The organism is Planotetraspora mira, from assembly GCF_016863275.1.
Taxonomy (GTDB): Bacteria; Actinomycetota; Actinomycetes; order Streptosporangiales; family Streptosporangiaceae; genus Planotetraspora; species Planotetraspora mira.
In genome coordinates, this window is the sequence record NZ_BOOO01000011.1 from 1 (window position 1) to 56,199 (window position 56,199).

Annotated in this window: 51 protein-coding genes; 26 read left to right on the forward strand and 25 right to left on the reverse strand. The window is 69.6% G+C overall.

Features of this window, described 5'->3' with window-relative positions; genetic code table 11:
• Window positions 1-541: 541 nt before the first annotated feature.
• Window positions 542-1,228 (reverse strand): hypothetical protein, encoded by a 687-nt coding sequence (locus tag Pmi06nite_RS10950; protein ID WP_203952816.1) that lies wholly within the window; start codon window positions 1,226-1,228, stop codon window positions 542-544.
• A gap of 167 nt (window positions 1,229-1,395) precedes the next feature.
• On the opposite strand from Pmi06nite_RS10950, the gene Pmi06nite_RS10955 reads away from it, so the two are divergent.
• The 4 genes from Pmi06nite_RS10955 to Pmi06nite_RS10970 all read left to right on the forward strand — a co-directional run bounded on the left by Pmi06nite_RS10955 (window position 1,396) and on the right by Pmi06nite_RS10970 (window position 4,872).
• Window positions 1,396-2,043 (forward strand): TetR/AcrR family transcriptional regulator, encoded by a 648-nt coding sequence (locus Pmi06nite_RS10955; RefSeq protein WP_239113820.1) that lies wholly within the window; start codon window positions 1,396-1,398, stop codon window positions 2,041-2,043.
• Between the two features lie 59 nt (window positions 2,044-2,102).
• Window positions 2,103-3,062 carry an LLM class F420-dependent oxidoreductase gene (locus tag Pmi06nite_RS10960; protein WP_239113821.1) on the forward strand — a complete coding sequence of 320 codons (960 nt, stop codon included), beginning with the start codon at window positions 2,103-2,105 and terminating at the stop codon, window positions 3,060-3,062.
• A gap of 67 nt (window positions 3,063-3,129) precedes the next feature.
• Window positions 3,130-4,137 (forward strand): CE1 family esterase, encoded by a 1,008-nt coding sequence (locus tag Pmi06nite_RS10965; protein WP_203952818.1) that lies wholly within the window; start codon window positions 3,130-3,132, stop codon window positions 4,135-4,137.
• 135 nt (window positions 4,138-4,272) lie between these two features.
• Window positions 4,273-4,872: a GNAT family N-acetyltransferase gene (locus Pmi06nite_RS10970; protein WP_239113822.1), complete on the forward strand. Its 600-nt coding sequence runs from the start codon at window positions 4,273-4,275 to the stop codon at window positions 4,870-4,872.
• 21 nt (window positions 4,873-4,893) lie between these two features.
• Here the strand turns inward: Pmi06nite_RS10970 and Pmi06nite_RS10975 are convergent, their stop codons facing one another.
• A complete protein-coding gene (locus Pmi06nite_RS10975; protein WP_203952819.1) occupies window positions 4,894-5,658 on the reverse strand; it encodes a hypothetical protein in 765 nt (254 codons plus the stop codon).
• A 477-nt stretch (window positions 5,659-6,135) separates the two neighbouring features.
• On the opposite strand from Pmi06nite_RS10975, the gene Pmi06nite_RS10980 reads away from it, so the two are divergent.
• From Pmi06nite_RS10980 to Pmi06nite_RS11010, 7 genes are all read left to right on the forward strand, one after another.
• Window positions 6,136-6,582, forward strand: coding sequence for a YkvA family protein (locus Pmi06nite_RS10980; protein WP_203952820.1), 447 nt, complete (start codon window positions 6,136-6,138; stop codon window positions 6,580-6,582).
• Window positions 6,583-6,687: 105 nt separating this feature from the next.
• Window positions 6,688-7,413, forward strand: a complete 726-nt coding sequence (locus Pmi06nite_RS10985) for a DUF1684 domain-containing protein (protein WP_203952821.1) — start codon at window positions 6,688-6,690, stop codon at window positions 7,411-7,413.
• A 94-nt stretch (window positions 7,414-7,507) separates the two neighbouring features.
• Window positions 7,508-9,034 (forward strand): ABC transporter substrate-binding protein, encoded by a 1,527-nt coding sequence (locus Pmi06nite_RS10990; RefSeq protein WP_203952822.1) that lies wholly within the window; start codon window positions 7,508-7,510, stop codon window positions 9,032-9,034.
• 77 nt (window positions 9,035-9,111) lie between these two features.
• A complete protein-coding gene (locus tag Pmi06nite_RS10995) occupies window positions 9,112-10,077 on the forward strand; it encodes an ABC transporter permease (protein WP_203952823.1) in 966 nt (321 codons plus the stop codon).
• Complete coding sequence (locus tag Pmi06nite_RS11000; RefSeq protein ID WP_203952824.1) at window positions 10,074-10,952, forward strand: ABC transporter permease; 879 nt, start codon at window positions 10,074-10,076, stop codon at window positions 10,950-10,952. The genes Pmi06nite_RS10995 and Pmi06nite_RS11000 overlap by 4 nt, the downstream gene beginning before the upstream one ends.
• Complete coding sequence (locus Pmi06nite_RS11005; RefSeq protein WP_203952825.1) at window positions 10,949-11,779, forward strand: ATP-binding cassette domain-containing protein; 831 nt, start codon at window positions 10,949-10,951, stop codon at window positions 11,777-11,779. Before Pmi06nite_RS11000 ends, Pmi06nite_RS11005 begins: the two co-directional genes overlap by 4 nt.
• Entirely contained in the window at window positions 11,776-12,567 is a 792-nt protein-coding gene (locus Pmi06nite_RS11010) for an ABC transporter ATP-binding protein (protein WP_203952826.1), read from the forward strand. The genes Pmi06nite_RS11005 and Pmi06nite_RS11010 overlap by 4 nt, the downstream gene beginning before the upstream one ends.
• On the opposite strand, the gene Pmi06nite_RS11015 is transcribed toward Pmi06nite_RS11010, so the two are convergent.
• The 4 genes from Pmi06nite_RS11015 to Pmi06nite_RS11030 all read right to left on the reverse strand — a co-directional run bounded on the left by Pmi06nite_RS11015 (window position 12,564) and on the right by Pmi06nite_RS11030 (window position 15,650).
• On the reverse strand, window positions 12,564-13,763 hold the full coding sequence (locus Pmi06nite_RS11015) for an amidohydrolase family protein (RefSeq protein WP_203952827.1): 1,200 nt from the start codon (window positions 13,761-13,763) through the stop codon (window positions 12,564-12,566). The genes Pmi06nite_RS11010 and Pmi06nite_RS11015 overlap by 4 nt on opposite strands.
• A 105-nt stretch (window positions 13,764-13,868) precedes the next feature.
• The gene (locus Pmi06nite_RS11020) at window positions 13,869-14,288 is read right to left on the reverse strand and encodes a putative glycolipid-binding domain-containing protein (RefSeq protein WP_203952828.1); all 420 of its coding nucleotides are present in this window, start codon (window positions 14,286-14,288) and stop codon (window positions 13,869-13,871) included.
• 41 nt (window positions 14,289-14,329) lie between these two features.
• The gene (locus tag Pmi06nite_RS11025; RefSeq protein ID WP_203952829.1) at window positions 14,330-15,115 is read right to left on the reverse strand and encodes an SURF1 family cytochrome oxidase biogenesis protein; all 786 of its coding nucleotides are present in this window, start codon (window positions 15,113-15,115) and stop codon (window positions 14,330-14,332) included.
• Window positions 15,116-15,185: 70 nt separating this feature from the next.
• Window positions 15,186-15,650: a winged helix-turn-helix transcriptional regulator gene (locus Pmi06nite_RS11030; protein ID WP_203952830.1), complete on the reverse strand. Its 465-nt coding sequence runs from the start codon at window positions 15,648-15,650 to the stop codon at window positions 15,186-15,188.
• A 224-nt stretch (window positions 15,651-15,874) separates the two neighbouring features.
• Between Pmi06nite_RS11030 and Pmi06nite_RS11035 the strand changes: the two genes are divergently transcribed.
• From Pmi06nite_RS11035 to Pmi06nite_RS11045, 3 genes are read left to right on the forward strand one after another with little or no spacing between them, the layout of a single operon-like run.
• Entirely contained in the window at window positions 15,875-16,465 is a 591-nt protein-coding gene (locus tag Pmi06nite_RS11035) for a TetR/AcrR family transcriptional regulator (protein WP_203952831.1), read from the forward strand.
• A gap of 52 nt (window positions 16,466-16,517) precedes the next feature.
• The gene (locus Pmi06nite_RS11040) at window positions 16,518-17,504 is read left to right on the forward strand and encodes an NAD(P)-dependent oxidoreductase (protein WP_203952832.1); all 987 of its coding nucleotides are present in this window, start codon (window positions 16,518-16,520) and stop codon (window positions 17,502-17,504) included.
• 24 nt (window positions 17,505-17,528) lie between these two features.
• Window positions 17,529-19,019, forward strand: coding sequence for a DUF7059 domain-containing protein (locus Pmi06nite_RS11045; RefSeq protein WP_203952833.1), 1,491 nt, complete (start codon window positions 17,529-17,531; stop codon window positions 19,017-19,019).
• A 272-nt stretch (window positions 19,020-19,291) separates the two neighbouring features.
• Here Pmi06nite_RS11045 and Pmi06nite_RS11050 read toward each other — a convergent pair whose 3' ends face one another.
• From Pmi06nite_RS11050 to Pmi06nite_RS11060, 3 genes are all read right to left on the reverse strand, one after another.
• On the reverse strand, window positions 19,292-22,285 hold the full coding sequence (locus tag Pmi06nite_RS11050; RefSeq protein ID WP_203952834.1) for an AfsR/SARP family transcriptional regulator: 2,994 nt from the start codon (window positions 22,283-22,285) through the stop codon (window positions 19,292-19,294).
• A gap of 268 nt (window positions 22,286-22,553) precedes the next feature.
• Window positions 22,554-23,216, reverse strand: coding sequence for a GNAT family N-acetyltransferase (locus Pmi06nite_RS11055; RefSeq protein ID WP_203952835.1), 663 nt, complete (start codon window positions 23,214-23,216; stop codon window positions 22,554-22,556).
• Between the two features lie 218 nt (window positions 23,217-23,434).
• Window positions 23,435-24,697, reverse strand: coding sequence for a pyridoxal phosphate-dependent aminotransferase (locus Pmi06nite_RS11060; RefSeq protein ID WP_203952836.1), 1,263 nt, complete (start codon window positions 24,695-24,697; stop codon window positions 23,435-23,437).
• 94 nt (window positions 24,698-24,791) lie between these two features.
• Between Pmi06nite_RS11060 and Pmi06nite_RS11065 the strand changes: the two genes are divergently transcribed.
• From Pmi06nite_RS11065 to Pmi06nite_RS11075, 3 genes are all read left to right on the forward strand, one after another.
• Complete coding sequence (locus Pmi06nite_RS11065) at window positions 24,792-25,793, forward strand: LysR family transcriptional regulator (protein WP_203952837.1); 1,002 nt, start codon at window positions 24,792-24,794, stop codon at window positions 25,791-25,793.
• Between the two features lie 123 nt (window positions 25,794-25,916).
• Window positions 25,917-26,675: a glucose 1-dehydrogenase gene (locus Pmi06nite_RS11070; protein ID WP_203952864.1), complete on the forward strand. Its 759-nt coding sequence runs from the start codon at window positions 25,917-25,919 to the stop codon at window positions 26,673-26,675.
• 17 nt (window positions 26,676-26,692) lie between these two features.
• Window positions 26,693-27,679: an LLM class flavin-dependent oxidoreductase gene (locus Pmi06nite_RS11075; protein WP_203952838.1), complete on the forward strand. Its 987-nt coding sequence runs from the start codon at window positions 26,693-26,695 to the stop codon at window positions 27,677-27,679.
• Between the two features lie 74 nt (window positions 27,680-27,753).
• Here the strand turns inward: Pmi06nite_RS11075 and Pmi06nite_RS11080 are convergent, their stop codons facing one another.
• From Pmi06nite_RS11080 to Pmi06nite_RS11120, 9 genes are all read right to left on the reverse strand, one after another.
• Window positions 27,754-28,140, reverse strand: coding sequence for an SCO5389 family protein (locus tag Pmi06nite_RS11080; protein ID WP_203952839.1), 387 nt, complete (start codon window positions 28,138-28,140; stop codon window positions 27,754-27,756).
• Window positions 28,141-28,331: 191 nt separating this feature from the next.
• A complete protein-coding gene (locus tag Pmi06nite_RS11085) occupies window positions 28,332-29,264 on the reverse strand; it encodes an ATP-binding protein (protein ID WP_203952840.1) in 933 nt (310 codons plus the stop codon).
• A gap of 94 nt (window positions 29,265-29,358) precedes the next feature.
• Window positions 29,359-30,828: a serine/threonine-protein kinase gene (locus Pmi06nite_RS11090; RefSeq protein ID WP_203952841.1), complete on the reverse strand. Its 1,470-nt coding sequence runs from the start codon at window positions 30,826-30,828 to the stop codon at window positions 29,359-29,361.
• 54 nt (window positions 30,829-30,882) lie between these two features.
• Window positions 30,883-31,275 (reverse strand): RrF2 family transcriptional regulator, encoded by a 393-nt coding sequence (locus Pmi06nite_RS11095; protein ID WP_203952842.1) that lies wholly within the window; start codon window positions 31,273-31,275, stop codon window positions 30,883-30,885.
• A 17-nt stretch (window positions 31,276-31,292) separates the two neighbouring features.
• A complete protein-coding gene (locus Pmi06nite_RS11100) occupies window positions 31,293-32,258 on the reverse strand; it encodes a sulfate/molybdate ABC transporter ATP-binding protein (protein WP_203952843.1) in 966 nt (321 codons plus the stop codon).
• 2 nt (window positions 32,259-32,260) lie between these two features.
• Window positions 32,261-33,043 (reverse strand): sulfate ABC transporter permease subunit, encoded by a 783-nt coding sequence (locus Pmi06nite_RS11105; protein ID WP_203952844.1) that lies wholly within the window; start codon window positions 33,041-33,043, stop codon window positions 32,261-32,263.
• Window positions 33,036-33,791 carry a sulfate ABC transporter permease subunit CysT gene (cysT, locus tag Pmi06nite_RS11110; RefSeq protein ID WP_203952845.1) on the reverse strand — a complete coding sequence of 252 codons (756 nt, stop codon included), beginning with the start codon at window positions 33,789-33,791 and terminating at the stop codon, window positions 33,036-33,038. The genes Pmi06nite_RS11105 and cysT overlap by 8 nt, the downstream gene beginning before the upstream one ends.
• A 112-nt stretch (window positions 33,792-33,903) precedes the next feature.
• Window positions 33,904-34,911, reverse strand: a complete 1,008-nt coding sequence (locus Pmi06nite_RS11115; RefSeq protein ID WP_203952846.1) for a sulfate ABC transporter substrate-binding protein — start codon at window positions 34,909-34,911, stop codon at window positions 33,904-33,906.
• A gap of 134 nt (window positions 34,912-35,045) precedes the next feature.
• Complete coding sequence (locus Pmi06nite_RS11120; protein WP_203952847.1) at window positions 35,046-36,404, reverse strand: LCP family protein; 1,359 nt, start codon at window positions 36,402-36,404, stop codon at window positions 35,046-35,048.
• A gap of 222 nt (window positions 36,405-36,626) precedes the next feature.
• Here Pmi06nite_RS11120 and Pmi06nite_RS11125 point away from each other — a divergent pair, with 222 nt between their 5' ends.
• Window positions 36,627-37,580, forward strand: a complete 954-nt coding sequence (locus Pmi06nite_RS11125) for a hypothetical protein (RefSeq protein WP_203952848.1) — start codon at window positions 36,627-36,629, stop codon at window positions 37,578-37,580.
• 252 nt (window positions 37,581-37,832) lie between these two features.
• Here the strand turns inward: Pmi06nite_RS11125 and Pmi06nite_RS11130 are convergent, their stop codons facing one another.
• Together Pmi06nite_RS11130 and Pmi06nite_RS11135 are read right to left on the reverse strand one after the other, a co-directional pair.
• The gene (locus tag Pmi06nite_RS11130) at window positions 37,833-39,239 is read right to left on the reverse strand and encodes an LCP family protein (RefSeq protein ID WP_203952849.1); all 1,407 of its coding nucleotides are present in this window, start codon (window positions 39,237-39,239) and stop codon (window positions 37,833-37,835) included.
• Window positions 39,240-39,270: 31 nt separating this feature from the next.
• Window positions 39,271-39,525, reverse strand: coding sequence for a hypothetical protein (locus Pmi06nite_RS11135; RefSeq protein ID WP_203952850.1), 255 nt, complete (start codon window positions 39,523-39,525; stop codon window positions 39,271-39,273).
• A gap of 339 nt (window positions 39,526-39,864) precedes the next feature.
• On the opposite strand from Pmi06nite_RS11135, the gene manA reads away from it, so the two are divergent.
• Window positions 39,865-40,974 (forward strand): mannose-6-phosphate isomerase, class I, encoded by a 1,110-nt coding sequence (gene manA, locus Pmi06nite_RS11140; protein WP_203952851.1) that lies wholly within the window; start codon window positions 39,865-39,867, stop codon window positions 40,972-40,974.
• 244 nt (window positions 40,975-41,218) lie between these two features.
• Window positions 41,219-42,274 (forward strand): polysaccharide deacetylase family protein, encoded by a 1,056-nt coding sequence (locus Pmi06nite_RS11145; RefSeq protein WP_203952852.1) that lies wholly within the window; start codon window positions 41,219-41,221, stop codon window positions 42,272-42,274.
• 68 nt (window positions 42,275-42,342) lie between these two features.
• Here Pmi06nite_RS11145 and Pmi06nite_RS11150 read toward each other — a convergent pair whose 3' ends face one another.
• Window positions 42,343-43,023: a hypothetical protein gene (locus tag Pmi06nite_RS11150; protein WP_203952853.1), complete on the reverse strand. Its 681-nt coding sequence runs from the start codon at window positions 43,021-43,023 to the stop codon at window positions 42,343-42,345.
• Window positions 43,024-43,207: 184 nt separating this feature from the next.
• Here Pmi06nite_RS11150 and Pmi06nite_RS11155 point away from each other — a divergent pair, with 184 nt between their 5' ends.
• The 4 genes from Pmi06nite_RS11155 to Pmi06nite_RS11170 all read left to right on the forward strand — a co-directional run bounded on the left by Pmi06nite_RS11155 (window position 43,208) and on the right by Pmi06nite_RS11170 (window position 48,456).
• The gene (locus tag Pmi06nite_RS11155) at window positions 43,208-44,017 is read left to right on the forward strand and encodes a CPBP family intramembrane glutamic endopeptidase (protein ID WP_239113823.1); all 810 of its coding nucleotides are present in this window, start codon (window positions 43,208-43,210) and stop codon (window positions 44,015-44,017) included.
• 74 nt (window positions 44,018-44,091) lie between these two features.
• Window positions 44,092-44,703: an MFS transporter gene (locus Pmi06nite_RS11160; RefSeq protein ID WP_239113824.1), complete on the forward strand. Its 612-nt coding sequence runs from the start codon at window positions 44,092-44,094 to the stop codon at window positions 44,701-44,703.
• Between the two features lie 128 nt (window positions 44,704-44,831).
• Window positions 44,832-45,566, forward strand: a complete 735-nt coding sequence (locus Pmi06nite_RS11165) for a YcnI family copper-binding membrane protein (RefSeq protein WP_203952855.1) — start codon at window positions 44,832-44,834, stop codon at window positions 45,564-45,566.
• 301 nt (window positions 45,567-45,867) lie between these two features.
• Window positions 45,868-48,456, forward strand: a complete 2,589-nt coding sequence (locus Pmi06nite_RS11170) for a sensor histidine kinase (protein ID WP_203952856.1) — start codon at window positions 45,868-45,870, stop codon at window positions 48,454-48,456.
• A 269-nt stretch (window positions 48,457-48,725) separates the two neighbouring features.
• Here Pmi06nite_RS11170 and Pmi06nite_RS11175 read toward each other — a convergent pair whose 3' ends face one another.
• From Pmi06nite_RS11175 to Pmi06nite_RS11185, 3 genes are all read right to left on the reverse strand, one after another.
• Window positions 48,726-49,145 carry a hypothetical protein gene (locus Pmi06nite_RS11175; RefSeq protein ID WP_203952857.1) on the reverse strand — a complete coding sequence of 140 codons (420 nt, stop codon included), beginning with the start codon at window positions 49,143-49,145 and terminating at the stop codon, window positions 48,726-48,728.
• Between the two features lie 421 nt (window positions 49,146-49,566).
• The gene (locus tag Pmi06nite_RS11180; RefSeq protein ID WP_203952858.1) at window positions 49,567-50,280 is read right to left on the reverse strand and encodes a maleylpyruvate isomerase family mycothiol-dependent enzyme; all 714 of its coding nucleotides are present in this window, start codon (window positions 50,278-50,280) and stop codon (window positions 49,567-49,569) included.
• Between the two features lie 69 nt (window positions 50,281-50,349).
• Window positions 50,350-51,369, reverse strand: a complete 1,020-nt coding sequence (locus tag Pmi06nite_RS11185) for a pirin family protein (RefSeq protein ID WP_203952859.1) — start codon at window positions 51,367-51,369, stop codon at window positions 50,350-50,352.
• Between the two features lie 197 nt (window positions 51,370-51,566).
• Here Pmi06nite_RS11185 and Pmi06nite_RS11190 point away from each other — a divergent pair, with 197 nt between their 5' ends.
• Complete coding sequence (locus Pmi06nite_RS11190) at window positions 51,567-52,991, forward strand: dihydrolipoyl dehydrogenase family protein (RefSeq protein WP_203952860.1); 1,425 nt, start codon at window positions 51,567-51,569, stop codon at window positions 52,989-52,991.
• Between the two features lie 93 nt (window positions 52,992-53,084).
• On the opposite strand, the gene Pmi06nite_RS11195 is transcribed toward Pmi06nite_RS11190, so the two are convergent.
• The gene (locus tag Pmi06nite_RS11195) at window positions 53,085-53,714 is read right to left on the reverse strand and encodes a nucleoside/nucleotide kinase family protein (protein ID WP_203952861.1); all 630 of its coding nucleotides are present in this window, start codon (window positions 53,712-53,714) and stop codon (window positions 53,085-53,087) included.
• A 110-nt stretch (window positions 53,715-53,824) separates the two neighbouring features.
• Here Pmi06nite_RS11195 and Pmi06nite_RS11200 point away from each other — a divergent pair, with 110 nt between their 5' ends.
• Entirely contained in the window at window positions 53,825-55,465 is a 1,641-nt protein-coding gene (locus tag Pmi06nite_RS11200) for a sensor histidine kinase (RefSeq protein WP_203952862.1), read from the forward strand.
• The last annotated feature ends 734 nt before the right edge of the window (window positions 55,466-56,199 follow it).

Sequence of the window (56,199 nt, forward strand, 5' to 3'; positions counted from 1 at the left end):
GCGTGATCATGCACACCTCCGGAGAGATTGCACCTGACCGGCGGCGATGTCGCCCGTGATCATGCACAGGTTCGGCCATTGAGTGGTTGAGCTGCGCGAACGCGATCCGTGATCATGCACAGGTTCGTGGTTTTCCCGGATGACCTGGGGAAATTCTCCGCGTGATCATGCGCGCTTTCGTGGAAGCACGTGCGGGCCAGGGCGTATGTGGTGCGTGATCATGCACTGGCTCCGGGTCGGCGATGCGTGCGAGATCTGATTATGTGTGATCAGACCGTGGGGACGCCTTGGACGCTGTCGGTGCATGATCACGGAACGCGTGTTACCAGCTCAGGTGGGCGCTCGCCGAATCTGCGCATGATCACGCCTGGCATCTTTCCTGGTCAGTTCGCTGATGTACGAACCTGTGCATGATCACGAATTGTGTTTGCGCAGCTCAACCACTCAATGGCCGAACCTGTGCATGATCACGCTCGGGGTTGGGGCTGGTCGGTGGCACATTTCCGAACCTGTGCATGATCACGCCGGATGGGGTGGGGGGTTAGCGGAAGAGGATGTCCCAGTGGGTGGGTTCGTCGGCGTAGACGTCCAAGGCTGAGGGGAGGCCGGGGGCCGGGGGCGGGCGGTAGAGGTCGGCGCCGTCTCCTCTGACCTTCCAGAAGCGGTACGTCTTGGTGATGAAGGAGTCGACGCACGTGTTGTGCGCGATGTCGACCTTGAAGCCGTGCCTGTGGCTGAAATAGCCCCCCGCGTGGCCCTTCTCGGTCCCCCCGGTCACGATGATCGGGCATCCGCTTGAGCGCTTCAGGTCGATGGCCTGCATGAGCGTGCCGTACCTGATGTCCTCCAGTGACGTGCAGGTGCGCCGGTCGGCGTCCACGCAGTGCCCGCTCGACTTCCAGCCGAGGCCGGCGGACAGGAGGTCGTGCATGGCCTGTGTCTGGTTCATCCGCACGGCCGTGATGGAGGTGTCCCAGGTTCGGATCGTCGCGCTGAACGTGCCCACCAGCGACTCGGAGACGGCCGGTGGATCGGCCCCGAGAGGCAGCGACGGAGGTTGCGGCGCCTCGGCGGTCGACCGGGGGGCGCCCGCCGCGAGAGGGACCGAGCTGACCTTGGGCGTCGGCGTCCGGGAAACAGGTGTCGCCTCACTCGGTCGTGCGAGCAGGAGCAGTGCGAAGGTGCATGCCGCACCTGCCAGGACCGACCATGACGGATGTATGCCCATGTGCTCCCCGATGGCTGTTCGCCTGTTCGTGACGGGGGAGCTCGCCATGATGATCGATGCCACGTTCCGGGCGCGGTCATTCCTGCCAGAGGCCGGAATTTGCCGGTGACCGTCGATCATGTGGATGGTCCATGACCGGACACGGGTGAAAGCCGTACAGTGACGAAGTGGCCGAGAAGACACGCCAGCTGATCGTCGATACGGCCCTTCGGCTGTTCAAGGAGCGCGGTTTCGAGGCGACGACCATGCGTGCGATCGCCGCAGAAGCCGGCATATCCGTGGGAAACGCCTACTACTACTTCGCGTCCAAGGAACAGCTCGTCCAGGCCTACTACGACCGGGCCCAGGCGGAGCACGAGGCGGCCTGCTGCGAGGTGCTGGCGGCCGAACGGTCCTTCGCCGGACGGCTCGGCGGTGTGCTCCGGGAATGGGTGCGGATCTCGGAGCCCTACCACGAGTTCGCCGTGAAGTTCTTCAAGCACGCGGCCGAGCCCACCAATCCGCTGAGCCCCTTCAGCCCGGAGTCGGCGCCCGCTCGCGAGTCGGCGATCGGCATCTACCGCCAGGTGGTCGACGGCTCGGAGAACCGCATCGACTCGGCGCTGCGCGAAGAGCTGCCCGAACTGCTCTGGTTGTTGTCGATGGGCATCGTGCTCTTCTGGGTCCACGACACCTCGCCCGAGTGCGAGCGCACCTACCGCCTGATCGACCGTACGGTCTCCCTGGTGGACAGGCTCGTCGCCTTGTCGTACCTGCCGGGTATCCGAGGGGTGACCAGGGATTTCATCGACGTGGTCCGAGAGCTGCGGGCATGATCCGCCAGGCATACCGGCCGGTTGGTAAGGTCAGCTGAAAACGACGTAAAGAGGTGGCCGTGGACCGCTGGGGCATCACGATTCCTTTCTTCGACGAGACGCTGAACGAGTCCAGGTCCCTCATCGCGGAGTTGCCCGAGTTGGGTTACACCGACGCGTGGTCGGCCGAGGTGAACGGCGCCGACGGATTCGTCCCGCTCGCCCTGGCCGCGGAATGGGCGCCCTCCCTCCGTCTCGGCAGTGCCATCGTGCCGGTGTCGACGCGAGGGCCCGGCCTGCTCGCCATGTCCGCGGCGACGATCGCCGATCTGGCACCCGGGCGGTTCGTCCTCGGAATCGGAGCGTCGTCGCCCGCGATCGTGGAGCGCTGGAACGCCGGAGTGTTCGTCAAGCCGTACGCGCGGACCCGCGACACGCTGCGGTTCCTGCGTGCCGCGCTGGCGGGGGAGAAGGTCTCCGAGCACTACGAGACCTTCGAGGTGAAGGGATTCCGGCTGGAGCGGGCGCCGGCGGTGCCGCCGAAGATCGTGCTGGCCGCGCTGCGTCCCGGCATGTTGCACCTGGCCGCCCGGGAGGCGGACGGCGCGATCACCAATTGGGTCTCGCCTCAGGACGTACGGAAGGTCCGGGCCGAGCTCGGAGAGCGGACCGAGCTGATCGCGCGCCTGTTCGTGATGGTCAGCGAGGACGCCGTCAGGGTGCGGGAGGTCGCACGGCGCATGCTCGCGGGCTACCTCACCGTCCCGGTGTACGCCGCCTTCCACGAATGGCTCGGCAGGGGCGAGGTGCTGCGGCCGATGCACGAGGCGTGGGCGGCAGGTGATCGGCAGGCCGCGGTGAAGGCGATCCCCGACGAGGTCGTCGACGACCTGATCGTGCACGGCGATGCGGCCACCTGCCGGGCCCGCATCAGGGAGTATGTGGCCAACGGCCTGGACACCCCCGTCCTCGCGCCGCTTTCCGGTGGAGACGTCCCGCTCGACCAGGCGGTACGGGAGTTGGCGCCGACGCTGGAGTAGCGCTCCACCACAGGAGCCCCACACGTGAGCCCCGACCCGGGGACGCCGACGAGACACGGAGGCAGGGATGCGGAGGATCTCGGCTCTCCTGGTGGCGGTGGGCGTCGCGATGACCGCGTGCTCGCCGCCCGCTCCCGAACGGCCGAAGCCCTCGCCGGTGCAGGCGGCGCGATCCGTCACCGGTCGGCCGTCCACAGGCTGTGGACAGCCGCCGCCCACCGGCGGCAGGAACCAGGTGACCGTCCACGGGACGCGCCTCGACTACCTGCTGAGCATGCCCGCGGGCTTCACCAACACGGCGCCGGCGCCCGTCATCCTCGACTTCCACGGGCTGGGATCCGACGCCGCACAGGAGAACGCGTATACGCGCCTGTCGATCGCCGGAGCGAACCTGGGCTATGTCGTCGTGACCCCCGAGACCGCGTCCGGCCTGGCGGGCTGGATCATCCCGGGCTTCGGCGGGGCCGCCGGGGCCCGGCCGGGTGACCAGGAGATCGAGGTGAAGGCGGCCGCGGCGCTGCTCGACCACATCGAGGCGAGCCTGTGCGTCGACCGTACGCGGGAGTTCGCCGCCGGCATGTCGAACGGCGCGGGAATGGCCGCCGCGCTCGTCTGCGGCCTCCATGGACGGCTCGCGGCGGTCGCGCCCGTCAGCGGCATCACGATCGCGAAGCCCTGTGCCCGCCCCACGCCCACCACGATCATCACCTTCCACGGGACGGCCGATCGGGTCGTGCCGTTCGACGGGGGGCAGGTGGGCCTGCCCGCCCGGATCGGCGGAGTCGAGGTGCCCGCGTGGCTGCGCGACGCGCGCCTTCCCTCGTTCGACACGACCGTCGACCGTTGGACGGAGTCGATGGGCTGCGGCCAGGGAACGCGGAGTGAGCCCGCCGGTGACGTCGTCCTGCGGACATTCCGCTGCGCCGGCGGCGCGACCGTCGAGGCGTACGTCGTCGAGGGCGGCGGTCACACCTGGCCCGGGGGCATCCCGCTGGCACGTCTCGGGAAGACCACGCGTCTCGACGCGACCGGACTCATTCTGCGGGCCTTCACCCGGCACCCGGCGAAGCGGTAGCAAGCATTTTAGGAGCTCATATCTCGGGATGACCTTCGACTGAGGCCGAGACGCACTCGAAGGTCTTCCAAGACGCAACACCTCATTCTCGCCCCTGTTACACTCGATGCCACGGTAATGCGCCATGGAATATGAATGAATGTTCCATTCGGCTCGCTCGTTCCACCGTGTGACGAATTCGAGAGTTCTCGCTTCCCGGGAATGGGTCAAATGGCAAAGGTTTCTCTGAGGCCGGTCCGTGATGAGGATGTGTCACTGTTCGAAGCCGAGATCTCAACTCCCGAAGGGGCGGGAGAGCATGCGTGGTTCGGATATCGCTCGTTCAACGGAATGAGAACGAAGATAGCCGAAGAGGGGCTTTTGGGGCCCGACTTGGGTGGACTCACGGTTGAGGCGGACGGTTCCGTGGCGGGCTGGGTGACCTGGCTGAAACACTATTGGGGACCTGAGATCACTTCGTGGAGCTGGTCCATCGGCATCACGATATTCGCTGCCTTCCGAGGGCGTGGCATCGGCACGGAAACACAGATCCAGTTGACCGAATACTTGTTCTTGCACACACGGGCTGAGCGTATTCAGGCGTTCACCGATGCCGACAACCGTGCCGAGCAGCGTGCACTGGAGAAGGCCGGGTTCCAGCGAGAAGGAGTGATACGAAATGCGCAGTGGCGAATGGGCGGCTGGCACGACCAGTGGCTTTATTCGATACTGCGGGAGAATTTCAACGACAAATAGGAGGGACGCCTCCCGGGGTGCTCACGCCCGGGGGTTCCTGGTACGGAAGGCCTTTATCGCGTCTTCCGTGACGCTGGGCAGACGATGCATGAAAGGGAACGTACGTTCATGTATGTCTCCCAGTCCGTCCATGACCTGAATTCTCACATCGAATCTCTCTAATTCCGCAAGTCCTCTGATGGTGAACCACGCGAACCTGCCGCCCTCCTTGTAGCTCGAGGCAGGTGGGACGGGGGCACCCTTCGTGTTCCATCGAAGAAAATAGTCTTCGCCGTCCTTCAGGCCACGCGAACGCAGTTGATCGTTGACCACGGCCAAAGGCACCCAGGAGCGCGAGTCGTTCATATCGAGTCGTCCGGCGTCCTCGTCGCCTTTGAATTCGACGTAATACTCGAATCTCTCGACCACGACCGTTCCCGGCCCCGCGTTGAACAACCAGAATCGCCATTGATCACTGTCCGGCTTGAACAGCCCGTCGGCATCGTCGATGGAAAAGCCGATGACCGGGCGCAGGACCCGGGCATATTGAAGACGAGCGATGAGGAGTCCGGTCGCCAGCACAAGGATGTTCGCAGTGGTCGACGTGTCCACCATGCTGAATCTGAACGGCCAGGACGTGAGCGATTTCTGGTCCATGTTGTGGCGGACGACTTCCCATATCAAATTGAAGGCGAATATCGCGATGGCGATCACGGGAAAGACGAAGAACAATCGCGAACGACGGATGGTTCTCTGGGCCCCGAATTCGTCATCTCCGGCCTGAGGCGACGGAGAGGTCTTGGCCATCCAGGGCCCCTTTCGCAATGATCAGGATGGAGTGCCGACGCTGAAGCGTGCCCGAGGAACCTAGTAATCAAATAAGCACATGAGGCATATGCCGTCAATGTCGACAGTGCCCTCGCATCGCCCTGAGGTGGGCCTCGAGCGGGCGCTGAAAGCGATAAGGGCGTCCCAAAACGGCGCACGTCATCCGGCGTCGAATGATCGTTGGAGATTTTCCCAGATGACCGCTCGGGCTCACATGCGTTGGATGCGAGGCTCTTGTCGGTCTACTCAATGAGAATTCCGCACTCGTGGCCGCGCCCCACACGCCACTGCGTTGTCGACTGACCCTTCCCTCCGCCCCGGTCGCGCATCCATCGGTATTCACGCCTGCCGCGACGCAGCGCCCTGCCGGATGCTTCCTGCCGGCTGGAACCGCGCGAACGCCCGCGACGTTAAAGGGATGGCAAAGGGGGCAGTTCATCTCCTGGAGGTGGCGGCATGGCGAAGGCGGGACGTGCGGCGGCGACGTGGCGTGCGTATCAGGAGGTGTCCCGGCCCGGTTCGCCCGGCCTGATGGCGCGGGTCAGGGCGCTGCCCAGGATGATCCGCGGTTCCATGAGGGGCGACTACCCCGGACTCTCCCGGAGCAAGTTGGGGATGCTCGGCCTGGCGGTGGCCTACATCATCTCTCCGGTCGACGTGATCCCCGACTTCTTCATCGGCATCGGCATCGTCGACGACTTCGGCGTCTTCCTCTGGCTCATGACCTCGCTGCTCGGTGCGAGCGGCCAGTACGTCCAGTGGGAGCGGGCTCGCATGTCCAGGGCCGGCGGCATCCCCAAGGGCGGAGTGCGCAGCCAGAGCGTGCACGACCAGAGCGTGCACGGCCATGATGTGCCCGGCCGCGGGACGACCAAGGGGAAGGGCCGCCGGGGGGTCCGCTAAAACCCCCTTTACGGGTCGGGTATTCTCGTAATCCTCGCTTTTGGTGCATTTGCGGCATCAGTGGCGAGAGTTGCCCGCCCCCGATCGAAGTGAGCCGTTCCCGCCATGTCCGCACTTGCCCCGGCATCCACCATCGACTCCGCGCGTGCGGGCTGGGACGCCTGGCGGGCCGCAAGGCTCGCCTCGGTGACCGCGCCCACGGGCAACCTGGCTCTGGTCGAGACCCGCTGGCTGCCGTCCGGCACGGAGGTGTCCCTCGAGGAGGCGCTCGACGGCCGGCCGGACAGCGTGACGGCCACCCGACTGGAGCGCAGGCACATCGGGACCGGCGAGCCCGAGCGGGGCATTCGCCTCTGGGACGCGGACTCTGCGGCGATCCGCCACTTCGACACCGTCGAGGTCTTCCCGTTCGCGCCCGAGTGGGTGATCGAGGCGACCTTCACACCGGTGTCCGAGGCGCGCGCGGTGCCCTTCGAGCACATCCGCGACAACGGCGGCACCCGTGACCTGGTGGTCCCCGGCGACATCACCTTCACTCTGAACGGCGCCTTCCACAACCTGAGCGCCTTCGACGACGACGGGACGTTGCTGCTGGTCTTCGGCGACCCGACCAACGGGCGGGTCACCTACGGAGGCGGCCGTTTCCTCCAGGTGCCCCGGGAGCCGGGCGCCGAGACGGTCGTCCTCGACTTCAACCAGGCCTATGTGCCGCCCTGTGGCTTCTCGATCCACTACAACTGTCCCCTTCCCCCGGCACAGAACCGCTTCGGCGTTCCCGTCGAGGCCGGCGAGAAGCTCCCCGTCTTCACCGGCGGTTTCCTTCCGCACTGAGGCCGCACTGAGGCCGCACTGAGGAAGACCGTCCCCGCATTCCCTCGCACCACCCGCACGGCAGGCGGCCGCACGGCCGCCACCAGGAGAAACAGTGAACAGGAAGACGACGTCGCTCATCGGCGCCGCCGCGGCGCTCGCCCTCGCCCTCACCGCCTGCGGCGGGACGGGCTCGACGAGTTCCGGTGGTGGCGGTGCGACCGCCGGCGCGTACGACAAGGACGCGACGATCCAGATCGGGTCCCTCTACGAGCCGCAGAACCTCGACAACACCGAGGGCGGAGGCCAGGGCGTCACCGAGGCGTTCAACGGGAACGTCTACGAGGGCCTGTTCCGGCTGACCGACGACGGCAAGGTCGACAACCTCCTCGCGCAGGACTACAAGGTCGGCTCGGACGGCCTCACCTACACCTTCACCCTGCGCGACGGCGTGAAGTTCCACTCCGGCAAGGCACTGACGTCGGCCGACGTGAAGTACAGCATCGAGAAGGTCATCGCGCCCGACTCGCAGTCGGCCCGCAAAAGCAGTTTCGCCGGGATCAAGAAGATCGAGACGCCGGACGACCACACGGTCACCGTCACGCTGGCGAGCAAGTCGATCTCGTTCGTCTACAACCTCAGCTACGTCTGGATCATCAACGACCAGGCGAAGAGCCTCACGACCTCGGAGGACGGCACCGGGCCGTACAAGCTGGGGACCTGGAAGCGCGGCTCCACGCTGAGCCTGGACCGGTTCGCGGGCTACTGGGGCACGGCGCCGACCAACAAGCAGGTCGTGTTCCACTACTTCACCGACGCGACCGCGCTCAACAACGCCCTGCTGACCGACGCCGTCGACGTCGTGACCAGCGAGCAGAGCCCCGACGCGCTGGCCCAGTTCAACGGCAACCAGAACTACAAGGTCAACAACGGGCACTCGACGACCAAGCTGCTGCTCGCCTTCAACGACAGGAAGGCGCCGTTCGACAAGCCGCTCGTCCGCAAGGCGATCACCTCGGCGATCGACAACAAGAAGCTGCTCGACTCCATCTGGGGCGAGTACGGCACGCTGATCGGCTCGATGGTTCCGCCCACCGACCCGTGGTACGAGGACCTGACGAAGGTCAATCCGTACGACCTGACCCTCGCCAAGAAGGAACTGACGGACGCGGGCTACCCCAACGGGTTCGAGTTCACCCTCGACACCCCGAACTACGACCCGCACCCCACCGCGGCGACGTTCATCAAGTCGGAACTGGCCAAGGTCGGGATCACAGTGAAGATCAACATCATCACCGCCGACCAGTGGTACACGAAGGTCTACAAGAACCGCGACTTCGCCGCGACGATGCAGGAGCACGTCAACGATCGCGACGTCGTCTGGTACGGGGATCCCGACTTCTACTGGGGATACGACAACCCCCAGGTGACCGATTGGGTGAAGCAGGCGGAGGAGTCGGACACCGCCGACCAGCAGACGGCCCTGCTCAAGAAGGCCAACGAGCAGATCGCCGCCGACGCGGCCAGCGACTGGCTCTACCTCTATCCGCAGATCGTCGTGGCGTCCTCGTCGCTGTCGGGCTACCCGCTCAACGGGCTCAACTCGCAGTTCTACGCCTACGGCATCAAGAAGAGCGCCTGACGGATCCCGCCCCGGCCGCCGTCCCGTACGGCAGGCCGGGGCGGGCCCGTCACCGCCCGCATCACGATCGGACCTCCATGACCGCCTACCTGTTGCGCCGGACGGCGTTCCTCGTCGTCTCGTTGCTGCTGGCCGCGGCGGTGTTGTTCCTCCTGCTCCGGCTTCTGCCGGGCGATCCGGCGAACTCGCTGCTCTCCGTGGGCGCCACTCCGGACCAGATCGAGGCCGCCCGCCACCAGATCGGCACCGATCGCCCGCTGCCGGAGCAGTTCGTCTCCTGGCTGGGGCAACTGGCCACCTTCGACCTGGGCGAGTCGTTCGTGAGCACGCTCCCGGTCGGCCCGGAGATCGCCGCGAGGCTCGTCGTCACGGTCCCCCTGACCCTGCTGTCCTTCGTGCTCGCCGTCGTCGTGGCCGTGCCGGTCGGGTTCGTCGCCGCGCACAAGGCGAACACCTGGTACGGCTCGATCCTCAGCGGGGTGTCGCAACTGGGGATCGCGGTACCGGTCTTCTGGGTCGGGATGTTGCTGATCACCGTGTTCTCGCTCTCCCTCCGGGTGCTGCCGGCCGGAGGATTTCCCCAGGACGACTGGGCCGACCCGGCGAAGGCGCTGACCTCGCTGACGCTGCCGGTCATCACGGTCGCCCTGGTCATGTCGGCCTCGCTGATCCGCTACGTGCGCTCGGCCACGCTGGACGTGCTCGGCAGCGACTATCTGCGGACCTCCCGGGCGCTCGGCTCCTCCTTCGCCCGGGCGATGTGGCGTCACGGCCTGCGCAACGCGGTCGTGCCCGTCATCTCGATCCTGGGCATCGAGTTGGCGAGCACCTTCCTGGGAGCGGTGGTCGTGGAGAGCGTCTTCGCCCTGCCGGGGCTCGGCGGCATGCTGGTGAAGGGGCTGGCCCAGCATGACTATCCGGTCATCCAGGGCATCTTGTTCGTCAGCACGCTCGTGGTGCTGGTCATCGGGTTCGTCGCCGACCTCGTCCAACGCCTCATCGACCCGAGGCTGCGCCACTCCCTCGCCAGGGACGCCCGATGAGCGTCGAACAGGCCGTCGTCGGCGCTCCCGAGGAAGACGGCGCGAAGACCACGCCTCGTCACGTGTCCAGGTCCGTGACGCTCACGATCGGCTGCGTGCTCGTCGGCGTGATCGTGATCGTCGCGGTCGTCTCGCTGTTCTGGGTGCCGTTCGCTCCTGAGGACACCTCGGGCCGGCGGCTCATGCCTCCCGGCCTGCCGCACCTGCTCGGAACCGACAAGCTCGGGCGCGACCTGCTGACCCAGCTCATGATCGGCGCGCGGATCGCCCTCGCGGCGGGGGCGGGATCGGTCCTGCTCGGCGGAGTCATCGGGATCTCCGCCGGCCTGGCGGCCGGGTTCGCCACCCGGTGGCTGGACGACGTCGTCTCGGCGCTCCTGGACATCCTCATCGCGTTCCCCACGCTGCTGCTGGCGATGCTCGTCGCCGCGACGCAGGCGGCGTCCCTCACCTCGGCGATCGTGGCGATCGGGCTGGCCATGTCGGCGATCGTCGCCCGGCTCACCCGGGTGCTCGTCAAGCGTGTGCTCGCTCAGGACTTCATCACGGCCTCGCGCACGTCGGGGACGTCATGGCCGCGTGTGGTCATCGAGCATGTGCTGCCGAACATCTGGCCCACGTTGTCGGTCAATCTGGCGCTCCAGTTCGGCCTGGCCGTACTCGCCGAGGCGAGCCTGTCCTACCTGGGGCTCGGTGCTCCGCCGCCGAACGCGTCCTGGGGCCGCATGTTGCAGGAGGCGCAGGCGAGCGTCTTCATCGCCCCGGTCGGCGTGATCGCCCCCGGCGTCCTCATCGTCGTGCTCGTCATCGGGGTGAACCTGATCGCGGACGGCTTCCGCGACGTGGCCGACCCCACCAGGAGGAGGCGCCGATGAGCCTGCTGGAGGTCTCCGGGTTGCGCGTGCGCTCGGGGGACGGCCGTGACCTGATCTCGGACCTGTCCTTCACGGTGGACGCGGGCGGGCGGTTCGGCCTGATCGGGGAGTCGGGGTCGGGCAAGTCTCTGACGGCTCTGACGATCATGGGCCTCCTGCCGCCGGGGATGACCGCGTCGGGCAGCGTGGCCCTCGACGTCCCCGGCATGGGGCGGACGGAGATCGTCGGAGCGGGCGAGCGGCTGCTGAACCGTCTGCGCGGACGGGCCGTGAGCGTGGTCTTCCAGGAGCCGCTCACGGCCCTGGATCCGCTGATGAGGATCGGCCACCAGGTGGCCGGGCCGCTCAGGCGCATCCAGGGGCTGCGCGGCCGGGCCCTGCGGGAGGCCGTCACGGCCGCGCTCGAGGAGGTTCGACTGGCCGAGCCCGGCCGGATCGCGAAGGCGTACCCGCATGAGATCTCCGGCGGCCAGCGTCAACGGGTGGCGATCGCCATGGCGCTCGCCTGCCGCCCCGCGCTGCTGATCGCCGACGAGCCGACGACGGCGCTCGACGTGACGGTGCAGGCCGAGGTCCTCGCGCTGCTCGACGGCCTGGTCTCGGCCCACTCGATGGCGCTGCTGTTCATCAGCCACGACCTGGCGGTCGTCTCGGGGATCACCGACCACGTCCTCATCCTCAAGGACGGCGTCGCGGTGGAGTCGGGCGCCGTCCTCGACGTCGTGAACGGACCACGTCACCCGTACGCCCGGGAGTTGGTGGAAAGCGCGAGGGAACTCGACGCCGCGCTGGACCGGCTGAACGCGCCGGATGGGGGGACACGATGACCCCGATCATCGAGGCCCGGGAGGTGGGCTTCGCCTACCGCCGGTCGGCCGCCGTGCTCACGGACGTGTCGGTCGGCGTCATGCCCGGAAGGGGCGTGGCCCTGGTCGGCGAGTCGGGGGCCGGCAAGACCACGTTGCTGCGCCTGCTGCTCGGGCTCACGCGCCCGACGACCGGGCGGATCCTCTTCGACGGCACGGCGCTCGAACTCGGTGACAGGGCACGGATGCGGAGCTTCCGGCGCGACGTCCAGACGGTCTTCCAGGACCCCTACTCCTCGCTCGACCCGCGTCAGAGCGTCGCGAGGATCGTCTCCGAGCCGCTCCGCTCGCTCGGCCTGCTGAAGGATCTGCCGCGCCCGGCCAGGAGGGCCGCGGCCGGTGAGCGCGTCGCCGCCGCGCTCCACGCGGTCGGGTTGCCCGCGGACGCCGCGGGCCGATATCCCCACGAGTTCTCCGGGGGGCAGCGGCAGCGGGTCGCCATCGCACGCGCCATCGTGTGCGAACCGCGTGTCCTTCTGGCGGACGAGCCGGTCAGCGCGCTCGACGTCTCGACCCGCGTGCGCGTCGTCGACCTGCTGGCCGAGTTGCGGGAGACGCGTGGCCTCACCGTCGTGATGGTGTCGCACGACCTCGCCGTGGTGGCGGCGTTGTGCCCGCAGGTGGCCGTGCTGGAGCGGGGACGCGTCGTGGAGCAGGGCGACACCGCCGCCGTGCTCGGCTCTCCCCGCCACCCCTACACGCGGCGGCTGGTCCAGAGCGTGCCCCGGCTGCCCGCCAGGCCCTCCTAGAGCTCCTCCATCCGGAGCCAGGCCCGGGACGGCAGGGGATGCCCGAACAGGCGTGCGGCGTTGCCGTACGCCACTCTCGCGACGTCGGCGGGGGGCAGGATGCCGAGGTTCTGCGCCACCGTCTTCTGGGTGTCCGGCCAGGTGGACTCGGCGCGGGGATAGCCGCTCTCCAGCAGGACGTGCTCCATGCCGACCGCCATCCGCACGCCGCCGAGCGCGTTGTCGTCGAGCGTCCCGAAGAAGAAGTTGCGCCGGAGCACCTCGCTGGGCTTGAGGCCGCCCTCCCAGGTCGTCTCGGCCGCGACCGGATGGTCGAGCGCGTAGTCTGCCCGCTCGGACAACATCGGCAGCCAGCCGACGCCCCCCTCCGCGATCAGGATGCGCAGGCCGGGGAAGCGCAGGGGCACGCCGGACCAGAGCCAGTCGGCGCAGGCGAACATCGCGCTCGCCGGGATCAGCGTCGTGATCGCCTCGATCGGGGTGTCCGGCGAGGGCACCGGCGCCCATGACGACCCGCCCGTGTGGAGGCAGACGACCGTGCCGGTCTCCTCGCAGGCCGCGAAGAACGGGTCCCAGTGGCCGCTGTGGATCGACGGGAGCCGCAACCGGGTGGGGAACTCGGGGAACACCACGGCCTTGAACCCGCGTGCGGCGTTGGCCTTGATCTCCTTGGCCGCGATCTCCGGGTCGGGCAGCCAGGGGAGCTGAAGCGCGATCATGCGCTCGGGATAGGTCCCGGCCCAGACGTCCACGTGCCAGTCGTTCCAGGCCTTGACCAGGGCCAGGCCGAGGTCCTGGTCGCGGGTCCTGGCGAACGGCATGCCCGCCTGGGTCGCCAGCATCCCGGGGAAGGACAGGGCCGCCCAGATCCCGGCGCGGTCCATGTCGGCGACGCGCGCCTCGATGTCGTAGCAGCCCGGGCGCATGTCCTCGAAGCGGACGGGGTCGAGCGTCCACTGCTCCTTGGGCAGGCCGGCGCCCACGTCGAGCCCCGCGCAGGGGTAGGTCGCCCCGCCGTACCGCCACACCTGGTGGCCCGCGTCGGTCTCGACGACCTTGGGCGCGAGGTCCTTGTACTTGTCGGGCAGCCGGTCCTCGAAGAGATCGGCCGGCTCGATGAGATGATCATCGGCCGATATGATCACGTAGTTCCGCTTCCTCGGCTCCGGGTCGGTGTCGGTTTGCGGCGTAGTCACGGTAGTAAACCGTAAGGCCATGGGATAACACCGAACAAGCTGCAAGGTCTCCGGTTGGTATCCGTTCGTTCACCCGGCGGCGTCTTCACGCTCGGGCCGGGGCGGTCACCGTACGGCACAGGCCGGTCCGGGGTAGTCGCTCACGAGGCCGCCGGCGTCGTAGGACGACGGGTCGGCGGTGAAACCTTCGCTCTCGAAACGGACCGATCCCTGGTCGAGGTGGGTGTACCGCTGGGGACGGCGGATCGCCTGAAGATGCGGCACCCCCACCCAGGCCATGGTCGGAGCGACTCGGCCGCCCCCCTTGAGGAGGCCGTGCCGCAGCACCGGCATGGAGCCGGTGAGGGGCGACAGGCCGAGAGCGCAGTCAAGGGCTCTGTCAAGGTCGTCGAAGCGGCCCGGAGGCGGGCCGTCGATATCGCCCGTCCCCTCCGTCACCGCCGTGCCCGTCGCCGCCGGTCCTTCGGCGAAGTCGACTTCCGCGTACTCGGCGCCTGCGTCTTTCATCCAGACGAGGGAGCGCATGGGGCCTCCGAAGCTCGGGGAGAGTGCCTCTCCGTCCAACCCTACGGAGTCGGGGCGCCCTCGCGTGCGGGATCGTCGGCGGCGGCCCGCAGGTCGTGTGCCTCGCGGCGCATCAGCAGGGCCCACCCGCCCACGGCCACGCCGATGAACAACCACCACTGGACGGCGTAGGCGAGGTTGAGCCCGCCGCCTTCGCTCACGTCAGGCTGGGGGACCGGTTCCGGCGCCGTCGCCGCCTCGGGTGACTGCCCGGTCAGCTCGATGAAGCCTCCGAACAGCGGATAGGGCAGCGACTTGCCGATGTCGGCCGTGTTGATGAGCAGGACCTGACCGGCGGGCAGGCCGGGGCGGTTCCTGATGCCGCTGGAGTCCTCGGTCTCGGTGGGCCTCAGCCGTCCCGTGACCGTGACGTCGCCGGACGGAGGTGGGGGCACCTCGGGAGGCGCGTCGGCGGTCGCCCCCGCCTTGACCCAGCCCCGGTTCACCAGGACGGTCCCCTGGGGGGTCACGAGAGGTGTGATCACGTAGAAGCCCAGGACGCTGTTCTGGGTGCGTCGCCTCACCACCAGTTCGTGGGTGGCGTCGTAGTGCCCGGCGGCGGTGACCGAACGGTACTTCACCGTGTTCGGAACGGATCCGCCCACCCGGTCCAGAGTCGCCAGGGGCACCGCCGCGCTGTTCAGATTGGCGGTGATCAGGTCGCCGGCGGCTGATTTCTCCTCGAACCGTCCGTACTGCCATCGGCCGAGGAAGACGAAGGCGGGGATGAGCACCAGCACGAGCACGTGAAGCCCGAGCCAGCGCGGTGTGAGGAGGAACCGGTACACGTGACCAGCGTAGGCAGCCCGCCGTGCGGTCCCGCCCTCAGCCCGGGTCGGGTCCCCCGGAGGAACGCCTCTAGGCGGAGCGCAGCCGGAGGCCGGGGCCCGGCCGGGCGGTGGCCTCGCGCGCGCCGCCGACCTCGTGTCCCTTGGCGCACTGCAGCCTGACCTCGACGGGTTCGCCGCAGTCGCGGTGTGTGACGACGACCGCGGGGCCCTCCGGGTCGGCCACGTAGCGGTCGCCCCACTGGATCAGCGCGATCATGATCGGGTAGAGGTCGAGGCCCTTCTGGGTGAGCCGGTACTCGTCCCGCTGCCGCTGACCGGGCTCCTGGTAGGGCTCCTTCCGCAGCAGGCCCTCCGCGACGAGCCCGGCGAGCCGGGCGCTGAGCACCTGCCGGGGCGCGCCGGTGCGGGCCTGGAGGTCGGCGAATCTCCGCACCCCGTTGAAGGCCTCGCGCAGGACCAGCAGCGTCCACTTCTCGCCGACGACGGCGAGCGTCCGCTCGATCGAGCAGTTGTCCACTCGAATGTGCTGCATGTCACGCATCGTAATTCCACTGCCTTCCCTTCATCTAAGTCTACTTGGAAGACCCAGATGGCGACCCTCCGGTCTCCGCGGCCCACGCGGCCGTTCAGGGCAGAGGGCGGGGGTGTCGGGGAGGTCCGACGACTGCGACAATGGCAGGGGTCGCGCGGCGGGTCGAGACCCGAAATCCCGACCACATTTGCAGAATAAGGTTCTGTTAGGTCACCATTGACCCTGTGAAGAGCGCGAAGCACGGCCGGGACGGCCGCACCAGGATCATCGAGGGTGCGCTGCGCAGGTTCAGTCAGGACGGTGTGTCCGCCACGACCCTCGCAAGCCTCCGTGAGGAGAGCGGCGTCAGCGTGGGAAGTTTCTACCACCACTTCGCGAGCAAGGAACACGTCTTCGGGGTGCTGTACGCCGAGATCCTCCAGGCCTACCAGGAGGCCTTCATCGGCGAACTGACCCGTCACGACGACGCCCGGAGCGGGATCGAGGCCATCGTCGCGCTCCACATGGCCTGGTGCGGCGATCATCCGGAGCGGGCGCGACTGCTGATCAGTGAGCGGCCGCCCAAGCGTGAGGAGCCCGGCGGCCCGGAGGTCAACGACGCGCGGCGGGCGTTCTTCCGCCAGGTCGCCGACTGGTGGAGGCCCCACATGAAGGAGGGGCTCCTCCAGCCGGTCCACCCGACGATGTGTTACGTCCTGTGGCTCGGGCCGGCCCAGGAGATGTGCCGCCTGTGGTTCGCGGGAGCCCACCAGCCCACGGAAGAAGAGATCCGCGGGCTCGGCGAGGCCGCCTGGAACAGCCTCCGGATGGCCTGAGGACCGGACCACCCCGATGTGGTGCCGGTTGTGACCGGATATCGTCTCGATTGTGGTATTTGGACATGATCTCGGACGGCCACGGGCGCTCGTCCTGGCCGAACTTCCCGAGCGTGCCCTCGCCCACCTACGTGAGATCGCCGACATCGTGGAGGAATCCGGAGGCGAGGGCCGGCCGGGCCGCGGGTTCTCCGGCGAGGACCTGGCCGACCTGATCGTCGCGTCGGAGGCGTCGATCCTGGTCGTCGCGGGAGACGAGGTGACGGCCCCGGTGCTGGACCTCCCGCTGACCGTCGTCGCCTGCGTCGGGACGGCGGCAGGAGTGGACCTGCGCCTGGCCGAGCGGCGCGGCGTCCCCGTCTTGTGGGCCCCGGAGCGCGACGCGGACGCGGTGGCCGAGCTGACCATCGGCCTGCTGTTCGCCGTGAGCAGGCACATCGCCGCCGGCGACAGGGAGATCCGGAGCGGCGAGGTCTTCAGGGGCGGCGTGACGCCCGGTCACCGGCTCCGCGGCCGGCGCATGGCGGGCTGCACGTTCGGCATCGTCGGCCTGGGCCGGGTCGGCCGGGCCGTGCGGTGGCGGGCGGAGGGGCTGGGGATGCGGGTCATCGCCGCCGACCCCTTCACGCCAGAGGCCACCCACGACCTGCGGGACCTGCTGCGAGAGGCCGATGTCGTGTCCCTGCACGTCCCCGTCACGGGGGAGACGCGGACCTTCATCGGCCCCAGCGAGTTCAACCTGATGAAGAAGGGCGCCATCTATCTGAACACCTCGACGGCGGCCGTCAACGACCTGGCCGCGCTGGTCGACGCGGTCCGCTGGGGTCATCTGGGCGGTGCGGGCCTCGACCACTTCGAGCGGGAATGGCTGGAGCCGGGGCACCCGATCATGCGCCTGCGGAACGTCGTGCTGACGCCGCACCTCGGCGAGGCCACCGACGAGACCGAGCTCAGTCAGGCCGAGTTGCTGGTCGACGACATCGCCAGGCTGCTCCGCGGGGAGGCGCCGCTGCACGCCTGCTGGCCGGCGATGGACTGATGCGACCGCGATAGATTTCCTTCCGTGCTTCCCCCATCTGACCTGGTCCTGCGGCTCCGCGACGGGTTCGCCGAGGCCGGTTACACGATCGACGGTGTGCGCGAGCGGCTGGGCGACGTGGCCGCTGCCGCGCTGGCACGTGAGGAGACCGTCCCCGCCCTGCGGGCCACGAGAGACGGCGATCCGCTCGCCACGCTCATCCGGCTGTGGTGGCTCGGCGCGCCCGTCGAGGCGTCCGCGGCGGCGGGCCTGCCGCTGGACGGCCTGGCCGAGGCGGGCCTGATCGTACGGCTGGGCGACACCGTGCGCGCCGGGGTCCACCTGCAGCCGTGGGACACGGGCACCGGCGACCCCGCCTGGGTCGTCTCCGACCGGAAGGTCAGGCCGGGGGATCCGGCGCTGCGGCCCGACCATGTCGTCGGGGCAGGCGGCGCTTCGGCCAACCTCGCCCAGTTCGCGGCCGGCGGGCCGGTCGGCAGGGCGCTCGATCTGGGCACGGGATGCGGCGTCCAGGTGCTGCACCTCGCCGGCCGTGCCGACGAGATCGTCGCGACCGATGTGAACGGCAGGGCCCTCGAACTGGCCCGGCTGAGCTGGCTGCTGTCCGGCGTCTCCGGCGTTTCCGGCGTCTCCGGGGTCGACGCCCGGGAGGGCTCGATGTACGACCCCGTCGACGGGGAGTCGTTCGACCTCGTCGTCTCGAACCCGCCCTTCGTGATCTCGCCGGCGGGCCGGTTCTCCTATCGCGAGTCGGGTTTCCAGGGCGACGACTTCTGCCGTGATCTCGTCCGGCGCACGCCCCGCCATCTCGACCAGGACGGCCACGGCCGGTTCCTGGCCAACTGGCTGCACGTCAAGGGGGAGGACTGGCGCGACAGGGTGGGCGGCTGGCTGACCGAGACCGGCTGCGACGGCTGGGCCGTACAGCGTGACGTGCAGGATCCGGCCGAATACGTGGAGCTGTGGCTGCGCGACTCGGCCGAGCAGGGCACGGCGGCCTATCGGGAGCGCTACGACGAGTGGCTGTCGTGGTTCGAGTCGCTGGACGTCACCGGCATCGGCTTGGGCTGGATCGCCCTGCACAACTCGGGCTCGATGGACCCCGTGGTGCGGGTGGAGGAGCTGACCCATCGAGTCGAGCTTCCCGTCGGGCAGTACGTGGGCGACGTGCTCGGCGCGATCGGGACAGGCCATCGGATCTCGGATGAGGACCTGCTCGACGCCTACCTCACGGTGGCCGGGGAGATCGTCGAGGAGCGCACCGGGGTGCCGGGGGCCGAGGACCCGTCACGGATCGTCCTGCGGCAGACCCGGGGGCTGTGCCGTACGGCGACGGTCGGAACGGTGGAGGCCGCCCTCGCCGGAGCGTGCGACGGCGACCTGCCCGTACGGCCGCTGCTGGCCGCCATCGCGGAGATCATCGACGCCGACCCCGCCGAACTGCTGGAACGTGCGCCCGGCGCACTGCGCACGCTCGTCGCCGAGGGCTTCCTCAGGGTTGCAAACACGCGTTGATCGGACGTTGACCACCGCGGCCCACTCTGGTGATGGGCACGGGTCTGGGGGGCAACGAGATCCGGACCAAGTCCGGCTGGTCGTCATGCGAGGCGGCTGGCCGTCACCGGGCGCTCCGGACACAACCGGGCCCCTGTCGTCCGGTGACGGTCTGACGACCGGCCGGGCGATCCCCCACCCCCCAGCGCGGGCTACGGAACCGGCCCGCGCGGACGCCGGAAGCGGAGACCACGGTGATCAACCACACCCGGATGACGCGCTTGGACGACGACCTACGTCTCGACCTGGTCGAACTCCCGCAGGAGGATCCGGATGTCCTCGGCCTCCGGGGATCCGAGCCTGCTGAAGATGTCGAGGGCCTTGGTTAACGCGTCCCTGCCGCGCGGCAACTCGCCCGCGCCGCGCAGGGCCTTCCCCAGCGCGGTCAGCGACTGCGCCTCGCCGTACGGGTGAGTGATCTCCCGGCTGACGGTCAGCGCCTGCTCCGCGTGGCGTGCCGCCTCGGCGAACCGGCCCGCGGAGATGAAGGTCGCCGCGAGGCGGTAGCACACCCGCTGCTCCCAGACGCGCTGGTTGCTGGCGCGGAAGAAGGACAGGCACTCGGCGTGATGGACGACGGCCTCGTTGAGCCGGCCGACGTAGGACAAGACGATGCCGAGGTGGTAGCGGGCGCGGGCGATCCCGGCGCCGCTCCCGATCTCGGTGAACATGGCGAGGCCGCGCTCGGAGACCGCGATGGCGTCGTCCGGGCGTCCCAGGCCGAGGTGGTCGCGGGCCGAGTAGCTCAGGGCGAGGGCCTCACCCGCCGGGTTGCCGACCTGCCGGTAGACCGTGGTCGCGCGGTCGAACCATTCGAGGGCCTCGACGTGGCGGCGCTGCCGTCCGGCCACGACGGCCAGGGCGTTGCAGGTCTCCCCGAGCACGATCCGGTCCCCGGTCTCCTCGCCGATCGCCCGCGCGCCGAGGAAGCGGTGCTCGGCGTCGTCGAGCCGGTTCGCCCCGAAGAGCACGCGGCCGAGCACGTACGCGCAGCGCATCTCGCTGTGGCGGTCGCCGACTCGCTGCGCGGCGGCCAGCATGAGCGCCCCCCGCTGCTCGAACTCGCGCTGGTTGGTCCCCGACTCCAGCAGCGGCTCCATGGCGAGCAGCAGGTCGGCGGCGGGCAGCAGGTCGTCCGCAGAGCCGGCGGACTCCGCGGCGTGGCCGATGGCGGCGAACAGGTCCTCGGCCTCCGCCGACAACCAGGCCACCGCCTCGTCCGCGGACGCGAACGTGTGGCCCCGGACGCCGACGTCGACCAGGCTGTCGGCGATCGCGCTGCCCTCGTAGGCCAGGCGGTGCGCCGACCTGGAGGAGGCCAGGTAGAACCCGAGAAGCCGCCGCAGGGCAAGTGTCCGCTCGGCCGGAGTGTCGGTCTCCTCGGCCTTGCGGCGCGCGAAGAGCTTGAGCAGGTCGTGGAAGCGATAGCGGCCGGGGGCCGGCGCCTCGAGCAGGCTGGCGTCGACGAGCGACTCCAGCAGGTCCTCGGCCTCGAACGGGCTGAGATCGAGCACGGCCGCCGCGGCGAACGTGGAGATGTCCGATCCGTTCGGCAGGGACAGCAGGCGGAACGCGCGGGCCTGGTGGTGGTCGAGCTGGCCGTATCCCAGGGCGAAGGTGGCGGAGACCGCGAGGTTGCCGATCTTCATCTCATCGAGCCTGCGGCGCTCATCGGCCAGCCGGGGGACCAGGGACGCCACCGTCCAGGACGGGCGCGCCGCGAGCCGGGACGCCACGATGCGCACCGCCAGCGGCAGGAAGCCGCAGGCGGCGACCACGTCCATGGCGGGGGCGCGCTCCGCGGCCACCCGGTCGGGCCCCGCGACCGCCGACAGCAGCGAGAGCGCCTCGTCGGGCTCCATCACGTCGAGGTCGATGAGCCGGGCCGCGGGCAGGTCGGCCAGCTTGCTGCGGCCTGTCACGATCGCCGCGCACCCCGTCGAGCCGGGCAGCAGATGCTCGACCTGCTCGGCGTCGCGGGCGTTGTCGAGCAGCACCAGCATGCGACGGTCGGCCAGCAGCGAGCGGAACAGCGCCGACCGCTCCGCCAGACCGTCGGGTATGACGTCGACCGGGATGCCGAGGGCGCGCAGGAAGGCCACCAGTGCGGTCTCGGGCGGCGTGGGCTCGTTGCCGTATCCCCGCAGGTCGGCGTAGAGCTGGCCGTCGGGGAACAGATCCTCGGCCAGGTGGGCCACGTGGACGGCGAGCGTGGTCTTGCCCACGCCGCCGATGCCGGACACCGCGGCGACCGGCACGCCCTCTCCGCCGCCGAGAAGCGTCAGCAGCCGGTTGACCAGGCTCTTGCGGCCGGTGAAGTCCGTGACGGCGGCGGGAAGCTGGGCGGGCTTGGGCATCTCGACGACCGGCTCCGCCTCGGCCTGGTCCTCTTCCGTCGGCTCGGCCGGGGCCTGCCGTACGGGCTCGGCCGGTTTGGCGGGCGCCAGCGACGGGTCGGCCGCCAGGATGCGGCGGTGCAGGTCCGTCAGCTCGGTCCCCGGCTCGATGCCGAGCTCGTCGATCAGCGCGTTCCGGGTGTCGGTGAAGACGGACAGCGCCTCCGCCTGCCGCCCGCACCGGTAGTAGGCGAGCATGAGCTGGGCCCGTAACCGCTCACGGAGCGGATGTTGCGCGGTGAGGGCGATCAGTTCCGACACCACGTCGGCGTGCCTGCCGAGCTCCAGGTCGAGCTCCATCAACGCCTCGACGGTGCCGATGCGGCGCTCGATGAGCCGGTCGCGCTGCTGCTCGGCGTACGGTCCGACCGCCCCGGCGAGCGGCTCGCCCGACCACAGCCCGAGCGCGCCCCGCAGGAGTTCGGCCGCGTGATCGGCCTTCCCGGAACGGCGGGCGGTCTCGGCCGCGGAGGTCTCCCGCTGGAAGACGCCGAGGTCGAGCCACGCGGGCTCGACGCGCAGGGCGTAGCCGCGCCCGACGGAGGTGAGCAGCTCAGGACGAGTGCGACGGGATCGGTCGGGTTCGAGGACCGTGCGAAGGCGCGAGACGTAGGTGCGCAGGGCGCCGAGCGCCCGCGGGGGAGCGTCCTCTCCCCAGACCGCGTCGATCAGCTCGCCCGGCGTGGCCGCCCTGCCCTCACGGAGGAGCAGCATCGCGAGGATGGAGCGTTGCAAGGGCGTTCCCAGGTCGAGCTCGACGCCGTCGCGCCAGGCGAGGACGGGTCCGAGCACGGCGAAGCGAAGGCCGTTCTCGGTGGCGTCACCTGGCATGTGCCCTTGTCTCCCAATAACAATTTTCCGACCAAATGATAGATCCCGGAGCGCTTGTCCAATAGTGAGGGGGGCTCTCGTTAACCGAAGCGTTGATTCGCCGTCAATCGGGCGTTGAGCCCTGATTGGGATGTTGTGACCGTGAGGCGGTGGCCCCTGCGGGGGCGGCCACCGCCTCACGCAGCTGATATGGGAGGGCGGAGGTCGCCCGGGTACGGCGCGGCCCGCCCCTTTCCGACGGAGCCGCGCCGATTCGCAGGATCGGCGATCAGGCCGCTTCCACTTCCACTTCCTCTTCCACGAGGCCCAGCCTCGCGAGGAGCCGTTCTCGAACGGTGGGCCATTCGAGGTCGAGGATGGAGTAGTACGCCGTATCTCGGACCGTGTCGTCGGCGCCTCGGCTGTCCGCCCGTCGCACACCGTCAAGTTGTGCGCCGAGGGCTTCGATGGCGGCCCGGGATCGGGTGTTGCGTACGTCGGCCTTGAGGGTGATCCGGTGAACCTGCCAGGTCTCGAAGGCGTGCGAGAGCATCAGGAACTTGCTCTCCCGGTTGACTCCGGTCCCCTGGGCCGCGGCCGCGAGCCAGGTGTAACCGATGTCCGCCACGGACGGGACCTCGCCGATCTTCCCCTTGGCGCCCGGAGGCCAGGGCATGGGGCCCTGCCAGTACTCGAGGTTCATCAGACGGGTGGCACCGACGATTCGGTCGGTGTGCAGCCACCGAATGGCGAAGGGCATCGTGCGGCCCTCCGCGTGCTCAGCCAGAGCGGCCTCCACGTAGGAGACCATCTCATCCCGGCCTGCGGGAACGCGAGTGAAGGCATACGTGGAGCGGTCTTCATTCGCAGCGGCGACGAGCTCGTCGATCACCGCCAGGCTGAGCGGTTCCAGGCGCACGGAGCGCCCGGACAGGGTGACAAAAGCGGGCATGAGCACATGATGGGGGCTCGGAAAGATGCCTGGTACTAAATGACACGAGACATCTTGTAGTGGCTCAGGTTAAGCCCTGGGATGGATGGTAAAACCGCAGGTCAGACGGGTGAATTCGGACCGCTCAGCCAGGGGTTCCAGGTAAAGATTTGGGCAAAGATCACACACATCCCCGAGGCGCCTCGTCGAAGGGTCCGGCGTTCCCTGTCGGAGGCGTCTCACGCGGCCGTTCCGGTGCGTGCGCCGCCTCCGGAACGCTCGCCGCCACACCTGCCGAGCCCTTCGAGCGCCTCGTCCAGATGTCTGAGGGAGGCGTCGATCCAGGGCAGTCGCAGCGGGTCGTCCGCGTGCAGGGCCGCAAGTCGCTGCTCGGCCGTCTCGCCGTACAGCAGGCTGGTGGCGACCCTGATCCTGTTCGTATGTGGACGGTCGCCAAAAGCCGTCCCGGGCAGGACGGCGACGCCGTGCTTCTCGATCAGTTCGGCGGCGAGTTCTGTCGACGACGCGAACGACGATATTTCGGGGTAAATGTAGAAGCCGCCTTGCGGTGGCTCCACGCGGGCGCCGGATCGGACGAAGCGGTCGGCGACGGCGCGGACCACGATTCCGTGCAGCCGCCGGCTGTCGGCCACCCGGCGCACCAGTTCGGCCGGCTCGCCGAACGCGTACGCGGCGGCTTGCTGCACGGGGGCGGGTGAGGTCGACCAGATCTCGCTGGCCAGCGCGAGCAGCCGGTCGCGGAGGCCTGCCCCGGGCAGCCGGGCCGTCCCGGTCCGCCAGCCGCCGAGCGCGAGGCTCTTGCTGAGCCCGGTCGTGATGACCGTGCGCTCGGGGGCGAAATCGGCCGGGCTGGCGAACACGGCGGCAGGATCGTGCACGAGGTCCCGGTAGATCTCGTCCGAGATGATGATCAGGTCCAGCTCCCGTGCCAGGACGGCCAGCCTCCGGACGGTCTCCGGTCTCGCGAGCCTGCCTGTGGGGTTGTCGGGCAGGGTGACCAGCACCGATCTGACGGCACGGCCTCGCGACCTGGCCTCGGACACGGCCGGGCCGAGCAGGTCCGGGTCCGGAACGCCTCCCTCGCCGGGGGGCGGGGGCAGCAGGATGGGCCGCACGCCGACGATCTCGGCCTGGGCGGCGTAGCTCACCCAACTCGGCATCGGCAGGACGACGTCGCCGCCGAGAGCGAGGAGCAGGCCGAACAGCAGGGCCTTGCTGCCGGGGCCGCACACCACCAGGTCGGGGTCCGTGGGCAGACCGCGCCGCCCCCAGTAGCCGGCGGCCGACTCCCTCAGCGCGGCGGACCCCGCGACCTGGCCGTAGCCGTTGTTCCCGCTGGCCTCGGAGAGCCTGTTCCGCAGTGCCGGGTGCACGGGCAGGCCCGCTTCCCCGAAGGCGAGGTTGAGGACGCGGTGCCCAGCGCGGCGCCTTCGGACGATGTCCTCGTTCGCCGCCAATGTCGCTGAAAGGATGACATTCACTATGCCTCCAGATATTGGCGGAACGTTCCCAGGGTCTCGGGGTATAGGCATCAGCACAAGCGAGGCTTTCAGGTGCCGGGAGTAAGGAAGACCGATGCTCGATCTGCGCCGGCTGATCCTGATCTGCGAATTCGCCCGGCGCGGCAGCATCGCGGCGACGGCCTCATCGCTCGGATACAGCGCCTCGGCGGTCTCCCAGCAACTCGCCGCGCTCGAACGGGAGGCCGGCGCGGCCCTGCTCGACCGGACGTCCAGGAGCGCGGAACTCACCGACGCGGGATGGCGTCTCGTCGACCACGCTCAGCGGATCCTCGCGATGGTGGAGTCGGCCGAGTCCGACCTGTCGGCCCACACGGCCACGCCGTCAGGGCGCGTGGTGGTCACCGCGTTCCCCACCGCGGCAGTGGCCTTCGCGCCCGCGCTCGCGCGCTCGCTGCGGCGCCACCGGGAGTTGTCGCTGCGGCTGCGGCAGAGCCGCTCCGGGCGTGGCATGCGCGAAGTGGAGTCGGGCGAGGTCGACATCGCCCTGATCGACGACTGGTGGGGGCGGGTGCGCCGCGACACCTCGGTGCGGACCTTCCCGCTGCTGGTGGACCCCCTGGTCCTCGTGGTGCCCAGGCGGCACCCGATGGCCGATCCCGAGGTGCCCATCGACCTGGCCGCCCTCAGGGAGGAGCCGTGGATGGCCACGCCGGAGGGCGAGCCGTCCCGCACCGCCGTCGACCGCCTGCTGGCCGCCGCCGGCGGAGCGGCCCCCGTCGCGTGGGAGTTCGAGGGGCTCGGGACCATCCTGAGCCTCGTGGCCAGGGGGATCGGAATCGCCGCTGTTCCCGCCCTGGCGCTCGCCGCGGGCGTCAGGGGGGTCGCCGTCAGGGATCTTCCCGGTGAACCCATCGAGCGGCACGTCTACGCGGTGGCGAGGGAGTCGAGCGTGCACCGGCCGTCCGTCGCCGCGACGCTCCGGGCGATCCACGTCGCCGCGCGCTTCCTCGTGACCGACCTCGGGCACCTGCGCGGACACCGGGACGACGACGACCCGGACCGCGGCCCTCCGCGTCCCAGCCCTCCGGACGGCGCCGGAGGAGCACCCCTGTGACGGATCACCGGGCGGAGTACGTTGCTGTGACGGATTCCCCGGCCCCCTGTCCCCGCCGAATCGGTCATCCGGCAGTACCCGCACCGACGTATCCCTGACGTATCCCTGACGTAGAGGACGATGATGTCGAGATTTATCGGTAAGTACGCGATCGTGACGGGCGCCGCCCAGGGCATCGGCGCCGCCGTCGCGCGACGGCTAGCGTCGGAGGGCGCGGTCGTGGCCTGTGTCGACTACACGGCCGACCGCTGCGCCTCGACCGTCGACGAGATCACCCTCGCGGGCGGCACGGCCGTCGCGTTCGGCTGCGACGTTTCGAGCGGCCCGGCGGTCGAGGCCCTCGTCCCGCAGGTGATCGGCGAGTTCGGCCGCGTCGACGTGCTCGTGAACAACGCCGGGATGACCAGGGACAACCTGTTGTTCCGCATGTCGGAGGACGACTGGGACCAGGTGCTCGACGTCAACCTCAAGAGCGTCTTCCTGCTCACGCGGGCCGTGCAGAAGCACATGGTCGACCAGAGGTCGGGTGCCGTGGTGAACCTGTCCAGCCGCTCGGCCTTGGGCAACCGCGGTCAGGCCAACTACGCGGCGGCCAAGGCCGGGATCCAGGGGCTCACCGCGACCCTGGCGCTGGAACTCGGGCCGTTCGGCATCCGGGTCAACGCCGTGGCGCCCGGCTACGTCGCGACCGCGATGACCGAGGCCACCGCCTTCCGCGTGGGATCCACGCCTGACGAGCACCAGGCCGCCGCCTCCTCGGTCATCCCGTTGCGGCGGGTGGCCCAACCGGACGAGATCGCCTCCGTCGTGGCCTTCTTCGCCTCCGACGACGCGTCGTACGTCAGCGGCCAGACCCTCTACGTGAACGGCGGGGGCCGCTGACCGGGCAGGGGCGCGGGGTGCGCGTCGGCGTCTTCCTCGTCGCCGCGGGCTTCCCCGGCATGGCGCCGGGCGAGGTCCTCCGGAACACGGTCGAGGCCGTCGTGGCCGCCGAGCGTGCCGGGTTCGCCGACGCGTGGATCGCCGAGCACCACTTCATGTCGTACGGCGTATGCCCCTCGGCCACCACGCTGGCGGCCGTCGCGCTCGGCCGTACGACACGGATCACCGTGGGGACGGCGGTGAGCGTCCTGTCGACCTGGCACCCCGTCGCGCTCGCGGAGCAGGCGGCGATCCTCGGCCACGTGTCGGGCGGGAGGTTCCGCCTCGGCGTCGGCCGGGGCGGGCCCTGGGTCGACCTCGAGGTCTTCGGCACGGGCCTGGACCGGTTCGAGTCCGGCTTCGGCGAGTCGCTCGACCTGCTGTGCGCGGCGCTCGGGGGTGACTCGGTCGCGGCGGACGGGGCCTTCTTCCGCTTCCGCGAGGTCCCCTTCGTCCCCGCCGTGCGGATGTCGCCCGTCGTGGCGTGCACGTCGGCCGGCGGCGTCCGGCTCGCGGCCGAACGGGGGCTGCCGATGCTTCTCGGCATGCACATCGACGACGAGGAGAAGGCCGCCATGCTCGACGACTACCGGGCCTCGTCGGGCTCCGGAGTGCAGGGGCACGTCGCGGCGGCCGTCGGTCATGTGGCGGACTCGACGGCCCTGGCCGTACGGGAGATGAAGGAGTCGCTGCCCCGGTGGCTCGGTCCGGGGCTCGCCGGCTACCGGCCTGTGGACGACCGGCCACGCCCGCACCGAAATATCCACAACTATGTGGATAAGTTATGCCGGATTCATCCGGTCGGATCGCCCGAGCACTGCGTGGAGACGATCCGGGCCACGGTGGAGCGGACCGGGCTGCGCCATCTCATCCTCCTGGTCGAGGGAGGCGGCGACCATGCCCGGACACTGGAGAACATCGCCCGCCTGGGCTCCGAGGTGCTCCCCGCGCTGGCGGCCGTCTGACGCGTCGGCCTGAGGCCGGGGGAGTGAGGGGCTCGGAGCGGCCGGAACCGGTCGGCCGCTCCGAGCGCTCGGGGTCAGCAGTCGACGAGTTCGGGCTTCTGGTTGAGGATCTGGGCGCGGGGGGTCACGAAGTCCTCGTACGCCTCCGTCGCCGCCGGATGGAAGACGGCCACCCGGTGGCAGTTCTGGAACGCGAGCCGGATGCCGAAGTGCCGTTCGAGGGCGCCGCGCATGGCGTCGCTCGCGAGGCACCGGAGAAGCTGGCCGCGCGCGGCCTCGTCGGGCGGGGGAACCTGGTTGTCGGCGAACTCGGCGCCCGACCGGTCACGCTGCTCGGCCAGTCCGCTGATCGTCGTCCAGGCGTAGGGCAGCGAGTCACGGACGCACGCGATGAACGCCGCGTCGTCGACCTCCCCCGTGCGGGCCTGGTCGAGCAGATCGTTGGGAACGGTCAGCGACATGAGACTTTCTCCTCTCGGAAGGAACCTCTCGGAAGGAACACGGTCTCGGCGACCGGTCCGGGTCCGCGATGCTCACGGCCCCGGACGACCACGCCGATCGCACGGATCGCACGGATCATGCGAAACCGCGCGACAAACTGAGACGCTAGATCGGACGCGGGGCGCGTCCATCTGGCCTCAAGGCGACAAGTTCATGGGGCGGCTACGGCCGGGCCGTACACGAAGCCGTGGTCGATCTGGGCGGCGAGGTCCTCGCCGGTCGCCCGGTTGGCCCACGCAAGGGCGTTGCGCAGGTGGAACTCGGCCGCCTGCCTCCCGAACTTCTCCCAGTCCTTGGGCTGCGCGTCGAGCCGGTCGGCCAGGGTGACGAGGGCCTGGCGGTTGGCGGGTTCGAGGTCCCCGAGGGTGAACGGCCGGCCCTGCTCCATGCCGCGGACGGCACGGGAGTGCTCGAACCACGTCAGCAGGTCCTCGCCCACGTGGTCACGCAGGAAGCGCACGTCGTCCGCAGACTGGATCTTGTTGCCCACGACCGCGACGGGGACGTCGAAGTCCGCGGCGTACTCCTGGTACTGCCGGTAGACGCTCACGCCCTGCCGGGTGGGCTCGGCGACCAGGAACGTGAGGTCGAACCGGGTGAACAGCCCCGACGCGAAGGAATCGGCGCCTGCGGTCATGTCCACCACGACGTATTCGCCCTGGCCGTCGACCAGATGGTTGAGGTAGAGCTCGACCGCTCCGACCTTGGAGTGGTAGCAGGCGACGCCGAGATCGTCTTCGGCGAAGGGCCCGGTCACCATGAGTGACAGACCTCCGGCCTGCGTGGAGGGGAAGAAGGGGTCGTCCAGGCGCACGAGCCGGGATCCGCGACCGGGCGGCGTCGTCTTGACCATCGACGCGGCGTCCTTGATCAGGGGATTGTCGCCGCGGAGGTAGTCCTTGATCTCGGTGACCATGCTCCCGAGGGGCCTCGGCGTCGCCGTCGCGCCCAGAGCCAGGCCGAGATGCTGGTTGATGTCGGCGTCCACCGCGACGACCGGACCTCGTTGTGCCGCATATCTGGCGAACAGCGACGACAACGTGGTCTTGCCGCTCCCGCCCTTGCCGACGAACGCCACCCGCACGGGACCCCACCAATCTGGCTATGAAAACCATTACCGTTCCTTCGCTGGCAATGATGACACAGAGTGACGGCGGCCGCCAGTCGCAGGAGGGGAGTCAGCCGATCGCGGGGGGCGTGAAGAGGGAGAGCGACTTGACGAGCGTGGGCCGGAGCCTGTCCCACTGGTCGGCCGTCGTGGTCCAGGTCAGCACGCTCGTGGTGGACTCGGTGGCGATGATCCTGCGGTACTGGTGATAGGTCACGCCCTTGGCGAGATAGGCCTGCGACCTTCGCTGCGTCCAGGTGAACTCCCAGTCGGCGGCCGTGCCGTACTTGCTGGGGGTCTCCTTGAGCCTGATCTTCCGGTACGCCGTCATGGTCGGGCGCAGGCTCACCTGGCCGTCACTGAGCTCCTTCAGCGGATCCGTGCCCGCCTGCGCGATCACCTCGACGGTGAGCTGTGCGCCGCTCCGGGGGTCGTACCACCGGATCCCGGAGTCGGTGGGCCTGCGCGTCCACGCCGAGGGCGCCGATGCCCGCCAGCCCGCGGGCGACCGGTACGACTTGAGCTTGAGCGGCTTCGCCGGCTTCTTCGACGGGGTGGGAGACGGTGACGCCGACGGGGAGATGGTGGCCGCGAGCGGGGTCCGCGACACCGCGGTCCCGGAACCGGGACGCAGGATCGCCCATCCGCCGACCGCTCCGGCGACGAGAACCGCCGCGGCGATCCCCGCGATCAGTCTCGTACGGCTTCTGCCGGCAGGGCTCGCGGGAACGGGGGCCGCGACCTGGAGTTCCGCGAGTGCGTGCTCGGCCGCTTCGGGGGAGAGCCGCCTGCGCGGTTCCTTCGCCAGCAGCCCGCGCATGACCGTGCCGAGCGGGCCGGGCACGTCCTGCGGAGCGGTGCCGGGCGGCCTCGCCGTGAGCGCCAGATGGAGGGTCGCACCCAGGGACCAGAGGTCGGAGGCCGCCGTGGGAGCGGCGCCGCCGGACCGCTCGGGAGCCAGGAAGGCGGACGCGCCGCGGGTGGCGCTGACGGGGTTCCCGTGCGCCGGTGACCGCTCGGGACCCGACCGGCCGAACGCCGGGTCGGCCGCCAGGGCGCCGGTGCCGAAGTCGGCGAGCAGGACCCGGCCGTCATGGCCGATCAGGATGTTCGCGGGCCGGACGTCGCCGTGGCGTACTCCCGACGCGTGCGCGTAGGTCAGTGCGGACAGGACGTTGCGCGCGATCGCCGCGGCCCGCTCGGGCGCGAGCGGCCCCTCGCTCGCGACGACGCCGTCGAGCGACCGGGAACGGACCAGTTCCATGACGATGTAGGTGGTGCCGTCCTCCTCGGCGACGTCATGGACGGCGGCGATGTGCGGATGGCGCAGCCGCTCGGCCTGGCGCGCTTCGCGAGCCAGCCGCTGGGCGAGCTCGGCCCTGCGGCCCTCGCGCAACTCCGGGGGGAGCAGCACCTGCCTGACGGCGACGGCCCGGTCGAGGAGGGTGTCGTGACCCTCCCAGACGATGCCCATGCTGCCTTGGCCGAGGGCGCGTACCAGCCGATAGCGCTTGACGATCAGCTGCCCCGCAGCACCCATCTCGCCTGCCTCTTCACACGGGCAAATATCACTGCAAGCGGGAGTCTTCCATAACTAAAGGGGCGGAAGTGAACCACTCGCGATATGCGCAAGAGTGATCTCGGAGAGGGTCGCCTGCTCGTAGTCGCGCAGGGCGCCCCACACGTCCGCGAGCGGCTCCGCCACCCCGGGAAAACGCTCGCTGTCCTGGGAGACCCCCTCCACCACGATGATGATGTCGGCCAGGCTGATGTCCGCCGCGGGCCGGGCCAGCCAGTAGCCGCCGTCAGGCCCACGCTGGCTGTTGATCAGCCCGGCGCGGCGCAGCTGGAGAAGGATGTTGTCCAGGAACCGGCGGGGGATGTCCTGCGCCGCCGCGATCTTCTCGGCGGGCACAGGCCCCGGGGGTGCCGCCGCCAGTTCGGCGGCGGCACGCAGGGCGTACTGCGTTCTGGCCGAAAGCCGCATCTGTTATACGCGTCTTGTCACACGGTGGCCAGGACCAGCGATCGGGCACCGGGGGTGGGCCGGACGCTGACGACGTCGCCTGACTTGAGCGCCAGCTGGTCGGCGAACCCCCGCGTCACCTGGACCCACGCGTCCCTGCCCTCGACCTGCAGCTCGACCCGCACCTCGAAGCCGAGCCGCACGACCCGGGAGACCGTGGCCGCGGTGCCGCCCTCCACCGGCTCGGTGCTGATCTCGATGTCGTGCGGGCGGACCAGGCTGCCGCCGATCTCGGTGACCGGCCCGAGGAAGCGCATCACGAACGGGTTGGCGGGGTTGTCGTACACCTCGGCCGGGCTGCCGACCTGTTCCACCTCGCCGTCCGCCAGCACGACGATGGTGTCGGCGACCTCGATCGCCTCCTCCTGGTCGTGGGTCACGAAGACCGTGGTCACGTGCACCTCGTCGTGCAGACGCCGGAGCCAGGTGCGCAGTTCCTTGCGCACCTGCGCGTCCAGCGCGCCGAACGGCTCGTCGAGGAGGAGGACCTCGGGCTCGACGGCCAGCGCCCGGGCCAGGGCCATGCGCTGGCGCTGGCCGCCGGAAAGCTGCGACGGATAGCGGTCGGCCATCTGCTCCAGGTGCACGAGCTCGAGCAACTCCATCACGCGCTTGCGGATCTCGTCCTTGGGCCGCTTGCGGATCTCCAGGCCGAAGGCCACGTTGCGGAACACCGTCAGGTGCTTGAAGGCCGCGTAGTGCTGGAAGACGAACCCCACGTTGCGGCGCTGCGGGGCCAGACGGGTGGCGTCAACGCCGGAGATCCGCACCGTGCCGGTGTCGGGCTGCTCGAGCCCGGCGATGACGCGCAGCAGCGTCGACTTGCCGCCGCCGCTCGGGCCGAGCAGCGCGGTGAGCGACCCGGACTCGACGTCGATCGAGACGTCACGAAGGACGGGCGTCGTCCCGAACGACTTGTTCACGTCGCGTACTTCGATGGCCATGGTCAACCCTTCGGGCGCAGGAGCTTGGTCAGGAGCAGGGTGATCACCGCGATCAGAGCGAGGGCCGTGGCGGCGGCGAAGGCCGCCGGCTGGTCGAAGTTCTGGAAACGCTCCTCGACGAACAGGGTGAGCGTCTGGGTCTGGTCGACCAGCCGTCCGGAGACCACCGCGACGGCGCCGTACTCGCCGAGAGAGCGCGCGAGGCACAACACGACGCCGTAGGCGAGGGCCCAGCGGATGCCGGGGAGGGTGATCCGGACGAACGCCTGCAGGCGGCTCGCCCCGAGCGTGTGCGCCGCCTGCTCCTGGTCGTCGCCGAGTTCCTCCAGCACGGGCACCACGGCGCGGACCACGAGCGGCAGCGCCACGAACACCGTCGCCAGCACCATGCCGGGAGTGGAGAAGATGACCTGGACGCCCCAGCTCTCGAGCAGGCCGCCGACGGGTGCGAACCTGCCGTACACCAGGATGAGCGCCAGTCCGACGACGACCGGCGACACGGCCATCGGGAGGTCGATGAGCGCGTTGAGCAGCCGCTTGCCCGGGAACCTGTGCCGGACGAGCAGGACGGCGGTGCCGACGCCGAAGACCGTGTTGGCCGCCACCGCCCACAGCGCGACGGTGAGCGTGACCTGGAAGGCGTGCACCGCCGACGCGGAGGTCAGCGCCTCGACGAACGGACCCAGGCCGTCGCCGAACGTCCGCCAGATGATCAGCCCCACCGGCAGGACCAGCAGGAAGAACAGGTAGAGGACGGCGATCGTGCGCAGACCGTACTTAGCCACGACGGCTCCCCCAGCGTTGTAAGAGGTCCAGCGAGACCAGCGCGACCAGGGCGACGACGAGCAGGACGGTCGAGATCGCCGCCGCGCCCGTGGTGTTGTCGCCTTCGATCTGGCTGAAGATGTTGACGGCCGCGACCTGGGTCTTGAACGGGAGGTTGCCGGAGATCAGGACGGTCGACCCGAACTCGGCGATCGACCGGGTGAACGCCAGCGCGGTGCCGGACAACATCGCCGGCACGAGGTTGGGCAGGATGATCCGCCGGAAGGTCTGGAACGGGCTCGCCCCGAGGGAGGCCGCGGCCTGCTCCATCTCCTTGTCGAGCTCCAGCAGCACCGGCTGCACCGTGCGGACGACGAACGGAAGAGTGACGAACAACAACGCGAGCACGACGCCGGCCCGGCTGTAGGCCAGGTTGAGCCCGAGGGGGCTCTCCGGGCCGTAGAGCGAGAGGAGCACGAGGCCGGCGACGATCGTCGGCAGGGCGAACGGCAGGTCGATGAGCGTGTCGACCACGGCCTTGCCCGGGAACCGGTCCCGGACCAGCACCCACGCGATGATCGTGCCCATGACGAGGTTGATCAGCGCCACGAGGATCGAGGCGCCCACCGTGAGCGTGAGGGCGGCCCACGCGTCGGGGGTGGTGACCGCCCGCCAGAAGTACCCGGGACCTTGGTCGACCGACCGCCAGGCGACCACGGCCAGCGGGATCAGCACGATCAGGCTCAGGTAGAGGACCGCGGAGCCCACGCCGAGCGCGGTGCCTCCGGGTACTGAGAAGCGCGAACGCGGCCGCGCCCCCCCGCCCGGAGGTCCGGGCGGGAGGGCGGGGGGGACAGCGACGTCGGTGGTCACTTGCCGGTCACTTCTCCGTCGCCACTCCGAGCTTGCGCTCGATGTCGGCGACGAGACCGGTCTTGGAGTCGAAGAAGTCCTTGGTGACCTTCGGCCAGCCGCCCAGGTCGTCGATGGTGAACAGCTGCGGCGGAGTCGGGAAGGTGAACCCGGTTATTCCGTCGATCACCGGCCGGTAGCCGTTCTTCGCGAAGATCGTCTGGGCCTCGTTGGAGTAGAGGTACTTCAGGAAGGCGGCCGCCTCCTTGGGGTGGGCCGAGTCCTTGGTCACGGCCACCGGGTTCTCGATCAGGATGGTCGAGTCGGGGACCGTGTAGTCGATCGGCTGGTTGTTCTGCTGCGCGAAGATCGCCTCGTTCTCGTAGGTGATGATCGCGTCGCCCTTGCCGCCCGTGAAGGTCTGTAGTGACTTTCGGCCGCTGTCGTCCTGGACGGGCACGTGCTGGAGGAGTTGGTCGACGTAGGTGAGCCCGGCCGCCTGGTCGGCTCCCTTGTTCGACTTGGCGCCGTAGCCGGCGAGCAGGTTCCACCGGGCGCCGCCCGAGGTGAAGGGGTTGGGCGTGATGACCTCGGTGCCGGGCTTGACGAGGTCGTCCCACGTCTTGATGCCCTTCGGGTTGCCCTTGCGGGTCCCGATGACGGCGATCGACTTGGTCAGGAACCCCTTGGTGGCGTTCTTGTTCCAGTCGGCGGCGACGAGGCCCGCGTCGACGAGCCGGGTGACGTCGGTCTCGAGCGAGAACTCGACGATGTCGGCCTTGAGGCCGGACGCGACCGCGCGGCTCTGGTCGCCGGAGGCGCCGTACGACTGGGTGAAGGTGATGTTCTTGCCTTCGGGCGTCTTCTGGTACGCCTTGATGATGTCCTCGAACGCCGCTTGCGGTGTGGAGTAGGCGACCAGCGCCAACTGGATCTTGCCGTCCCCCCCGGCAGAGCTTCCTCCCCCGCAGGCGGTGACCAGGGCTGTGGTCGCCACGGCGGCCGCCGCGATACCCCCGAGCCTGCGCACTCTCATTGCCCGTCTCCCTTTATCCCTACTTAATAAGTCGGCTTCGTCGTAATTAAAGAGCGACAGGTAGATTCCCGTCAAGTTGAGTGGGTTTTTGTTATCGCGCCGTTTCCCCGCTCTCGGGCGGGCGGGAGGGGGGTCTAGCAGATCGCGTCGAGGGGCTGCGGCGTCGTCGCGGGAATCGCCGCAGGTGACGGGCTCGATGCGGGCGCGGCGGTTCGGGAGGGGCGTGGCCGTCCGGCGAGCGCCTGGGCGACCCGCTTCTTGATGAGCCACCAGTCGGGATCGGCCGTGTTGATCAGCGGGGGCACGAACGACAGGCTCCGGATCGCGGTCGCGCGCACCTTCTGCGACAACTCGACCAGAGCCGGCAACAGTTGCTGCGGGAGATCCGTCCTGACGTACTGCTTCGCCGCGTCCGCGATCCGCTCGAAGCCCCGGAGCACGGTCATCGCGTCGGCCTGCTTGGCGACATCGTTCAGTAGGCACTTCTGCCGTGCCATGCGCACGTAGTCGTCGCTGCCGGTCCGCGAGCGCCCGAACCACAGGGCCTGCTCGCCGTCGAGCAGGCGCGTCCCCGCGAGGAGCACCCCGCCCTCCAGCCCGTACGGAATGTCCTGCCTGATGGTGACCCGCACGCCCCCCATGGCGTCGATGACCTGGCGGAAGCCCCGCATGTCCACCATGGCGTAGTAGTGGACGGGGATCCCGAGTATCTCGCTGACCGTGCCCTTGAGCAGCGCGATCCCTCTGTCGTGCGCCTCCAGTCCCGGGCCTGTCTCCGGATGGTCGGCGCCCCACTCGTAGACCTCGTTGAGGAGTCCGGGCGTGGTGGTGCCCCCGCCGGGAAACCCCCAGGGGAACATGTCGCGCGCGGGCCCCGGCGGCAGCGGCACGTGCTCCAGGTTGCGGGGCAGTCCGAACAGCACGGTCTGCCCGGTGCGGGTGTCGACGCTCGCCACGGTCAGGCTGTCGGTCCGCGCGCCGGGGCGGTTTCTGGCCGCATCGGCGCCGACGAGCAGGATGTTGAGCCTGGTCCTCCCGCCCCACAGACCGTCCTGTTCGGGGCCGGACGCGAAGAGTGCGGTCAGCACGTCGCGCGACACGTAGGCGATCCTGCTCGCGACGGCGAGTGGGGCGATCAAAGTGACGCATGTCAGTGCGACGACGCCCCTGGTGAGCCGGCGGGCGCCCACGCTCATTTCGGCCGGCCGTACGAGGAGGTAGGACCGCACCACGACGGCCGACCAGAGCACGGCCACCGAGAGCGCGGCGATGATCAGCCGCCCCAGCCACTCGGGCTGCACGAGCAGACGGAACAGGGCCGGGCGCAACGCGGTGACCGCGGTCATGCTCGTCCCGAGCACCATCACGTACAACGTCGCGAGGGCGAGGCCGGCCCGGGTCCGCCCGGCGATCAGGTGGGCGAGCCCCCACAGGATCGCCGAGCCCAGGGTGAGCGCCAGCACCCGGCAGACGGCCGTCCGCTCGCCCCGCATTCGCACTCCATGACCTGATCGTTGACCGACAGGCCGGATGTGCCCGCCCTCCGGCCTTTACAGAGGCGAGTGACGAGATCTTGGGCTCTACCTTGGGAAAACAGCGTCATCGAAGGCGGTGATCTGCTGTGTTTACAGTGATAGTTGTGAAATTTCCGTACAACTGGTGTCGGATGATGCTAAGAAGTTGCGCGAGCAAGACTGGCTAAAGGAAGGACCGTCATGGTCGACCGTGGCTCTGACGACTCCATGGAGCAGAACGGCTCTTTCGTCCGGCCGTACGTCTCACGAAGCGGACAGCACGGACCAGAGGGTGAACAGTTCTGGTCGGAGGATCTCGACGACGCGGCGGACCGCCGCTCCGACGCTCTGGAGGACCGTGGCGGTGATCTCCTCTCCAACGAATGGAGACGGAAGGCCGATCGTGAACGTATCGGCGGGGAGGACGGATCCGTCGACGACGCCCAGGCCGCGCTCGACTCCGGCGACCCCCACGGCGAGTGGGGCGATCGCGAGGACTCCCGCGACGACTGGGACTCCAGGCGCGACGCCACCGACGAGTGGGAGGCCACCGACTGGGACCGTGAGGACGCGCCCGGCGACGCCCCCGAGGCGGGCATGCGCCGCACGCACGAGGACGGTGGCACCGAACCGAGCGGTTTCCTCGGGTCGGGCTGGCGGGACGGAGAACGTCCCGGTGAGGTTCCCGAGGGCCTGCGCAAGAGCGTGCTGCTGCGCGCCGGCGGTGTCGCGGCGGTCGTGGTCGGGGCGATCTGGGCGCTGACCGTCTGGGTCGGGCAGCCGTCGGCCACTCCCTGCCCGTCCGGCGGATGTACGGCGAAGCCGCCCGCAGCCTCCTCGAAGGTCGCGGTGGTGCCGGTCGACGATCCCGCCACGACGGAGGAAGCGGATCCGGGTGACGTCCTGACGCCGGTGACGACGGCGACGCCCACGTCCACCCCTCACACGACGGCCTCGCCGAGCGCCACCGTCACCAAGGCTCCGGTCTCGCACAAGCCCACGACCACGGCCACGGCCACGGCTCCCCCGACCTCCACGCCGACGGCGCCCAAGCCGACGCCCACTCCGAAGCCCACGCGGACGGCCACGCCGACCCCCACCCCGTCCGGCGATGACGACGACGGCGGCGGTGGTCTGTTCGGCTGGCTGTTCTGAGGTCGCACGCGGTCTCTGAACAACCGCCGCGCGCCCGCCGGCGGGCCGAGTGCCATGCAGTGAACGAGACGGGCCTGAACGAGAAGGCCTGGACGAGAGGGCCCCGAACGAGAATCGCCCGGCCGAGCATCGCGCTCGGCCGGGCGTTGTTCGTCTCGGACGTTCTCCGCTGGGTGTCCTCTGTCTGAGGCGCCCGCCGTCGTAGGTGGTCGCCGCTTCGGGAGGTCTCCGCCTCAGGTGTCCGGTGAGTCCTCAGGAGGCCGTGCAGGTGTCCTGGGTGGCGTCGAAGCCGTCCACATCGTCCAGCGACTTGGGGGACTTGAGGCCTGTCCAGTCCGCTCCGACGACCAGGACGAGCGACTTCGTGTCGGTGTCGTGAACGGCCTGGGTCTTCGACTTCCTCAGTTCGCCGACGAGACGCGGCGCCCTGCTCTCGCCGTTGGGCCCGTACTTCACCAACGTCTTCGCGGCCGGCTTCTTCGCCGAGGCGACCTTCACGATGTGGTAGCCGCGCTGCTCGAGTTGCGCCGCGACCTGCGTGCCGAGGCCCTGCTTGCCCGAGCCGTTCTGGACGATGATCTGGACCTGCGACTTGGGGATCTTCTGCTCGCCGCTCTTGACGTTCTCGGCGATCTGGTCGGCCGCGACCATCTTGAACAGGGTTTCCGCCTGGGGCTGGACCCACTCCACCCGGCCCGGGTTCGTGACCGAGTATCGCCAGGGCGTGGTCACGAAGCGGATCTGCCCCGCGGTCAGGCCCTGGGCGCTCATGGCGAGGTCCTTCAGGACGCCGACGGTGAGGTCGGGGTCCGTGGTGATCGACTTCGTCATCGCGTCGAGGAAGCCGAACAACGCCTGCGGGTTGGTCAGCGTCTGACCGCTCATCGCCTTCTTCGCCATGGAGGCGAGGAACATCTGCTGGCGCTGGATGCGGCCGATGTCGGAGCCGTCGCCGATGCTGTAACGGGCCCTGACGTAGCCGAGGGCCTGCTCGCCCTGGAGGATGTGCTTGCCCGCGGTCAGGTGGAGCAGGGCCTTGGTGTCGTTGATCGGCTGCGGGAGGCACACGGGCACGCCGCCCAGCGAGTCCACCATGGACTTGAACCCGGTGAAGTCCACCTTGACGAAATGGTCGATGTGGATGCCGGTCAGGTTCTCGATCGTCTTCCAGGTGCAGGCGATGCCGCCGGAGTTGAACGACTCGTTGATCATCCCGACGTGGGCGCTCTGCCCGGTGACGCCCTTCTTCGCCGGGCAGGACGGCAGGTGCACCAGGGAGTCGCGCGGAAAGCTGATCAGGACGGCGCCGTCCCGGTCCGGGGAGATGTGGGCGAGGATGATGGTGTCGGTCCGCTCCCCGACGAACTTGCCGTACTTCGCGTTCGCGCCGTTCCGCTGGTCGGAGCCGACGATCAGGACGTTGAGGGCCTTGCTTATCTTCGCCGGCCGCGTGCCGAGTTCCTGCTGGGTCACCTGCTCGTGCCGGACGTTGCCGCTGAGCTTGAAGTATCCCGAGATCAGAAAGGTCGACGCGCCGACGAGCACCCCGAGCACCGCGGCCAGCACCGTCCACAGCCACGCCCGCCACTTCGGCACGATGCGAGGCGCCGCCGGGGGGTCCTCCACTGGTGGCGCGGGCCGGACGTCGACGAGACCCACTCTTCTTGACTCCTGAGGTTCGGACCTGGGCTTACGCCCAAATCGAGAGCCAGCGCGGCAAACCGGGGCAAGTGTAGCGATGGATTCTGAACATTCGCTTCCAGGCACCGGCGAGCATGCTGCGAGCGGTGATCAAGCCCCCGCCTTCATCTTTGTAGACGCGAACGAGCGGCGAAAAGTTGTGAAAAATGTCGGGGAGTCCGATGATCCGCATGCCGAAGTCGCCTTTGGACGCCCGTCCCTGGCGATAGGTGCATGGAGCAGAGCCTCGCGTGCGCTCGACCATCGACTCGCCACTCCTGCCTGCCGGACCGTCGCGGTGGGGGAGGGCCGGCCCGACGCGGGCCTGCCGGTTCCGGAGGGTGTGGGGAGCCGTCCCTGACTCGTATGCGACACGGATGAGTCGGCGATGACGCTAGCCGTCCGCGATCTCGTGATCGGCGACTTTTCGCTGCTTTGGTGAGCGGAGTGTCGTTCTCTTAATCACGGGCCGGGGCGGGCGGGCGGCGTGGACGTTTCCCGAGTTCACCCGCCGACGGGCGCCCGGGTCCGCGGGCGTTGTTAGGCTCGGACCTCACCGTGCCCGCCAGGGGACATATCGGCCAGTCATGAGGGACAGACGCACGTGGATCCGCTCTCCAACCCGATCAAGGACTATGCCTGGGGCTCTCGGACGGCCATCGCCGCCCTGACCGGCCGGGCGGCCACCGGCCCCGAGGCCGAGATGTGGCTGGGCGCCCACCCATCGGGCCCGTCGCGCCTGGTGCGGGACGGCTCCGAGGCGACCCTCGACCAGGTGATCGCGGCGGATCCGGAGGCCGCGCTCGGGCAGCCGGTCATCGACCGGTTCGGGCGGCGCCTGCCGTACCTGATGAAGCTGATCGCGGTCGACCAGCCGTTGTCGCTCCAGGTGCATCCCACCTCCGAGCAGGCGGCGAAGGCCTTCGCACGGGGAGACTCCAACTACTCCGACTCGTGGCACAAGCCCGAGATGATCTGCGCCTTGACGCCGTTCTCCGGTCTGGCCGGATTCCGCCCCTCCGCCCAGTCGGCGATGCTGGTCGAGCGGCTGCAGGTGGAGGCGCTGCGGCCGGTCGTGTCGCGGCTGTCGGCCGACGACGTGCTCGGCGCCCTGCGCGTGCTGCTGGAGTGGCCCACCTCCAAGCGTGAGCTGGTGGAGTCGATCGTGTGGGCGGCGGCGTCGGTCCACCAGGCCGACTACGAGCTGGTCTGCCGGCTGGCCCGGCAGTACCCGGAGGACCCCGCGGTCCTGGCGCCGCTGCTGATGCACCGGCACGAGCTGGCCCCGGGCCAGGCGCTCTATCTGGGGGCCGGAGTGCTCCACTGCTATCTCGACGGCTTCGGCGTGGAGATCATGGCCGGGTCGGACAACGTGCTCAGGGCCGGGCTCACCAGCAAGCGGATCGACGTCGAGGAACTGCTGCGGATCACCGAGGCCGGCGCCCAGCCGCTGCCGGTCGTCCAGGAGGGCGACGCCTACGTGCCGCCCGCGCCCGAGTTCCTGCTGCGCCGGATCACCCCGGGCGACGGTCACGTCCTGGAGCGGGCGGTGCCCCGGATCGTGGTGTGCACCGAGGGGACCGTAGCCGTCTCCGGGCCGGACGCCACGCAGGTGAAGCTGCACCCGGGGGAGTCGGTGTTCGTGCCCGCGTCGGACGGGCCGGTAGAGCTGTCCGGCGACGGGACCGTGTTCAGCGCCGAACCTCAGGTCTGAGCACGAGCGTCCGGGGGCGTACGTGGCACAGGGGAGGTGCGGCGGCGCGCTCGGGAGGGAGATCGCCGGCAGATAGCGGGCCATGGTTCCCAGGCCGCCGCCCAACGCGGCCTTCAAGCGTTACGGTCGGTAACGTTCGCGGAGATTCACGCTAGGTGATGTTTGTCCTACTCTCCGTGAGTCTGGCCGCGACCTCGGGTAGGAAGTCACTCATCGTCATCCGGTGCCCGTTGGAAGGGGAGCCATGGGACGCTTCAGGGCCGTCGGCGTCGGGGTAGCGTCGCTGAGCGTCGCCGCGCTGTCCGCCGCGTGCATGTCCGGGGGAGACAAGGACGCCAAGGTCGACGCGGCTCGTGCCAAGGCGAGCAACATGGCCGCCGCGGCTTCGGAGAAGAAGGCCGAGACCCAGGTCGCGGCCAAGGCGAAGGCCAACGAACTGGGCCAGATCCCCGTGATCATGTATCACCGGATCATCAAGAACCCGCCGCCAGGTGACGACCGCACTCCCGAGCAGTTCCGCGCCGAGTTGGAGCGGCTGGCGAAGGAGGACTACGTCCCCATCACCGCGGCCGAGTACGTCACCGGCAAGATCGGCATCCCCGCCGGCAAGCATCCCGTCGTGCTGACCTTCGACGACTCCTCGCCGTCGCAGCTCACCCTGGACGGCATGGGCAATCCGATGCCCGACACCGCCGTCGGCATCCTGATGGACGTGGCGAAGAAGCACCCGGGCTTCCGGCCCGTCGCCACCTTCTACGTGATCCGCGACCTGTTCGGCATGGCCAAGCCGGAGGAGCAGACGCAGGTCCTCGCGTGGCTCAAGGACCACGGGTTCGACATCGGCAACCACACCCACGACCACCTCAACCTGCTCGGCAAGCCGGAGAAGGAGGTCGAGGAGCAGATCGCGTCGGGCCAGAAGATGGTCACCTCGCTGATCAAGTTCTCGCCCGTCACGCTCGCGCTGCCGTACGGCAACCAGCCCCACAACAAGAAGTGGGCGATGAAGGGATCCGCGGCGGGCACGAGCTACGACTTCCGCGGCGTGTTCCTGGCCGGCTACACCCCGGCGCCGTCTCCGTACACCAAGGACTTCGACCCGGTGGGCATCCCGCGCATCCGGTCCAAGGAGAAGGTCGGCGACTGCGTGAAGTTCTGCTCCACCGCGTGGCTGGACTGGCTGAACGCCAACGCCACCGACCGCTTCACCTCCGACGGCAACGCCAACACCGTGGCCTTCCCGAAGTTCAAGGCGCCCTTCGTGGCCGCGCCGTTCGCCGCCCAGGCCCTGCCGTACTGAGCGGGACCTGACCCGGCTGACCCGGCCCGCCCGTACGGTCCTGAGCGGCTCCGTACGGCCTGGGCGGGTCAGCCCGCGTCGCCCGCCCGGCGGCGGCCCTCCTCGAGGAACGCCGCCAGATCGCCGGCCTCGCCGAGGTCGGCCATCCTGCGGGCGGCGCCGAACGGCATGTTCCAGAAGTCACCCTCGCGAGGACGCCAGGGCCCCACGTAGGCGTAGGGCTCGCCGATCGCCGAGTCGCCGAGGGAGACGCCGTAGTTGACCTCGTCGAGGGTGATGCCGAGATCGAAGTGCTCCGGCCAGAGCACGGGGGCCATCTCCTGTCCGGAGGCGGAGGCCAGGCGGCGAAGCTCGGTGTCGCCCCTGGCGAGGCAGTGCTCGAGATGAGCCGCCGCGTCCGCGTCGACGTCGACGCTCTCGCTCGGGTCGGCGCCGGAGCCGTCGTGGTAGAGCCCCTCGGGTGCGCCGGCCGCGACGCCCGCCGCCTCCGCCAGCGCGGCGTAGGTGACGCCGTGGAGCGGAAGCACGTCTCCGGTCTCGGTCACCAGTGAATCGCCGTCGACGCGCAGGTCAGGCGTCGACACGGTGGCGAATCCCCCGGCGACGACCCGCAGCCGGATGGTGTCGCTCATCCGGTACTGGGGGCCGGCCATGATCAGCTCGGCCACGCCGTGCAACGCCCGCCTCGTCTGCGCGAGCCCGGCCGGAACGCCTGCGGAAAGGTTCGCGGATCGATCGTCGTCTCGCATTGTCTTGTCCTCCAGGCTCGTGCCGGACGGCGTCGTCGTGCGGTCCGCGGGGCTCCTGATGCCTCGGGGGCGACCGAGCACCTGAGCCCTTCTACGGCTAGCCTGCGGGCATGGACGACGACGCCTCCATCCGCCACAGGGTAGCCGCCGCGACGGAGGGCCCGGTCGTGGACGGCGCGGCCCGGTGACGGCGGCGCCCCAGTCCGGGCCCGAGCCCGGCTCCCAGGTGACGGCCGATCTGCGCGGGCTGACCCCCAGGCTCATCGGCCCGGAGATCATCGCCGTCTTCTCCGTGTCACTCGGCGCCAGCGCCCTCTTCGCGCTGATCCGTCTGATCGGCGCGCTGACCGCGCCGAAGTCGCTCAGCGGGCAGCAGGCCGTGCTGGTCGGGTCGCTCGCGCCCGGCAGGCCCTGGCTGGACCTCACCCTTCAGGTGGCCGGGGTCGCCGTGAACGTGGCACCGGTTGGGCTGGTCGCCTACCTGCTGGCCCGGTCGGGTGAGTCCTTCCGGACGATCGGCGTCGACCTGCGCGAACCGGGACGGGACCTGCTCAGGGGCGCCGCGCTCGCGGCCGCCATCGGCGGCACCGGCCTGGCCTTCTACCTGGTGGCGTTCCAGTCCGGCATCAACCTGAACGTCGTTCCCGAGTCGCTGCCCCCGCAGTGGTGGCGGGTGCCGATCCTGCTCCTCGAGGCCGCCCAGAACGGTGTGCTCGAAGAGGTGCTGGTCAGCGGGTATCTCCTGCACCGGCTCGCTCAGCGCGGCTGGAACCCCTGGCGCTCGGTGATCGTCGCGTCGCTGCTCCGAGGTTCGTATCACCTCTACCAGGGCTTCGGCGGATTCATCGGAAATGTGGCGATGGGCCTGGTCTTCGGCCGGCTGTACCAGCGCTGGGGCCGTGCCATGCCGCTGGTCATCGCTCACACGCTGATCGACTCGGTGGCCTTCGTCGGGTACGGCATTCTCCGCGGCAAGGTGTCCTGGCTCCCTTGACGGGGACCTGACTGTCCGGGAACTCGCGAAGTCGGCTTGCGCCAATAGGCCGACGTGAGACCATGTGGGGCGTTATGCGCGCGCGGTTACCCCTCCGTCTCGCCCGATCGGCGTTCTTCGCCATCGTGTGCGTGATGCTGGCCGTCGTCGCGCACCGGCTTGGCGGAGGATCCGCCCCCTCGCTGAAGACGGCGCTCGCGGCCGGAGCCGTGGTGCTGGCCGTCGCGGCGGGCATGGCCGGACGCGAGCGGAGCGCCCCCACGATCAGCGTCATGCTGGTCCTCGCGCAGGCGTCCCTCCACGAACTCTTCGAACGCACGACGCCGGCCGTGGTCCCGACGCTTCCCGCCGTCCACGCGCACGGCGGCCTCGGCGTCGACCTGGGCATGATCATCGCGCACCTCACCGCCACGCTGATCACCGGTTGGTGGCTGGCACGTGGCGAGATCGCGTTGTGGTCGCTGCTGCGCCGGGCCGGCGCGCGCGCCACGGGCTCGTTGCGCGCCCTTCTCGCGGTGTTCTACCGGGACCCGGCGCCGGTGCTGCCCCGGTCCTTCCGCTTCCCGGCCACCGTCTCGCGTGTCCGTCCGCTCCGGGTGCTGCTCCACGCCGTCACCCGCCGCGGACCGCCTCGTCCCGCCGCACCGCGCATCCTCGCGCGCGCCGCCGGGACACCCACCGCCTGATCCTCGAGTGATCTTCACGTGATCTCCGTCTAGGGCTGCTCAGGGACGCCCCCGGTACGGCTCGCGCGCTGTCGCCGTTCCCGCGAACGGGTCATCGTCCTTCCCGTATTCCTGAAGTGGAGATCTCCATGGCGTTCAACGCCGCGCTTCGCCGTGCCGGTGCCGTCACCGCAGGCGCCCTCGCCCTCACCATCGGCCTGGCCGTCCCGGCCCTCGCCCACGTCACGATCAACCCCGGCACCGCCGTGAAGGGCAGCTGGACCAAGGTCGCGTTCCGGGTGCCGAACGAACGCGACAACGCGTCCACCACCAAGGTGGAGGTCGACTTCCCGACCGACCACCCGCTGCCCTTCGTCTCGGTCCGGCCGATCCCCGGGTGGGACGTCAAGGTGACCCAGGGCAAGCTCCCCAAGCCGGTCGTCGACGACGACGGGAACACGGTCACCGAGTCGGTCCTGAAGATCACCTGGAGCGGCGGGAAGATCGACGCCGGTCAGTTCCAGGAGTTCGAGGTCTCGGTCGGCCCGCTGCCCAAGACCGTCGACGAGCTGGACTTCCCGGCCACGCAGACCTACTCCAACGGCGAGGTCGTGAAGTGGGCCGACGAGCCCAAGGCCGACGGCTCCGAGGCCGAGCACCCGGTTCCCGCGCTCAAGCTGGTCGCCGGGACCGATGACGACGCCCACGGAGCGGCTCCGTCCGCGACGCCCACGGCCACGGTGCTCGGCGAAGCCGGGCACGCCTCCGCGGCGTCGGGCACGGACGCGGACTCCACCGCCCGGGCGATCGGAGCCGTCGGCATCGCCGTCGGTCTCATCGGCACCGCAGTGGGAGTCCTCGGCCTGCGCCGCTCGCGTAGCTGACCTCTCCGCTTGGCCGGTCCCAGGCTTGTACGGCCGGGGCCGGCCAAGCGTGTCCACAGGCCAGGTGAGCGGCCACGAGTGGGACGATTCGTAAGAAACCCGTCAAAATCGTGCCCAGTGGCGTATGTGGGGCGTCAATATCGCCGAGCCGGGACGCGTTCCGCGATTTGCTGGCGCGAGGCGGCTCGTCGGGGCTCGCCCGGCCGGCCGTACCTTGGGATTGGCCGGGGGGATTCATGGGCGGGCCCACGGTCGGAATTTCGAGCCCGATCTCGCCCTCTACAGGCTCGGGAGGGTCTGGATGCCACGCGGGCGACTGCGGATCTACCTGGGGGCGGCTCCAGGCGTCGGCAAGACGTTCGCCATGCTGGGCGAAGGCCGCCGGGCGATGTTGCGCGGCCGCGACGTGGTCGTCGGCTTCGTCGAGACCCATGACCGCCCGCACACGGCCGAACTCCTCCAGGGGATGGAGATCATCCCGCGCCGGACCGTCCTGTATCGGGGGACGTCCTTCACCGAGCTCGACGTGGACGCGGTCATCGAGCGGCGTCCCAAGGTGGCGCTGCTCGACGAACTGGCGCACACGAACGTCCCCGGCTCCCGCAACGCCAAGCGGTGGGAGGACATCGAGGAGATCCTCGAGGCGGGCATCGACGTCGTCTCGACGGTGAACATCCAGCACCTGGAGTCGGTCAACGACGTCGCCAGGCAGATCACCGGGGTCCCGCAGCGGGAGACCGTGCCGGACGAGGTGGTGCGGCGCGCCGACCAGGTCGAGCTGGTGGACATGTCGCCGGAGGCGTTACGCCGCCGGATGGCGCACGGCAACGTCTACCTTCCAGAGAAGGTCGACGCGGCGCTGTCGAACTACTTCCGGGTGGGCAACCTGACGGCCTTGCGCGAGCTGGCGCTGCTGTGGGTCGCGGGGAAGGTCGACGACCAGCTCGACCGCTACCGGGCCGAGCACGGGATCGCGGGCACGTGGGAGACACGTGAGCGGGTGGTGGTCGCCCTGACCGGAGGCCCCGAGGGTGACACCCTGATCAGGCGGGCGGCGCGGATCGCGGCCAGGACCAAGGGCGCCGATCTGCTCGCGGTGCACGTCACCCAGGCCGACGGACTGAGCGGCACCGACCCCGTCGGCCTCACCACGCAGCGCACGCTCGTGGAGAGCCTGGGCGGGACCTATCACCAGGTCGTCGGAAGCGACGTTCCGCGCGCGCTGCTCGATTTCGCCCGGGGAGTCAACGCCACCCAGCTCGTGCTGGGGGTCTCCCGGCGCGGCCGCCTGGCCCAGTTGGTCTCACGGGGTGTCGGCTTCACCGTGACCACGCTGTCCGGCGCCATCGACGTGCACATGATCACGCACGACGAGGTCAGCAAGGGACGGCGTCCCGCGCCTTCCCGGGCCTCGTTGACCAGGAACCGGAGGCTGGCCGGCTGGGCGCTCTCCCTGCTGGGCGTGCCCGCCCTGACGGCGGCGCTGCTCCCGCTGCGCGGCGAGCTGACCCTGCCGAGCCAGATCCTGCTCTTCCTGGTGGCCGTCGTCGGGGTGGCCCTCGTGGGCGGCATGTGGCCGGCCGTGACGGCGGCCGTCGGCGGATTCCTCCTGCTCAACTGGTATTTCACCCCGCCCGTTCACACCTGGACGATCGCCAATCCGGAGAACCTGCTGGCCCTGATCGTGTTCGTGCTCGTGGCGGGTTCGGTGAGCTGGATCGTCGACCTCGCGGCCCGCCGTACCCGCGAGGCCGCCCGGGCGGGGGCCGACGCCGAGGTCCTCTCGGCGCTCGCCGGGCACGTGCTGCGTGGTGAGGCCGCGCTGCCGTCGCTGCTCGCACGGCTGCGGGAGATCTTCGGCCTCGCCTCGGTCACGTTGCTCGAACGGCGGCCCGACGTGGAGCCCAGCGTCGGCGACAAGTCCGAGCCGAAGGCGTGGCGGATCGTCGCCACCACCGGTGGGGTGCCCTGCACGTGTCCGGGGATCGCCGACACCGAGATGTCGATCGCGGACGATCTCGTGCTGGCGCTGCGCGGGCGGCTGCTCGACGCCTCCGACCGCAGAGTGGTGGAGGCCTTCGCCGCCGAGGCCGCCGTCGTCCTGCGACAGGAACGGCTGGAGCGGGAGGCCGAGCAGGTCAGGCCCCTCGCGGAGGCGGACAGGATGCGCACGGCGCTGCTCGCCGCCGTCAGTCACGACCTCAGGACGCCGCTGGCCTCGGCCAAGGCCGCTGTGGAGAGCCTGCGCAGCACGGACATCGAATGGTCGTTGGAGGACCGTGCCGAGCTGCTCGCCACGGCCGACGAGTCCCTGGTCAAGCTCAACCGGCTCGTGGTGAACCTGCTCGACATGAGCCGCCTCCAGGCCGGAGTGCTCGGGGTCTCCGCGGAGTTGGTGGCGCTCGAGGAGGTCGTCCCCCGGGCCGTCGACGATCTCGGTCATCTGAGCGACCGGGTCCGGGCCGAGATCTCGCCGGACTTCCCGGAAGTGATCGCCGACCCGGCCCTGCTCGAGCGGATCCTCGTCAACGTCATGTCCAACGCGGTCCGCTACAGCCCGGAGGGCGATCGGACGCTGGTCACCGCGAGCTGGTACGGCGACCAGGTCCAGGTCCGGGTCATCGATCGGGGGCCCGGTATCCCGCCCGAGGACCACGATCGGGTGTTCATGCCGTTCCAGCGGCTCGGCGACCGAGACAACCACACCGGCGTCGGGCTCGGGCTGGCGTTGTCACGTGGTCTGGCGGAGGCCATGGGCGGGACCCTCGTGCCCGAGGAGACGCCCGGGGGCGGCACCACGATGACCCTCACACTGCCGATCTGGTCGGGGGCGAAAGCCGTACAGAGGGCGAAGGCAGTCGAGAGCGCGCCCGTGATCGACGAGAGCTGACGACGACGGCGAGAGAATGTCGCCGAGTTATCACGAAATATGGGATTTGCCGCTTAGGTTTCGGGATAAATCATCTGCAGGGTGCTAAATGAATGGGTCTGGCGCGCCTGATTGCGATTGTGGCCGATCTCGGTGCATGGTTGACGTGACGCCGCCAATCGCCTGCACGATTGGATGAGCGACACGTCCGGATCCCCCCGGCAAACCGCCTCCACGGGCTGACTTGCGTGGGGATTCCACATGAGGCATTTATCAGTGCGCATGACATGTCAACAGGAGTTCATACTCAGAGTCATGGACCCTGTCTTACCGGGTGTGAATGCCGCACCCGCCATTTCCGCTCCGGCGCTGCGCCGGGCTACCGGTCCGTCGAGGAGATCGTGGCCGGACGACCGTCGCAGGCGGCCCGCCGCACATCGGCGAGCCCGGCGTCCATCCGTACGGCCCGGCGCTGCCCGGCCGGCGGCACAGGGCACCCGTCCGGTGTCCAGGGCCGCGTCGATCCGCTTCCGCGGCGCCCGGCCCGGCGGTGAGCGGGAGATCATCTCCGCGGCGCCCTCAGTCCTGGCGATCCCGTCCATGTCGTCGATCTCGTCGATGTCTTCGATGTCGGCCGAGTCGGCCATGACCCCGGTGACCTCCGTGGCGTCGGTGACGGCCATGCAGTCGATGCAGTCGATGCAGTCCATGCAGTCCCCGCAGTCGATGCAGTCCGTGCTCGCTGTGGCGGCGGTCCTGCTGTTGCCGTTGGCTTGGCTGCTGATCCTGCAGCGGTCCTCGCGACGGCCTCCGCCGCGACACCTGTCCCTGCGCCGGCCACCGCACTGGCCTCCGCATCGGCCGGTGCCCGCGTGGCCGCAGCGGGAGTCACGCCGATCTCAGCGGGCCCCCCTGGGGGCCGCGGCGCGGGGATCGGCTCGACCGGCGGGGGCCGACGGCGGCGTGAATACCGTCGAGTGCTCTCTGGCGGCCTTATTACCTGGGTCTCCGCGTCCGGAAGCCGGAATTCCGGCATCGGTGCACCGCATCCCCGGCTCTTCCGCAGCCGGCGCGGGCGCGGAGACCTTCTCCACCCTGCTCGCCCGGAACGCGTTCTGAACCGCGCGCAGATCATGCGAGGCAGCGGAGCGCGCTCCGTACCCGCGGATCGAGCGGATGGTCGTCCGGCAGCCTGCCCACGGTCGCCTCGACGAACTCCTCCGGCTCCATCCGGGTGCTCATGTTGTCGATCCGCACCGACACCCGCCCCGGCCCGGCTTCGACGTGAGCGCCGGATCCGACCTCGTCGAGCACGAACTGGCCGACCCGTGTCCGCCAGTCCAGCCGGGGCCCGGCCTCCTCGCCGGTCACGGGTGCGCCGACGTCGTCGGCATGCGTCGCGTACTCCGAGGCGTAGTGGAAGGCCTGCAGACCAGCCGGGTAGGGGCCGACGGAGGTCGCGATCATGGTGTCGCGGCCGAGGGCCCGCATCCGGCGGCGGGTCTCACCGTTCTTGGTGCGCCACTCCTGCACCACCTCCGCCACCGGCACCCCCTGGCGCCGCCGTACACACCACTCGTTGAAGACATCGAAGCCCCGGCCCACCCGCTCTCTGCCGAGCATCTCGAAGAATCCGGCGATGTCTCCGTCGAGACAGGCGTGGTTGTAGAGCTCCTCGCCCGCGAGGTGGCCGAGGACGTCACGGACGGTCCATCCCGCACACCGCGACGGCCGGTCCCAGCCCTGCTCGTCGAGTGACGAGAAGAAGCGGTCCAGCCGTCGCGCCTCGTCGTCGAAGATCCCGAACGGGTCGAGATCCGCCAGCTGATCCGATTCTGTGGTCATGTCCTCAGCGTTACCCGCGTACGGCGCGGTCTCACCGGAGCGGAAGGTCGCCCTTGCCGTGCGGCCCGGTCACCTGTGCCGGCCACGCGGTTTCATCGGCGTCACGGGCAGGGTGGGGGCGGGCAGCGGGGACCCGTCGAACCCGTCGACGGTGCCGAAATCCGTTCCCGTGGTCCACTCCTCGCGGTATGCGGCGATCTCCTCAGGAGTGCGGCCGACGAAGTTCCACCACATGATGATCTCTTCCTCGAACGGCTCGCCTCCGAGAAGCAGCAGCCGCCCCGGCCGGCGGGCTCGCAGCGAGAGATGGTCCCGGCCGGAGCCGAGATAGAGCAGGGGGCCGGGCTCGAGGAAGGTCTCCGCGCCGTCCCGTGCCTCCTCGGTGCCGGTGCCGGTGGCCGTGCCGGTTCCGGTTTCGGTTTCGGTTTCGGTGACGACGTCGAAGGCGCCGGTCAGCGCCAGCACCGCGTGCTCGAAGTCCGGGCGCAGTGGAATCCGGATCTCGGCGCCGCCGTCCAGGCTGATCTCGGCTCCGACCAGAGGGGTGTAGGTCTGCGCGGGGGACGTCGCACCGTCCAGCTCCCCCATGAGGACCGTCACGTTCGCGTCCGCGCCGCCCAGCACGGGAAGGGCCTGATGGTGCTCGAAGTGCGGGGCGACATTCCGCTGGGACTCGGGAAGGGCGACCCACAGCTGCACCCCGTGCAGGACGGTCTCGCGCAGCGACTCCTCCGAGTGGGAGATCGCCCGGCCCGCCGTCATGAGGTTGAGCTGGCCGGGCTTGATGAGCTGCTCGCTCCCGACGCTGTCCCGATGCAGGATCTCGCCCTGGACCAGCCAGCTGACGGTCTGCAGCCCGGTGTGCGGATGCGGGGGAACGCTCATGAGGTGTGTCGCCGGGCCGTAGTAGTCGATGAAGCACCAGGCCCCGACCATCCGGCGGTCTCGGTTCGGCAGGGTCCTGGTCACCTTCATCCCCCGGGTGCCGCCGAGCACGACGTCGCGTCCGGCGAGGAGCTCCGCGACGGGCCCCTCCGCCTCCGTCCCGGCGCAAATCGTCTCCTGCGGGTCCCGTTCCAGGTTGCTCATGCCCAAAAATGTACGGCCTTGACGTGGTCGTTGCCGGACGAGGTGGGGCCCGGCCCTGGTCGCTCATGGACACGCCCCGATAGATCGGGGGATGTGGGACGGCTCGGACACCGGGTAGCGCCAGACTGGCAACATACGGCACGACTGTGACAAGACCTGTGACATGACCTGTGAACGCCTAGGAGTGGAGGGCGACCATGCCTGATGTCTTCGATGTGATCGTGATCGGTGCGGGCCCGGCGGGAGAGGTCGCGGCGGGACGGATCGCGGCCGCCGGCCTGAGCGCCGCGGTGATCGAGAAGGAGTTGGCGGGTGGGGAGTGCTCGTATTGGGCGTGCATTCCCAGCAAGGCCCTGCTGCGCCCGCTGGACCTCGCGGGAGAGGTCGCGAGGGTTCCCGGGCTCACGCTGGGCGGTCTCGTCGTCGACGACGTGCTGGCCAGGCGTGACGAGATGGTCTCCAACTTCGACGACAGCGGTCAGGTCCAGTGGATCGAATCGGCGGGGGTGGCGTTCTTCCGTGGAAAGGGCCGCCTGAAGGGGCCTCGCGAGGTGGAGGTCCTCTCGGGTGAGGGATCCTCCTCGTCGTCCTCTCTGACGCTGACCGCCCGCCACGCGGTGGTGGTGGCCACCGGCAGCAGCCCGGTGATCCCGCCGATCCCCGGGCTGGCCGAGGCGCGGCCGTGGACCAACCGGGAGGCCACCGGGGTGCGTGCCGTACCGCAGCGACTGCTGGTCATCGGCGGCGGCGTGGTGGGCTGCGAGATGGCCCAGGCGCTGCACGGGCTGGGAGCGAAGGAGACCACCCTCGTGGTCCGTGGCGGCGCTCTCCTGGAGCGGGTGGAGCCCTACGCCGGGGAGGCGGTGGCTCGCTCTTTGACCGAGCAGGGAGTCCGGGTCCTCATGCGGGAGACCGTGGAGCGGGTGGAGCGGCCGGTTCCCGGAGGAGAGATCACCGTGCACCTGGGAGGCGGCGAGATCCTGCGGGTGGACGAGATCCTCGTGGCCACCGGGCGCCGCGCCGTCACGGCGGACATCGGGCTGTCCACGGTCGGCCTGGACGATCACCAGCCGGTACGCGTGGACGACAGCATGCGGGCCACGGGCGTCGAGGACGGCTGGCTGTACGCGGTCGGCGATGTGAACGGCATCAGCCTGCTCACCCACATGGGGAAATATCAGGCAAGGGTGTGTTCCGATGTGATCGTCGCCCGGGCCAAGGGGACCGCGGACGATCTCCCCGGCATGCGCGACCTGGCCGACCCGATCGGCTCGCCTCAGGTGATCTTCACTGACCCGCAGGTGTGCGCGGTGGGCCGGACCGAGGCTCAGGCACGGTCCGAGGGGTTCGACGTCCGGGTGGTCGAATACGAGATGGGCGACGTGGCGGGCGGCTCCCTGATGGGCGAGGGCTACCGCGGGCGGGCCAAGGCCGTGGTGGACGAGCGCCGCCGTGCGCTGCTCGGTGTGACGTTCGTGGCTCCCGCGGCGTCCGATCTGCTGCACGGGGCGACGATCGCCGTCACCGCCGGGGTGTCCCTGGACGACCTCTGGCACGCGGTCCCCGCGTTCCCCACGGTGAGCGAGGTGTGGCTGCGCCTGCTGGAGGCGTACGGCATGTGACCGCCTCGCGGACCGTGCGCGCTGTCCGTCTCACTCTCGGGTGATCACGGCGTACGGGTCATCCTTGGGTGGTCACGGGCGTACGGGTCCGTCTCATCCCTGGGTGATCACGGCGGGATGGCGCGGATCTTCCATGCGGATCACCACGTCGGCCGTCCGGGAGGGCTCGATCTCCCGCTCGTACCGGTCGTAGGCGGGTAACGTCCACTGTTCCTCCGCCGCGGTGCGTCGGAGTAGGGCGGCCGGCGACAGCGACAGGTGCACGGTCAGGTCGAACGGCAGCCCGTGGGCGAGCAGGAGCGGGCCGTCCACGAGCGTGACGCCGCCGGGCGGCAGCGTCACGTAGGCGGCGCGGGTGGCCCGGTCCCTGGCGCTGTCCCACAGCGCGGGAAGGACCTTGCCCGTACGGCCGGGCTCGAGCGGGCCGAGGACCTCCCGTGTCAGCCCGGCGGTGTCCAGCCATTCGGCGTAGAACACGTCGGGATCCGTACGGCCGAACTCGAACCGGAGTGAGGCGGGGCGCAGGAAGTCGGCGGCCGACACACGCAGGACCTCGCGCCCGCGGACGCGTAGAGGTGTGACGAGTTCGTCGGCCAGCCCTTGCGGACGGGTGGGAGGTGCGCCGTCGACGGCGACCCGCACCCACGAGTCGCGAGGCGCGGACGCGATGCGGTCGGCGAGTTCCTCCACAAGGAGCGACGGAGAGACCGGGCGGGCGCGCACAGGTCCATCATCCCGGTCCACGCGGGGAGCGCGGTCGTGGGCGAGCGCGCGGTGCCGCCATTACCCCCTTGGGATGGGCGCTGACCTGCGCAGGTGGGACAATTCACGATATGGGCGAGAGAGAGCGTCGCCCGATGCGGCTGGGCGAGCCGGAGCTGGAGCCGGGGCCGCAGGCGCGGCGCGACATCGTGCCGGCCTCCCGCGACCGCGTGAACGCGTTGCTGGAGGCTCTCCTCGCCGTCGGCGGCGATCTCGATCCCGAGACGGTGACGTTCCGGATCGTGCGGACGGCCACCTCCCTGGTCGGCGCCCGCTTCGGAGCTTTGAGCATGGTCGACGGCGCACCGTCGCGGTGGATCCCGGCGGAAGGCTGCGATGTCGCCGATGTCGCTGACGTCGCCGGCCTCGAACCACCGCGCGTTCTCCCTGCGGACCACCGGCCGGTACGGCTCGCGCGCAACGGTTCCGCCAGGGCGTTCCTGGGTGTTCCCGTGTGCGTCCGAGGCCAGGTCGTCGGCCGTCTCTGTCTCGTCGAGAAGCAGGGCGGCGGCGACTTCGACGCGCAGGACGAGGCCATGGTCATGACGTTGGCCGGCGCGGCCGGTGTGGCGATCGAGAACGCCCGGCTGTACGAGGAGAGCAGGCGCAGAGAGCTCTGGCTGGAGGCGTCCTCGCAGGTCACGACCGATCTGCTGTGCGGAGTCTCCTCGCATGACGTGCTGGCCGTCATGGCGCGCAGGGCCAGGGAGATGACGGGCGGAGACGTCTCGGCCGTCCTGCTGCCGGGGGAGGACCGCACGATGTTGCGGGTCGTCATCGCCGACGGCGTGGCGGCCGTACACATCTCGCAGGCGGAGATCCCGGTCGAAGGGTCACTCGGCGGACGGGCGTTCACGCTTGGCAGGCCCGTCATGGTCGCCGACTACGCCGAGGCGGGCATGCCGGCCGTGGTCATGGGGCGGATGCCCTCCGGGCCGGTCGTCGCGGTTCCGATCGGTACGGCCGAAGCCGTCCGTGGCGTTCTCTCCGTGTGCAAACGGGCCGGCGGCACCTCGTTCACCAGGGCGGAGTCACGGATGTTGCACGCCTTCGCCGGGCAGGCGGCGATCGCGCTTGAGCTTGCGGAGTCCCGGCGGGACGCGGAGCGGCTGAGGCTGCTCGAGGACCGCGACCGGATCGCCAAGGACCTTCATGATGTGGTCATCCAGCGCCTGTTCGCCGTCGCCATGATGCTGACGAGCACCGTGCGGATGATGGAGCGGCCCGAGGGGGCCGGCCGTCTCCGCCACGCCATCGACGAACTGGACGAGACCATCCGGCACATCCGCTCGACCGTATTCGCCCTGCAGTCGCCGCGCGAATACGGGGAGATCGGTCTCCGATCGCAGATCGTCGGTCTCGTGGACGACGCCGGGACACGACTCGGCTTCATGCCGGGCCTCCGGATGGACGGTCAACTGGACAACCAGGTGCCCGAGGAGCTGGCCGAGCAGGCGGCGGCGGTGCTGCGAGAAGCCCTGTCCAACATCGTCCGCCATGCCAAGGCCTGCCGCGCCGACGTCCGCGTCGAGGTGGCGGACGGCCGGCTCACCCTGGTCGTACGGGACAACGGGGTCGGGCTGCCCGAAGTCGGCAGGCGCAGCGGTCTGCGCAACCTCGAGGAACGTGCTGTACGGCTAGGCGGTCGCTTCGAGGCCGTGTCTCCGGAGCAGGGCGGCACGTGCCTGACGTGGAGCGTCCCTCTCACCTAGCTGTGCGGGAGCGCCCTCACCCAGCTTCGCTTGGCACGGCCGTCTAGCGACACGGGTCTATTGGCATGGGGTCTATTGATACGGCGTTCGTTGGCACCGGCCGTCGATTGGCATGGGCGTCGCTTGGCATGGGCGTCGCTTGGCACGGGGTCTATTGATGTGGCGGGAGCCCTCTAGTGACGCGGGCCGGGGCCCCATTGAATTACGTGCCGATAATTGGCTGGATTTGTCCGCTCTATTGGCCGCCTCTAGTGGAATCCGACAACGGTGTGCCGTTGATGTCCGGATATCTAACGACGGTCTTGCCTGAGAAATTGTCGCTAATGGCAATGGCCGGATCGCCCGATCCTGTGAAATTATTCAAACAGATTTTCGATTAGGGGGAGGGTGTCATGTCGGGTTCGCGTGTGCGGGGTCCTTCCTCTGGGTCAGGGGGAATGCCGTGTGGGCCGGAGTGGTGGGCCGAGGTGGCTGCGCGGGCGAGGTCGTGGTCGTCGGATGGCACGTCGGCGTTGAAGGTGTCGGAGTGTCCCGAGGAAGCCTCGGCTGAGGATGCGTGCCCCGAGGATGCATTTCCGGGGGTCGCGAGTGAGGGGGCCTGTCCTGAGAGTGCCCGTCCTGAGGAGTCGGAGGGCGGGCGTGCCGGCGGTTCTGATCGGTCGTCGGGGGCGGCCGCGCCTGATGGTTGTTCGTCGTCTGATGAGCCGGGGGTGTCGTCGTGGGGGTTGGTGGCT

What these genes read in the sequence shown, in the direction of transcription:
- Pmi06nite_RS10950 (WP_203952816.1), bottom strand. Translation starts at nt 1,228, where the DNA reads ATGGGCATACATCCGTCATGGTCGGTCCTGGCAGGTGCGGCATGCACC.
- Pmi06nite_RS10965 (WP_203952818.1), top strand. Translation starts at nt 3,130, where the DNA reads ATGCGGAGGATCTCGGCTCTCCTGGTGGCGGTGGGCGTCGCGATGACC.
- Pmi06nite_RS10970 (WP_239113822.1), top strand. Translation starts at nt 4,273, where the DNA reads ATGAATGTTCCATTCGGCTCGCTCGTTCCACCGTGTGACGAATTCGAG.
- Pmi06nite_RS10975 (WP_203952819.1), bottom strand. Translation starts at nt 5,658, where the DNA reads ATGGCCAAGACCTCTCCGTCGCCTCAGGCCGGAGATGACGAATTCGGG.
- Pmi06nite_RS10980 (WP_203952820.1), top strand. Translation starts at nt 6,136, where the DNA reads ATGGCGAAGGCGGGACGTGCGGCGGCGACGTGGCGTGCGTATCAGGAG.
- Pmi06nite_RS10985 (WP_203952821.1), top strand. Translation starts at nt 6,688, where the DNA reads ATGTCCGCACTTGCCCCGGCATCCACCATCGACTCCGCGCGTGCGGGC.
- Pmi06nite_RS10995 (WP_203952823.1), top strand. Translation starts at nt 9,112, where the DNA reads ATGACCGCCTACCTGTTGCGCCGGACGGCGTTCCTCGTCGTCTCGTTG.
- Pmi06nite_RS11000 (WP_203952824.1), top strand. Translation starts at nt 10,074, where the DNA reads ATGAGCGTCGAACAGGCCGTCGTCGGCGCTCCCGAGGAAGACGGCGCG.
- Pmi06nite_RS11005 (WP_203952825.1), top strand. Translation starts at nt 10,949, where the DNA reads ATGAGCCTGCTGGAGGTCTCCGGGTTGCGCGTGCGCTCGGGGGACGGC.
- Pmi06nite_RS11010 (WP_203952826.1), top strand. Translation starts at nt 11,776, where the DNA reads ATGACCCCGATCATCGAGGCCCGGGAGGTGGGCTTCGCCTACCGCCGG.
- Pmi06nite_RS11020 (WP_203952828.1), bottom strand. Translation starts at nt 14,288, where the DNA reads ATGCGCTCCCTCGTCTGGATGAAAGACGCAGGCGCCGAGTACGCGGAA.
- Pmi06nite_RS11030 (WP_203952830.1), bottom strand. Translation starts at nt 15,650, where the DNA reads ATGCAGCACATTCGAGTGGACAACTGCTCGATCGAGCGGACGCTCGCC.
- Pmi06nite_RS11050 (WP_203952834.1), bottom strand. Translation starts at nt 22,285, where the DNA reads ATGCCAGGTGACGCCACCGAGAACGGCCTTCGCTTCGCCGTGCTCGGA.
- Pmi06nite_RS11055 (WP_203952835.1), bottom strand. Translation starts at nt 23,216, where the DNA reads ATGCCCGCTTTTGTCACCCTGTCCGGGCGCTCCGTGCGCCTGGAACCG.
- Pmi06nite_RS11065 (WP_203952837.1), top strand. Translation starts at nt 24,792, where the DNA reads ATGCTCGATCTGCGCCGGCTGATCCTGATCTGCGAATTCGCCCGGCGC.
- Pmi06nite_RS11070 (WP_203952864.1), top strand. Translation starts at nt 25,917, where the DNA reads ATGTCGAGATTTATCGGTAAGTACGCGATCGTGACGGGCGCCGCCCAG.
- Pmi06nite_RS11080 (WP_203952839.1), bottom strand. Translation starts at nt 28,140, where the DNA reads ATGTCGCTGACCGTTCCCAACGATCTGCTCGACCAGGCCCGCACGGGG.
- Pmi06nite_RS11090 (WP_203952841.1), bottom strand. Translation starts at nt 30,828, where the DNA reads ATGGGTGCTGCGGGGCAGCTGATCGTCAAGCGCTATCGGCTGGTACGC.
- Pmi06nite_RS11095 (WP_203952842.1), bottom strand. Translation starts at nt 31,275, where the DNA reads ATGCGGCTTTCGGCCAGAACGCAGTACGCCCTGCGTGCCGCCGCCGAA.
- Pmi06nite_RS11100 (WP_203952843.1), bottom strand. Translation starts at nt 32,258, where the DNA reads ATGGCCATCGAAGTACGCGACGTGAACAAGTCGTTCGGGACGACGCCC.
- Pmi06nite_RS11115 (WP_203952846.1), bottom strand. Translation starts at nt 34,911, where the DNA reads ATGAGAGTGCGCAGGCTCGGGGGTATCGCGGCGGCCGCCGTGGCGACC.
- Pmi06nite_RS11120 (WP_203952847.1), bottom strand. Translation starts at nt 36,404, where the DNA reads ATGCGGGGCGAGCGGACGGCCGTCTGCCGGGTGCTGGCGCTCACCCTG.
- Pmi06nite_RS11125 (WP_203952848.1), top strand. Translation starts at nt 36,627, where the DNA reads ATGGTCGACCGTGGCTCTGACGACTCCATGGAGCAGAACGGCTCTTTC.
- Pmi06nite_RS11135 (WP_203952850.1), bottom strand. Translation starts at nt 39,525, where the DNA reads ATGGTCGAGCGCACGCGAGGCTCTGCTCCATGCACCTATCGCCAGGGA.
- Pmi06nite_RS11145 (WP_203952852.1), top strand. Translation starts at nt 41,219, where the DNA reads ATGGGACGCTTCAGGGCCGTCGGCGTCGGGGTAGCGTCGCTGAGCGTC.
- Pmi06nite_RS11150 (WP_203952853.1), bottom strand. Translation starts at nt 43,023, where the DNA reads ATGCGAGACGACGATCGATCCGCGAACCTTTCCGCAGGCGTTCCGGCC.
- Pmi06nite_RS11160 (WP_239113824.1), top strand. Translation starts at nt 44,092, where the DNA reads ATGCGCGCGCGGTTACCCCTCCGTCTCGCCCGATCGGCGTTCTTCGCC.
- Pmi06nite_RS11165 (WP_203952855.1), top strand. Translation starts at nt 44,832, where the DNA reads ATGGCGTTCAACGCCGCGCTTCGCCGTGCCGGTGCCGTCACCGCAGGC.
- Pmi06nite_RS11170 (WP_203952856.1), top strand. Translation starts at nt 45,868, where the DNA reads ATGCCACGCGGGCGACTGCGGATCTACCTGGGGGCGGCTCCAGGCGTC.
- Pmi06nite_RS11175 (WP_203952857.1), bottom strand. Translation starts at nt 49,145, where the DNA reads ATGGACTGCATCGACTGCATCGACTGCATGGCCGTCACCGACGCCACG.
- Pmi06nite_RS11180 (WP_203952858.1), bottom strand. Translation starts at nt 50,280, where the DNA reads ATGACCACAGAATCGGATCAGCTGGCGGATCTCGACCCGTTCGGGATC.
- Pmi06nite_RS11185 (WP_203952859.1), bottom strand. Translation starts at nt 51,369, where the DNA reads ATGAGCAACCTGGAACGGGACCCGCAGGAGACGATTTGCGCCGGGACG.
- Pmi06nite_RS11190 (WP_203952860.1), top strand. Translation starts at nt 51,567, where the DNA reads ATGCCTGATGTCTTCGATGTGATCGTGATCGGTGCGGGCCCGGCGGGA.
- Pmi06nite_RS11200 (WP_203952862.1), top strand. Translation starts at nt 53,825, where the DNA reads ATGGGCGAGAGAGAGCGTCGCCCGATGCGGCTGGGCGAGCCGGAGCTG.